This is a genomic window from Paraburkholderia sp. BR13444 (assembly GCF_040948755.1).
Taxonomy (GTDB): domain Bacteria; phylum Pseudomonadota; class Gammaproteobacteria; order Burkholderiales; family Burkholderiaceae; genus Paraburkholderia; species Paraburkholderia youngii.
The window spans coordinates 1-56292 of sequence record NZ_JBFPKM010000017.1 but is presented as its reverse complement, the minus strand read 5'-3'; the positions used below and the strand labels follow the sequence as shown (position 1 = coordinate 56292).

Below are 56292 nucleotides of genomic sequence, written 5' to 3'. Positions count from 1 at the left end.
ACAGCGCGCCGTCGGACGCGGAACGCGCGCGCCGCCTCGCGCTGCTGAAGAAGATGCACAAGAGCTGGCCGTTCTTTGCAAACCTGATGTCGAACATGGACATGGTCATCGCGAAGACCGACCTCGCGGTCGCGTCGCGTTATGCGGCGCTCGTAACCGACAAGAAGCTGCGCAAGCACGTGTTCGAGCGCATCGTTGCCGAGTGGGAACGCACGTCGAAGGTGTTGTCGGAGATCACCGGCAAGAGCGAGCGGCTCGCCGAGAATCCGCTGCTCGCGCGTTCGATCAAGAACCGCTTCCCGTACCTCGACCCGCTCAATCACCTGCAGGTCGAACTGCTCAAACGCTATCGCGCGGGCGACACCAATGCGCGCGTGCGGCGCGGCATTCATTTGTGCATCAACGGGATCGCGGCGGGGTTGCGCAATACCGGTTGAGCTCGACGCTGAAGCAAGCAAAAGCCGGGTGTGGCCGACGCAGGCCACACCCGGCTTTTTTCATTGCGCGTCGACATGGCGAACGACGCGTTGCGCGAATCCAGCCGCTACAATAGAGCCCGCCATGTACCAGTACAAGTCCGGCAATTATTCTGGTATCTCTATTACTCCCCTCCACGCTCAGCCGATAGCATGACGACGCCGTCCTCCGCCGATCACCCGCCGCCGCTCGACGCCACGCCGGCCCGCGCACTCGGCGACTTCATCCGCGCCCATCGCGAGCGGCTGTCGCCGCAGGCGGTCGGTCTGCCGCCAGGGCCGCGCCGCCGCACGCCCGGTCTGCGGCGCGAGGAAGTCGCGCAGTTATGCGGCGTGAGCCCGACCTGGTACACGTGGATCGAGCAGGGCCGGCCGGTGTCCGCTTCCGCCGATGCGCTCGCGCGCATCGCGGTCGCGTTGCAGCTGTCGCGCGCCGAGCGCGCTTATCTGTTCGAGCTGGCCGCGCAGCGCGATCCGGCCGAGCCCGATCCGGCCGCCGCCGATGCACCCGCCACGCTGCTGCAAACCGTGCAGCTCATCGACACGCCGGCCTACGTGCTCGACCGGCAGTGGAATGCGCTCGGGTGGAACGAGCGCGCGGCCGATCTGTTCGTCGGCTGGCTCGACGGCGCGCACGACCGCAACCTGCTGCGCTACACGTTCACCGAGCCGGCCGCGCGCGCGTTGATCGTCGATTGGGAAACGCGCGCGCGGCGGCTCGCCGCCGAGTTCCGCGCCGACTCGATCCGCCATCTGAACGATGCGCCCACGCGTGGGCTGATCGATTCGCTTTCAGCCGCGAGCGACGAGTTCGCGCACTACTGGGCCTCGCAGGACGTCGGCGGGCGCGAGGGCGGCAGGCGCGAGTTCGACCATCCGCGCGACGGGCGCATCGTTTATGACCAGATCACGTTCAAGCCCGCGCATCGCGAAGATCTGAAGCTGGTGGTGCTGGTGCGCGAATAGGCTCGCGAATGGGCCCGCGAATGGGTCCGCGATGGGCGGCAGCGCCTTGGCCGCCCTCGCCCGGTGTTAAAATCTCCGTCTTTCTTCGCTGCGGCGGCGCTTCTGCACGACTCGCGCACTCGCGTCGCCAGCCTCTTCACCGCTCGTTTTTACCGCTCAACACCATGACGTCCCAACTGCACAAAAAAGGCGAAGCCTGGTCGGCTCGCTTCTCGGAGCCGATGTCGGAGCTCGTCAAACGCTATACGTCGTCGGTCTTCTTCGACAAGCGTCTGGCGTTCGTCGACATCGAAGGGTCGCTCGCGCACGCGTCGATGCTCGCCGCGCAGAAGATCATTTCCGCCGACGACCTCGCCGCGATCGAGCGCGGCATGGCGCAGATCAAGGGTGAAATCGAGCGCGGCGAGTTCGAATGGCAGCTCGATCTCGAAGACGTGCACCTGAACATCGAAGCGCGCCTGACCGCGCTGATCGGCGACGCCGGCAAGCGCCTGCATACCGGCCGCTCGCGCAACGACCAGGTCGCGACCGACATCCGCTTGTGGCTGCGCGGCGAGATCGACCGCATCGGCGGGCTGCTCACCGAACTTCGCATAGCGCTGCTCGACATCGCGGAGCAGAACGCCGCGACCATCATGCCGGGCTTCACGCACCTGCAGGTCGCGCAGCCGGTCACGTTCGGCCATCACCTGCTCGCCTACGTCGAGATGTTCTCGCGTGACGCCGAGCGCATGGTCGACTGCCGCAAGCGCGTGAACCGTCTGCCGCTCGGCGCGGCTGCGCTCGCCGGCACCAGCTATCCGATCGATCGTCACGCCGTGGCGAAGACGCTCGGCTTCGACGGCATCTGCGCGAATTCGCTGGATGCGGTTTCCGACCGCGACTTCGCGATCGAATTCACGGCCGCGTCCGCGCTCGTGATGACGCATGTGTCGCGCTTCTCCGAAGAACTGGTGCTGTGGATGAGCCCGCGCGTCGGCTTCATCGATCTGGCCGACCGTTTCTGCACCGGCTCGTCGATCATGCCGCAGAAGAAGAACCCAGACGTGCCCGAACTCGCGCGCGGCAAGACCGGCCGCGTGAACGGCCATCTGATGGCGCTGCTCACGCTGATGAAGGGCCAGCCGCTCGCGTACAACAAGGACAACCAGGAAGACAAGGAGCCGCTGTTCGACACCGTCGATACCGTCGCAGACACGCTGCGCATCTTCGCTGAAATGGTCGCCGGCATCACGGTCAAGCCGCAGGCGATGCGCGACGCCGCGCTGCAAGGCTTCTCGACCGCGACGGACCTCGCCGACTATCTGGTCAAGCGCGGCCTGCCGTTCCGCGACGCGCACGAAGCCGTCGCGCTCGCGGTGCGCGTATGCGCCGACCGCGGCTGCGACCTCGCGGACCTGACGCTCGACGAAATGCGCAGCGAACTGCCGAACGTCGCGCGTCTGATCGGCGACGACGTGTTCTCGTATCTGACGCTCGAGGGCTCGGTGGCGAGCCGCAATCATCCGGGCGGCACCGCGCCTGAGCAGGTGCTGGCCGCGGTGAAGGCAGCGCGTGCGGCGTTGAAGTAATCGATGATTGGGCGGCGCCGTGAGCCTAGGCTTGCGGCGTGGCTGGTTGAACCGAGAGCGAAAAGGCGGACCCGTTTGACGGGTTCGCCTTTTTTGTTGCCGCGTGCAATTGGCGAATCGCAGGTAAAAGAAAGCCCGCGAGAAGCGGGCTGAAAAGACTTCCACCGATGCCTTAGCATGAGGCCGCCAGAGTGTAGGCGGGTTTCGCCCGCCGACCAACGCGTGCATATTTCCGGCCTTTACATCGGAAAGCAAAGCGCGCCAGCGGCACATGCGCAACGACATTCAGCGGGCGAACGCCAATTGAATCCCGCCGGTTTTTGACTACCATTCAATCAGGCTCTCCTCGCGGTTCGTCGACGATGCTCTCACGCACTTCTCCCCCTCCTGTTCCCCGTGTGACCCCGCACTCCTTCACCGCAGCACCCAGGCATCGGCTGTTGCTCGCCGCGCTTGGTGTCGTTGCCGTGGCCGGTTGCACGATCACTCCGCTCGCGCCGCACGAAACCGTCAGCACACCGGTCGCCGCGATCAACAGCGCGACGCTCGATCAATATCGCGACGCGGTCGCACGACGAATCGTCGAGCGCAATCCGTCGTATGTGCTCCAGGGCAGGCCTCAGCCGATGCTGCGCTCGCTGGTGGTGGTGTCGTTCACGGTCGATCGTGATGGACGCATCGTCCAGTCGTCGGTGTATCGCACCAACGGCGACGACGAAGCCGAAAGCACCGCGCTCGCGTCGCTGCGCCGCTCGGCGCCGCTGCCGCTACCGCCCGGCAAGCTGCTGAACGCCCGCGGCCAGCTCGAGCTGTTCGAAGACTGGCTGTTCAACGACAACGGCAAGTTCCAGTTGCGCGAACTCGCCTCGCCGCAAGCGGAAGCGTACGAATGAGCGTGCTTGGCGCGTGCGCTGACACGCGCCATCTCGGGCATCACCGCATCGGGCAGGCCACAGGTGACCTGCTCGAGTCATTGCGCATAGCTCCCAACGCACCCCTCGTTGCCGCGCAAGCTTACGCCGCCATTGCTGCGCGACGAGCGCGCTCGCTATAATTTTCCGATTCCCCGCGCCGGAGCCTTCCGGCATGGCTCACGCCGCCCGCACACCCGTCGGCGCAGCGCATGAGCCGACTGCAGTGCCGCGGCGCCACCCGCGTGCGGCGCCCAAACCTATACCTCAACGAGGATGCCGCCCTCGCGCGCCGCCTTGCGAAGCAAGGCTCGGCGCGCCGCGGCCTCACGACAATTGGAGACCCCTGCATGTCCACTTCGCCGATTTCCGCGGCTCAGCCCGCAAGCGGGCAAAACAGTAGCGCGCGGATCATCTTCGCGAGCTTCATAGGCACCGCGATCGAGTTCTACGATTTCTATGTCTACGCGACCGCCGCGGCGCTCGTGATCGGACCGGTGTTCTTCCCGCATGGCTCGGCCACCGCGCAAGCGCTGTCCGCGTTCGTCACGTTCGGCATCGCGTTCGTCGCGCGACCGATCGGCTCGTTCCTGTTCGGCCACTTCGGCGATCGCATCGGCCGCAAGTCGACTCTGGTCGCGTCGCTGCTCGTGATGGGCCTGTCGACCACGCTGATCGGCTTCGTGCCGGGCTACGACGCGATCGGCAGCCTCGCGCCGATCCTGCTGTGCGTGCTGCGTTTCGGCCAGGGTATCGGCCTCGGCGGCGAATGGGGCGGCGCCGCGCTGCTCGCCACCGAAAACGCGCCGGCCGGCAAACGCGGCTGGTTCGGCATGTTTCCGCAGCTTGGACCGTCGATCGGCTTTCTCGCGTCCAACGGCCTGTTCTTCGCGCTCTCCATGTCGCTCTCCGACGAGCAGTTCCGTAGCTGGGGCTGGCGCGTGCCGTTCCTCGTCAGCTCGGTGCTGGTCGCGCTCGGCCTGTACGTGCGGCTGAAGATCGCCGAGACGCCCGCGTTCCAGGCAGCGATCGAGCGCAAGGAACGCGTGCGCGTGCCGATCGCGACGCTGTTCTCGCAGCACTGGGTGCCGACCGTGCTCGGCGCGCTCGCGATGGTGGTCTGCTACACGCTGTTCTACAACGCGACGACGTTCTCGCTGTCGTACGGCGTCGGCTCGCTGCATATTCCGCGGCAGACGTTCCTCGGCCTGCTGTGCATCGCGGTCGTGTTCATGGCGATCGCGACACCGCTGTCGGCCCGCGCGAGCGACCGCTTCGGGCGCAAGCCGGTGCTGATCGTCGGCATCATCGCGGCGATCCTGTCGGGCTTCACGATGGCGCCGCTGCTCGGCAGCGGTGAGCCGTTGCTGGTACTGCTGTTCCTCGTGATCCAGCTGTTCCTGATGGGCGTGACGTTCGCGCCGATGGGCGCGCTGCTGCCAGAGCTATTTCCGACCAATGTGCGCTATACCGGCGCCGGCGTCGCATACAACCTCGGCGGGATTCTCGGCGCGTCGGTCGCGCCGTATATCGCGCAGGTGCTGGCCGCGCATGGCGGCTTGCCGTGGGTCGGCGCGTACGTGTCGGTCGCGGCGGCCGTGAGTCTCGTCGGCGTGCTTTGCATGCGCGAGACGCGTGACGCGAGTCTGATGAAGTGACGCAATGCGAATCGACGCAACCAAGCTTGCGTCGATTCGCGTTTGCCGAAGTTCGACCGATGCCGCTCACGCGCAGTTTTTACGCGTCTGCGCCAGTATGCAACGGGCATTATTGCTTCGACATTTCCGCTCGGCGGCCCGGGTAATCCCCCGCCTTGCGCGTCTTTTTGACTTGCCTATACTCCCCGACATAACCCTATAAAAAACAGGGAGACTCGCATGAACGTCCATCTTCACAATGCCGATATCGTGATGATCATCGCGCTGGCCTTGCTCGGCTCGCTGCTGCTCGCGCTGCGCTTCCGTCCGGCGTCATGGAAATCCATCGTCGTCGAGGCGCTGGCCGCGAACGCCGCGGCTATTGCCGCGGTGGTCGCATTCGAAATGCTGGTCGCCTGAGGCCAGTGGCTCGAGGAGCTCGAGCGCGGCTTAGTAATAGTAGCCGTGATGGTAGTAGCCACCGCCGCCGTAGTAGTAGCCCGGCGCCGGCGCAATGACGCAGCCGCCGAGCGCCGATGCCAGCAGTGCGCCGGCCACGAGAGTCAGGATCAAGCGTTTCATGTTGTTCTCCATCGAGTCGGATTGATTCGAGCGCAAACCCCGAATGACCCGATTGGACACGATGCGCGCCGCGGCGAACGTTGCCATTTGTAAGGGAAGATCACCGGGCTGTTACAGCATCGGCGCGTTGGACGAGCGTGTTCGAACGACCTGCCCCGCTATCACCGGATCACGCCGCCCTGGCGAAAAACACCGCCTATACTCCGTTGAGCGCACTGTCGCGATAGAAGCCTTGCTGGCCGCGCCAGCGTCGCCGCAATCGAGCGGTTCAACGCGCGCCGCGCGAGCCTCGATGCACCGCGACCTACCAGCTGGCCGCCTTGTCGTGCGCGCATCGGACGCTGCGGCGTTCAACGAAAAGCGACAGTTTTAACAGACGTGTAATCGATTCCTCTCCGCCCGCTGTTCCCCGACACGGGCGTTCTTCGAGGCGCGACGATGCAGTCCCCGCCCGCAGGGGTGGACTACGCGTCGCGCCTCTTTTTCTTTTGCGCAAACGATTGCGTGAGCTCAGGCGGCGGCCGATCCGTGCTGCATAGCGAGAACCGGCTCCGCCGCGTGTACATAGTCGATCGCTTCGAGCGCCGCGCTAATGGGCGGTACCGAGCGACCGTCACCGATCGAGGTCGAGCGATACGGCGTCTCGACGCCGCAATGCGCTGGCGACGTCGCGACGAAGATCATCACGGTGCGCTTCTGCAGCGCATGCGCGAGGTGCACGAAGCCCGTATCGGTACCGACCACGAGCGCGCACGCGCCGATCATCTGCGCGACTTCGGTCACGCTCATTTGCGGCAGCACGGTCGCGCCCGGCACCTGTGCGGAGATCTGCAAGGCTTCGGCAAGCTCACCGTCCGAACCCCAGGGCAGGACCACACGAAACCCGCGCTCGCTCAAGTCGCGCCCGACAGCCGCCCAATGGGTGAGCGGCCATTTCTTCTCGGCTTTCGAGGTGGCATGAAAGAGCGCCGCGACAGGCGCGTCCTGCGTCGCGAACGGCTGCGGCACGACTGCAGGTAGCCGTAGGTCGTAGATGGGCGGGCCTTCCACTTCGTAGCCGAGCGCCTCGCTAGCGCTGATGCGCATGCCGTGCCACGCGCTGCCTTGCGGGCGTGGACCGAAACGCCCGGTATAGGCGAACGAGGCGCCCCGCTCGCCCAGATCCTGAGACTGATAGCCGAAGCGCCGCGACGAGCGCGCGAGGAAGGCGATGATCGCGCTCTTGTAGACGCCGTGAATATCGATGATGTAGTCGTAGTGATACGCGCGCAGCTCGCCGATCGATGCCCAGATCGCCTTCAGATCGCTCCAGCGACGCGACTTCTTGAAGCGGCGCAGCGGCGCGCATAGCACGCGATCGACGCCCTGGCTCCACTGCACGACTGGTGCAAATGCTTCGTCCGCCGCCCAATCCACCTGAACACCAGGAAATGCGCGTTTGATATCGGCGACGACTGGCAGCGCCTGCACGATATCGCCTAGTGAAGTGACCTTGACGATTAGGATTCGCTTCATTGAGGGTCTCTTCGTTTTCCGAAGTGGAAACTATTCTAGCCGACGTTATTACCGCCCCCCTGCCAAATGGACATTGTGCCCGGTCCGGATTTCAATACGGCGAATTACAACAAAAGATATACACAACAAAAGATATACGCCTGACAATCCATCGTAGTTGATTTTTTCAAAAGTCTTTCACGCATTCTGGCCTGTCCCGCACGTTTTATACTGGGCCCTTTGCACGAATCCAATTCATGTCCCGGCCCTTCCCTTCCCGTTCGCACGCTGTCATGCGTCGCACGAAACGCCTGTGGCGGCAATACGGCATCTTCTGGCTCGGTGCCATCGCCGTCGGTCTCGTCGCGGTGCTCTATGCGCGTCTGATCGACTGGGGTTATGACGCGTTTCTCGATGTCCGGCAGCGATATCCGTGGGCACCGCTCGTGATCACACCCGTGGTCGCGGCGCTCGCGGTCTGGCTCACGCGCAAGTTCTTTCGCGGCTCCGAGGGCAGCGGCATCCCGCAGGTCATCGCGACGCTGCACACGAAGCAGCGCGGGTACGGCGCGAGGCTGCTCTCGCTGCGGATTCTGCTCGGCAAGATCGGAGTATCGTTTATCGCGATTCTCGGCGGCCTGACGATCGGCCGTGAAGGACCGACCGTGCAGGTCGGCGCCGCGCTGATGTTCAATCTGCGCCGCTTCTACCCGCGCTCGAATGTGCAAATCGAACGGCAACTCGCGCTTGCGGGCGCGGCAGCGGGTTTATCGGCGGCATTCAATACGCCGCTCGCGGGCGTCGTGTTCGCGATCGAGGAATTGACGCGCAGCTTCGAGGCCCGCACGAGCGGTGTGCTGATCACGGCGATCGTCATCGCGGGTGTGGTCGCACTGGGCCTGAACGGCAACTACACGTATTTCGGCACGATCAGGATCGGCGCGCATTTCCCCGATCTGCTCGCCGTCGCGGTAGTGCTCACCGCAATCGTCACGGGCATCGCGGGCGGCATTTTCGGCTGGCTGCTGCTCAACACCGCGCGCTGGATTCCGGCGCCGCTGCGTCAGTTGCACGGCGAGCGGCCGGTCGTGTTCGCCGCGCTGTGCGGCTTCGCAATCGCCGTGGTCGGCGTGATCGCGGGCGGCACGACGTTCGGCAGCGGCTATACCGAAGCGCGTGGCCTGCTGGAGGGACACGGGCAGTTGTCGGTGTTCTATCCGTTCCTGAAGATGATCGCGATGGTCGGCTCGTACCTGCCCGGCATTCCGGGTGGCATCTTCGCGCCGTCGCTGTCGATCGGCGCGGGCTTCGGCAATCTGCTGCACATGGTGTTCGATTCGATGCAGTTGCCGATGCTGATCGCGCTCGCGATGGTCGGCTATCTGGCCGCGGTCACGCAGTCGCCGATCACGTCGTTCGTGATCGTGATGGAGATGATCGACGGTCACGCGCTCGTGATTTCGCTGATGGCCACCGCGTTGATCGCGAGCCGCGTGTCGCGCCTGTTCGCACCGCCGCTTTATGAGTCGCTCGCCGAGCGCTACATGGCGCCGCTGCCGCAACCGGCGCCCGCGCCGGTGCCGGAAGTGCCCGAGGTCGAGGTGCCGGAAGCGGAAAGCGTCGACGGCGAGCCGCCCGCCGGTGATGCCGCAGACGACATCACGACGGATGCTTCCGGCTCGCCGCGTCCGTAGACGACCACGCGCGGCGCGTCGCAAGCACGATCGACGGCCGCATCAAGCCCAGTGTCCCGGTACCCAGCGATAGTTCGGACCATGCTCGATCCAGTGGCCGGGCATCCAGTGATAGCCGACGCGCTCGGCCTGCCAGTGTCCGGCAACCCACACGTAGCGGCCGTGATCCCAGCGCCAGTGACCGTGATCCCATACGTAACCGACACGCGGCGCGGGCACCGCTTCAAAGCGTTCGACGGGCGGCGCGGACGGCGCGACGATGACGACTTCCGCGGCCGAAGCCGAGGCCATTGCGGCGGCACCCGCGGCGATCAGAACGGTGTTGGCAAGCAGCAGGCGAAAGCTTCTGTTCATGATTTCCCTCTTAGGTTGAACACCGGATGCGGCGTTACCGGTTTAATGCGCGAGGGCGACACGAGGCTGACGATGCGCGTGTAACGGCACCCGCTGAAGTGCAACGGTTTATTTCGACCGGGAAATGACGAGCGCCGTGCAGGCGCGAAGAGACGGCTTCAGACAGAAGCCAGAGGAACAGCCGAACGCCGCACGCCATCGCGTCGAACCAACGCGATGCAATGCGACGTCCTGCACATGATGCGAGATGGACCGCGGTCCATCGGAAGCTCAGGCCTGCGGTATTTCGATCTTGACTTCGAGCACCTCGAGATCGTCCTGACGCTCGAGACTCACGCGAATGTCGTCATCGGAAATCTTCACGTACTTCGAGATCACGGCCACCAGTTCGCGTTGCAACGCAGGCAGATAATCGGCGGGCGCATGGCCGCCGGCGCGCTCATGCGCGATGATCAACTGCAGGCGTTCCTTCGCTACCGACGCGGACTTCTTTTTCTCGCCCAGCAAAAACGAAAGAATCGACATTACGTGCGCTCCCCTTACTTGGTGCCGAAGAGGCGCTGCAGCAGCCCGGGCTTCTGGTAATCGACAAAGCGAAGCGATTTCTGCTCGCCGAGGAAACGCGACACGACGTCCTTATAGGCTTCGGCCACATCGGTGCCGTCCAGATGCACGGCCGGCAGACCCTGGTTCGACGCGTGCAGCACCGCTTCCGACTCCGGAATCACGCCGATCAGATCGATGCGCAGAATTTCCTGGATGTCGGTCAGCGACAGCATTTCGCCTTCGCTGACGCGCTTCGGGTTGTAGCGGGTAATCAGCAGATGCTCCTTGATCGGCTCCTTGCCTTCGATCGCACGCTTGGTCTTCGACGACAGGATGCCGAGAATGCGATCGGAGTCGCGCACCGACGACACTTCCGGGTTCGTAACGATCAGCGCTTCATCGGCGAAGTGCATCGCAAGCAGCGCGCCCGACTCGATACCGGCCGGCGAATCGCAGACGATGTATTCGAAGTCCATCGCGATCAGATCGTTGATGACCTTCTCGACGCCCTCCATCGTCAGCGCGTCCTTATCGCGCGTCTGCGAAGCCGGCAGGATGAACAGGTTCTCGCACTTCTTGTCTTTGATCAGCGCCTGGTTCAGATTCGCTTCGCCCTGGATCACGTTGATCAGGTCGTACACGACGCGGCGCTCGCAGCCCATGATGAGGTCGAGGTTGCGCAGGCCGACGTCGAAGTCGATCACGGCGGTCTTGCTGCCGCGCAGCGCGAGGGCCGACGCAAAGCTCGCGCTCGTGGTCGTCTTGCCCACGCCACCCTTGCCCGAAGTCACCACAATGATTTTTGCCATTACCCTTACCTTGTGTTCGTCAAATGCGTCAATTGATGCGCGGCGCGCGTCGCCCTGAAACGCCGCATGCCGAAATCGCTTGGGCAGCGCGCGTTTCTCGGCGCTTTTACGTGAGCCGCAGCGGTTCGATCATCAGTTTTTCGTCTTCGAGCCAGATCTGCACCGGCTTGCCGAGCACGTCGGCCGGCAGCGGGTTCTCGGTCGTTCGATAGATGCCCGCGATCGAGATCAGTTCCGGTTCGAGACACGTACAGAAGATGCGCGCGTCGTGATTGCCCTGCACGCCGGCCAATGCCCGGCCGCGCAGCGGCGCGTAAATATGGATGTTGCCTTCCGCGATCACCTCGGCGCCATAGCTGACGAGACCGAGCACCACCAGATCGCCTTTCGCGTAGATGCGCTGGCCGGAGCGCAGCGGCTTGTCGACCACCATCGTTTGCGGCGACGTGGCGAGGCGCACCGGTTCGGCGGCGGAGGTGGGTTCGACGGCGGCGGAAGCGGTGCTGGCGGTTGCGGATGCGGTGCTGGTGGCCGCGCTCGTGCCGGCGCTTGCCTCGGTGCCTGCCGCCGCGCTTGCCGCGCTCGCCGTGCTGTCCTCATCGGCCTGTCTGGCCGGCGCGCCGCGTCGGTCGCGCGCTTCGAGCAGCGGCAATCCCGACTCCGTCGCCCACTGTTGCTCCGCATTCGCGACCACACCGACCGGACGCATGCGCACGCTGTCGAGCAGTTGCGCGATATCGGCGAGCGGCACGCGTTCGCTGTCGGCGAGACGCCGTACGTCGATCGCGACGACGTCGTTAGCGAAGAATTCGGGGGTCGCCTCGAAGCGTCGCGTCAGCTCGGCACGCATCGCATCGAGGTCGGTCGTTTTGACCACGAACATCAGCGTGTCGACAGAGCCGCTGCGCAGTTCGAAAAAGGGCGATTTCTTGGGCGACATAGCGTTCGGCAAAAAATTTTGCGTATTTTACAGGCGTACGTGCGCGCGGCCACTATTTTTCCCGGGAGAATCGGTGCTCGCGCGCGTGGGCGCGACGCGTGTCGTCGACGCTATCGACGCGCGACGGCGCGCAAGAAAAATGCTGGCGGGAAAAAGACCGTGATGAACGGACGGCGAAGACGAGCGGCGCGCGCAACGTGCCGCTCGGGTGATCACTGTTGAAGCACCTGCGAGGTAGTCGGCACGTGCCGCACCAGCAGACTTTCGACCTGCTCGGGCGCGCGCTCGACGCGCCGGTGCTCGCCGGTCGGGCCAAAGCCGAGCGCCTCGTAGAAGCGCATCGCGTTGCGGTTCGTGTCGGCGACCCACGCGTAGATTTCCGTGGCGCCCGCATTCGCGAGCCAGCTGCTCGCGGTGTCGACGAGCAGTTCGCCGCCGCGCAGATGACGCACGGCCGGCGCCACCCACAATTCGCAGACGAACGCGCGGCGCGCCGCGGTGTCGTCGAAATGCGCCTCGACGAGGCCGGCCGGATGGCCCTCGGTGTAGAGCAGGAAGGTGCCGACGGACTGCGAAACCGCGTGATTCGCCGCGGTCGCGTCGAAACTGGCGGCATCGGCCGACAACGCATCCTCGAGCGTTGCGCCGAACGCATATGGCGCCTCCCGCAGCGAGGCGGTGCGGAGTTCGCGAAAAACGGCGCCCTGATCAGCAGTGATGCGGCGAACGGTCAATGACGGACTCATGCAGACGAAAACCCCTGGAAACCCTAACGCGTAGCTTTAACCGAACCGGCCGGCGAGTCAAATTTATTATTGACCAGAATATGCGATCCCGCTCACGGTGCGTCGTAGTCGCCGGTGCCGTCCGGCCACGGCGTCAGCAGTTCATAGCCGTCGTCGGTCACGGCGACCATGTGTTCCCATTGCGCCGACAGCGAGCGGTCCTTCGTGATCACGGTCCAGCCGTCGCGCTGCACCGACGTGCCGGCGCGGCCCGCGTTGATCATCGGCTCGATCGTGAAGACCATGCCCGGCTTCAGGCGAACGCCCTGCCCCGGCTGGCCGTAGTGCAGCACCTGCGGGTCCTCGTGATAGATCTTGCCGATGCCGTGCCCGCAGTAGTCGCGCACGATCGAGAAGCCCTCGCGCTGCGCAACCTTCTGGATCGCGTGGCCGACGTCGCCGAGCGTCGCGCCCGGTTTCACCTCGCGGATGCCGGCCACCATCGCCTCGTAGGTCGTGTCGATCAGCGCACGCGCGACCGTGCTCGGCTGGCCGACGCAGTACATGCGGCTGGTGTCGCCGAAATAACCGTCCTTGATGATCGCGACATCGATGTTGATGATGTCGCCGTCCTTCAGGATCTCGCCGCGATTCGGAATGCCGTGGCACACGACATGGTTGACCGACGTGCAGACGGTTTTCGGAAAGCCCAGATAGCCGACGTTGGCCGGAATCGCCTTCTGCGTATGGACGATGTAGTCGTTGCACAGCGCGTCGAGGTCGTCGGTCGAGACGCCTGCCTTGACGTGCTCGCCGATCATTGCCAGCACATCGGCCGCGAGGCGGCCTGAAATGCGCAGCTTCGCGATATCGTCGGGAGTCTTGTAGGTAATGGCCATGAATTCAGTCGATGTGAGTCGCGGGTCCAAACGCGAGATGACCCGCCGCGCCCGAAAGCCCGGCGGCCCGCAACCGCCGCTCGATGGGCGATTTCGGGCAATTGTACAGAGGATCGCGGAGGGACCCCGGGCAAACCGGCTGAAAAGATGCTCGGAAGGCGGCGGCGCTAAGGGGGGGCGATGCCGGGGCACGCGCCCGAATCGGGGTGACCCGTTCGTGCGTGGTCGGCTTGCCCGGCTTCCGCGTTCACATGGACTTGCGGCGAGAAGGCTCGAACGTTCATCGAGCCATGCAACGCCCATCGTTCAGTTTCCCGAACTAAATTGCGGGTCCGCTCGGCTTCGCGGTCGTCGCCGGGCGCGTTGACGGAGGTAATGGAGGGGGTTCGAGTCGCATGAGACACCCGCCCCCTCGCCTCGATACGCTGAGACAAGGGTTTGGGCGCGATTCTGACTGACTGCAGGGCTGCTTGCGTCGAGATCCGCGGCTTAGTTGTCGGGATTAGCTGCGGTGAAACTTTGGAACGCACTGTACGCCGGGTTCAACGGCGTGCCGCCTTTCATGATGCCGAACGTCTGGTCGCCGCTGTCGAGCACGTAATACATGACGCCCTGGATATTGTGCGTCTTGCGATTCTGATAGAACTCGCCGAGCCTCGTCGTGATGTAGTTCCCACGATAGGTCTCGTCCCGTTCCGGTCCGGTGTTCCACTCGGTGATGAGGAACGGCACGCCGTAACGGGCCTTGCAATAGGTCGGCAGATCGAAGCCAGGTTGGGCGCCGTCCGCACCGAGCGAGAACACGTCGCCATACACCTCGTAGTTGTGCCACGTGGTGATATCCCAGCGCACGGTCGGGTGGCCGCCGCTACCATCGGGCTGCATACCTTCCCACAGCGCGTCCGCTGCGCCCACATCGTTCACGCAGAAGTTGATGCCGCATTTCGCGTTGGACTGAACCGACTTCACGCCGTCGATCATGCCGCGCATCACGCCGCGCATCGCCGGCCAGTTCGCGTTGTTGAAGTCCGACGCCTTCGTGCCCGCACTCGTGAAGTCCAATACGGTGGCGTTCGTGCGCGTCAACTCGTTGCCGCATTCGTATATGGTCACGCCATACGGCTTCAGTGCGTTCGCGATGCCTTGGGCGACCGAGTAACCCTGGTTGTAAGCGGCACTCTCGTTGGCGAACACGTTGCCATTGGAGTCGTAGACGCCCTGATTGATCAGCACGACCAACGTCATGCCCGCCGACTGGAAAGCCTGCGCAAGCCCGATCAGTGCGTTCAGCTGGTTCGAAGTGTTGGTGCAGCCCACGCGATAGCTGGTGCAGCCCATGCCCTTCAGGATCGACACGACCTGTTGAGGCGTGTAGGTGTAGTCGAAGTGGCCGTTCATGCCGTAGAACATGCCCGCGGCCGGTGCGATCGCGGTGCGCGGATCGCTACATGGCAGCCAATGACCGGCGGTCTCGTTGTTTACGTAGAACTGGCCACCCGTGCCGCAATGCCAGACCTTGCCGCCGTACCACAACAGCAGCGAGACGTTGTACGTGTTGCCTACGGGCGCCCCATTGCAGAGAATGACACCGTTGTTCACCGTCCAGATGTTGTTGGATTTGTCGATGATGTACGACGAACCGGGGATCGTGGTGCCATCAGCCGAGGTGCCACCGAGGCGCGGGTCGATGCAACCTTTCCAGCCCGAGCCCGTCCATTGGTAGAACTGACCACCCGTGCCCTCGTGATAGATCACGCCGGCGTAAAACAGGACCATCTGCACGTTGTAGGTGTTGCTTGCCGGCGAACCGTTGCAGTAGACCGAGCCACCTACACCTCCGGACAGCGTCCAGACGTTGCCGGAGTTGTCCGTGATGGACGAGGCGGGCGGAATGGAGACACTGTTCGGATCGCTCGTCTTTGCGACGGCCGTTTTCGAAGCCGCGGTACCGGAAGCGCCGGATGCAGCGGCAGCGGCGGCAGTCTTGTCGTCCGAGGTGCCGGATCCACCGCCACCACATGCGGCCAAAAGATAACTTGCGCTCAGGGCCGTGAGACCCCCAATGAATTGACGTCGTTTTATCATCGCAGAGTAATTCCAAATGTCGGGAAAATTCCCGATAAAAAGACCAAAGGTGAATTCGCTGTGATTCGGACGGACAATGCATAAGGATTCGATGCAAATGAATTTGCATTCCTTAAAAACATTTGTCCTGAGGTGCCGTGGAACGCACGTCTGTGATGTCCGATTGAACCGATGCTCGCGAAGAGGCTCCTCGCGGTGGTCCAGATTGACAATGTTGGTGCGCGTCGGTCCGCAAACGTTTGCCTTGCGAACCTTTTACCGATTACTGCCGCAACTCTTGTCTTACAGGAAAATTATTCCCGTAAAAGCTGCTGACGGCGTAAATCGTACCCTGAACGAATGACCGAGCCCAACCAAAAATCGTATTTATTTGTAAAAAAGGCAGATCTTGCGGAGATGTGTTGGGTCCGCGAAGATTCGCACTTTAAGAAGTCGATCGGGGGGCGGGTCGCCCGCGAATTTTCTTACTTCGACCCCTTATAGCGCGCGACGGCCATGTCCCGAATATGACCGCGCATATGAATGCGGAGACAGCGCAGCAGGTATCGCTTAAGGTATTTGTATGGAAAATCGGAATGAAAAAGACCCACGAGCAACGAATAGCTCATGTACAAAAAATTGAAACAATGAATTTCGCCAATAGAAATGATGCTTGAACAACATCGGATTGCCTTGGCAAAACAATTCGAAAACCCAAAACAAAAAACCCCTTGATCGGTGAGATCAAGGGGTTTCAGAATTTGGCGGAAAGGGTGGGATTCGAACCCACGGTACGGGGAAACCGTACGCCTGATTTCGAGTCAGGTACATTCGACCACTCTGCCACCTTTCCGGGTATTCCAACTGCTGCTGCCTCGTCGGATCCAAGCGGGCCGTTGCTTGGGAGAAAAAGATTATAAAACAGCTCGAATCAGTTTTCCAAGCCCCTCGACGAAAAAACTTCTAAATTTTTTTCGAGAGGCTTGGGTGCCGGCAGCGGCACCGTCAGACACGCGACGATACCGCGCCTGCACGCATGCCAGCGACGCTCAGGCCGCCGGCACTTCCAGCCGCTCCACGCCGCCGAGGTACGGCCGCAATGCCGTGGGCACCGTCACCGAGCCATCGGCGTTCTGGAAGTTCTCGAGCACCGCGACGAGCGTGCGGCCCACCGCGAGACCCGAGCCGTTCAGCGTATGCACAAGCTCCGGCTTGCCCTGCGCGTTGCGGAAACGCGCCTGCATGCGTCGCGCCTGGAACGACTCGGTATTCGAGCAGCTCGAAATCTCACGATAGGTGTTCTGCGCGGGCAGCCATACTTCGAGGTCATAGGTCTTCGCTGCGGAGAAACCCATGTCGCCGGTGCACAGCGTGATCACGCGATACGGCAGTTCGAGCTTCTGCAGAATCGCCTCGGCATGGCCGACCATCTGCTCGAGCGCGTCGTACGATGCGTCAGGAGCGACGACCTGCACCATCTCGACCTTGTCGAACTGATGCTGGCGGATCATGCCGCGCGTGTCGCGGCCGTACGAGCCCGCCTCCGAGCGGAAGCACGGCGAGTGCGCAGTCAACTTGATCGGCAGTGCGTCCGCTTCGACGATGCTCTCACGCACCGTGTTGGTCAGCGAAATTTCCGAGGTCGAGATCAGATACTGGGTGACCGTGCTTTCACCGCCGCCCTTCTCGACGCGGAACATATCGTCCGCGAACTTCGGCAGCTGGCCGGTGCCGTACAGGATGTCCGGATTCACGATGTACGGCGTGTATATCTCGGTATAGCCGTGTTGCTGCGTGTGCGTGTCGATCATGAACTGTGCGAGCGCGCGATGCAGCCGCGCAATCTGGCCGCGCAGCATCGTGAAGCGCGCGCCCGACAGCTTCGCGCCGGTCTCGAAGTCGAGGCCAAGCGGCGTGCCGACGTCCACGTGATCCTTGACTTCGAAGTCGAACTGTCGGGGCGTGCCCCAGCGGCGCACTTCGACGTTATGGGCTTCGTCGTTGCCGACCGGCACGCTTTCGTGCGCGAGATTCGGCACGCCGAGCAGCAGATCAGACAGACGCTTCTGGATGTCTTCGAGCTTGACCGCCGACGCCTTCATCTCGTCGCCGATGCCGCTCACTTCGGCCATTACCGCCGACGTATCTTCGCCACGCCCTTTCATCGCGCCGATCTGCTTCGACAGGCTGTTGCGGCGCGCCTGCAGTTCTTCGGTACGGGTCTGGGTATCGCGGCGTTCCGCTTCGAGCGCGGTGAAGGCCGCGACGTCGAGGGTATAGCCGCGGTCGGCGAGGCGTTTGGCGACGCCGTCGAGGTCTTTGCGCAGCAACTGGATGTCGAGCATGGGATGGGACGGATGTTCGTTGTATGAAACCGCGATTTTAGCGCACCGGCCAAGGCGAAACGCCTCAAGCCTTCTTTGGCTTGTTCTCGGCGCGCCACCGCGCATCGAGCTCGCCAAGCCGCGCGAGCTTTTCGCCGATCTTGCCTTCGAGTCCACGCGGCGTTGGCTCGTACCAATGCGGCTCGCGCATGCCGTCCGGAAGATAGGTCTCGCCGGCCGCGTACGCATCGGGTTCGTCGTGCGCATAGCGATAGTCGTGGCCGTAGCCGAGTTCCTTCATCAGCTTCGTCGGCGCGTTGCGCAGATGCACCGGTACCGCGCGCGACTGGTCCTTGCCGACGAAACGCCGCGCCTCGTTGTACGCGTTGTATCCGGCATTCGATTTCGGCGCGACCGCCAGATAGATGATCGCCTGCGCGAGCGCGAGTTCGCCTTCGGGCGAGCCGAGACGCTCGTAGGTTTCGGCGGCGTCGAGCGTGATGCGCGCGGCGCGTGGGTCCGCGAGGCCGATGTCTTCCCACGCCATACGCACGATGCGACGCGCCAGATAGCGCGGGTCGGCGCCGCCGTCGAGCATGCGGCAGAACCAGTACAGCGCGCCGTCTGGGTTGCTGCCGCGCACCGATTTATGCAGCGCGCTGATCTGGTCGTAGAATGCGTCGCCGCCCTTGTCGAAGCGGCGCAGATTTTCCGCGAGCGCGCTGCCCAATAACGCGCCGTCGATTTCGGTGGTCTTCTGCTGCGCGGCCGCGCGCGCGACGATCTCGAGGTTGTTCAACAGCTTGCGGCCGTCGCCGTCGGCGGAGCCGATCAGCGCGGCGCGCGCTTCGTCGGTGAACGCGAGGCCGCCGAGTTCTTTTTGCGCGCGCTCGAGCAACTCGCGCTGTTCGTCGTCTGTCAGGCTCTTCAGCACGTAGACGGCGGCGCGCGACAATAGCGCGCTGTTGACCTCGAACGATGGATTCTCGGTCGGAGTTGACCCATAGATATACATAGTTCAAACAGCCTCTTGCAACTCTGGGGCTCGCAGCCAACGAAATGTGCGCAAAAAGTATGCATCGGCAACATCATACATAGTTCGGTGCGTAGTCTGCGCGAGTTACTCGGCTTCGTCGTCTAACGCCCTCAGGCGATTGAGCTTTTCGCCAATTTTTATCTCCAGACCGCGGGCAACGGGTTGGTACCAGTCTGGGCGCTGGGGAAGCTGGTCAGGAAAATAAGTCTCACCAGCCGCATACGCGTCGGGCTCGTCGTGAGCATATCTATAGCCCTTGTGATACCCCAACTCTTCCATCAGTTTCGTTGGGGCGTTACGTAGGTGCATGGGGACCGGGCGCGAACCGTCGGCCTTCACGAACGCCCGTGCCTGATTCCACGCCACGTACGCCGCGTTGGACTTCGCAGCAATGGCGATATATGTCGCGGCCTGTGCAAGGGCTAGGTCCCCTTCGGGGGAGCCAAGCCTTTCATAGGCTTCCGCCGCATTGATAGCAATTTGTAAGGCCTTGGGGTCGGCATTTCCAACCTCCTCACTAGCCATTCTGATTAACCGGCGCGCAATGTACCGGGCGTCCGCTCCCCCGTCTAACATCCGCGCCAGCCAATAGAGGGCGGCATCCGGGTTTGACCCTCTTATCGATTTATGCAGCGCAGAGATTTGGTCGTAAAACTCGTCACCGCCCTTGTCGAATCGACGCAGTGAGGGGCTCGTCGCCGAGCCAACGAACTTCAAATCGACAACCGATTTCTCTGCCCCCGATGCCGCAGTTGAGACCTGTTCTAGCAGGTTCAGGAATCGGCGGGCATCGCCGTCCGCAAAACCGCCAAGAGCCTTTATGGCCTCTTCGTCAATCACCACACCGCCTAGATACGGAAGTGCTCTTTGGTAAAGTTGTTGAAAATCGGCTTCGTCCAACGGCTGTAAAACGTACACCTGCGCCCTAGACAATAGTGCGCTGTTGACTTCAAAGGAGGGGTTCTCGGTCGTGCTGCCCACCAGAAGCAACAAACCGCTCTCGATGTGCGGCAGCAGTGCGTCTTGCTGCGCCTTGTTAAACCGATGAATTTCATCGACAAACAGAACCGTCGACCTGCCGCGCGTATCAAGAGAATGTTGCGCCGCATCAATTGCCGCTCTGATTTCCTTGACGCCCGCAAGCACCGCCGAGATGCTCACAAACTCACTGTCGTTGACGCTTGCAGCTAATCGCCCCAATGTCGTCTTGCCAACACCGGGCGGGCCCCACAATATGAAGGAATGCAGCTTTTTCGCGTTGAACGCGAGTCGGAGCGGCTTGCCTTCACCAAGAAGGTGACGTTGACCGACCACGTCATCGATAGTTTGGGGACGGAGCTTTTCCGCCAGTGGTTGCGAGGGTTGCCTCGAAAACAAATCGCTCATTCATCAGCTACCAGGAACGGTCAGCTGACGCCCCGTACGGCTTCAGCTGTCTAAAATTTTTCGGATTGCACTCGTGAATCCGGCCTCGAACAATCGTCGGCCGGCCGCGTTCAATATCTCGCCGCGGCGGCCCTCCGACCACCCTTCGCCAGCCAAAAACTCCTGCGAAATGGCCCGTGAAAGCGCTTCGCGCTCTGAAGGAGTAAGGGTGTCCGTGGGTCCGCTCCCGTTCTTGTTTATCGGAGCGGCGGCCCTCTCGACGCCCCCTATCGGCGTGATGTCCAGATAAGTAACAGACTTTAGCATGTTGAGTTCGGCACGAAGCTTGTCTCGCTCAATCAGAGCCCCCTGAACTAGCCCGCGGGCGGCCAGGTCAGGAATACGCCGAAGCAATGCGGAATGAACACCATCTTCCCGCTTTATTTTTTTGTCACTTCCCACATCTGAAAGCTCCCTCCAACCATCAATCAGGATTCGATAGTCCTCAGAAGCTGCGTTGTACAGAGCCCTCGCCTTGATACCTCCAGCAACTTCCCACAGTCGGCCTATTGTCGACAAAGAAAAATCCCCGTTCCCACTTAATTGGGCCGCACAGAGTGCATTGAGTGTCCGTAGGTTCTTTTCTTTCTGACGCCGCTTACAGCTTTTTAGCAACGTCTCCAGGAGCTCGGTCGGCTCTTTCTTATCTCGCATGAGTGCCTCAGTCGCCCTTGGTCACTTGCAACTTAGGAGACAAAAGCCCCTTGCGCACGGAGTGACCTGCAATTCGCTTCACGTCCAGTCCGCTTGCATTGCTAATCGATTCTCCCATATCTATCAGGCTTATCACCTGGCGAGCTCCAAGAGCAGGGTTCGCCGGGTTGAATTGCGCTGACAGCTCGGCCATGAAAGCGTTACCCGCGAGGAGTTGCTCTTCCTCATTCAGCCGCAAAAACATCGGAGCATGGCCCTCTCGCGCAAGAGCCAAATCAAGTAGTTGGCTACGTCGCAGGACTGCTTTCCCGGGTTGCAAATCTGGGAAGTGCGCTACCGACTCACATACAACTGAAAGTTGCATAAGTTCAGCCTCACATTCCTCGAACACTACCTTGAAATCAGAAGGTGAACCGCGTGCAATGAGTGCCCCGGCGGAGTCTTTCTCCGTGGCCAGTTCAAAACATCGCTGGATGAACCAATTGCAGCTCTCCGCATCTTCTGCTAAATCACTAAACCGCTGCATAGCACTCTCGAAACGCCGCTCTGCATCCTTAAGCTCAGTCCAGCGAGCGAATTCTCGCCCAGACAATTCAGCGTCAGCCCGTTCGCCGCGCAGCAGTCCTACCAGCCTATCCTCCTTGATACATTCGTTTTGCGATTCGTTGAAGTTATAGAGGATGACGTTCATGTGCGCGACGAGCGCAGGAAGATAGTGCGCCTTTGAAACAAACCATCGGCAGCGAATGCAGTTCCTCGCCCCTCCTGGGACTGGACCGAACTTAGGATTCTGCTCACTGCCCAAGTTCCTCCCACCGTTGTAACAGCCTCCAATATTCTTGTTACCAACCAACGGTGTCGTGTTACCCCCAACCAGGCAAAGTCCATGATGCATGGGCATCCACCCAGCCGCGTTGCGCGCACTCGGATGCTCTGCCAGAGCTAGACCGATGGAATCGGGACTACGAAAAATCGCCTCCCTCTCTATGATTCTGAAATCTGTTGTTTTCAGAAATTCGACAATGCTCGCAGCCTTTGTGGCATCTAGCCTCGTAACCGCCTCCTTGATTTCGCCAACCGTTCTAGTGATGTCAGGATTCACGTAGTACAAAAGCATCGGGAGCCTGCTATGGCCTGAAGCTTTCTGCAAGATTGGGAACGGAACCTTTCCGTCGATGGCTAGCGCGGTTATCAGCGATACCCGCAACGAGTGCAACGGAAATGCCGTGGTTGTAATGCTGTCCGGGTCGACCAAAATGATTGGTGAGCCATCGGCGAGACGCTCACCCCTATCAACCAATCGCTTTTCGAACACACTTAATAGCTGATACCATGGAACCTCCAACGTCGCTCTAGCTAGCGGAAGATGACTAAACTCCTCTCCATTTTCTGGACATCGAAAGAGGAAACTGGCGTCCAGGTAGCCAGCAAGCTGCTCAGCAGATTTTGCGTTGATGTGAGTACTATCAAGTTCCGTCCAAGGAGTAAGCCGACTAATAGAGTTGTACTTCTCTTGCCAATCTCTAAGTTTGGTTAGCCAGTATATGGGGTTTGAGTGCAACGGGGCATTCAGCGGCCATGGAAAGTCGTATCCCTTTTCTTCTTTCGACTTCTCTTCATCGGCTGTCTTATTGGTCGTGATATATACGACACAAGCTTCTTTCAGATTCGGCCCATCAACCGCCGTCGAGCGCCGAACGACTGCTTGTCGACGAGGCTTGCGAGGCGTTCCTTGAGCAAGCGCTCCTCGATTTAGCGTGAAGGCTACGCCATCCTCTGAGAGCTCGAATCGCCATGTGTCGGCCTCGCCCGAATCAAGAAGGCGAACTTGAGTCGTGCGCAGAGGAAGCTGAAGCTTGATGAGCAAAGCCACCCAACGCACGGGTGACCACATCTCGATTACTTGACCTCGTGCCGTCACGCGCTTCCTCCAAACGCAATCTGGGTCATCCAAATCGATGTCGGATTCAGTGACTTCGAACCACTCCGGGCCCGGCCTCCCGGGCATGCCGACATCACTACCCAATGCAGTCGTCGCAAACTTCCAATCACGGAAGTTCGCTCCCTCTGCAATCATCTTCCTCAACTCATCGATATAGCCATAGGGAAGCGGTGCGCGGACGGAATTTAGAGGCGTGGCAGAGCGGGCGTGTTTTAGCTTAAACGGATTATGGAACATGGGATTCGGTACCGGACGGTCATAGTCGTCCGGAATGCTATATTCCACGTCAACTATCCATTGAACGAAACCCACAATGTGGTTGTTTACTACCGACTTGTATTTGGCGCCGACCTCCCTCCCGAAGGCACTGTCCAACGGCGGTAAGGCTGTAGTTCGCAAGAGAAGCGAGTCCGGCGAAATGCTTAGGCCTCGTTTTTCAACTACGCCAGACAGATAGTCCTGGAAAAAAATTTTTAAGGATTTGAGCCGCCCGTTAATGTTGTCGGATACTTCTGCTATCCATCTCTCTGCCCACGCTCGCCATTGCTCAAGCTGCGGCAAGGTCGCCGAGACCCAACGCAACTGTTGGTCCCAGCTCTTCGCTCTTCCGGTTGGCTGACGGCGCAGCGAGACGCCAGCTTTCTTCACCCAATGTCGAACAAAGTCCGTAGTAACCTCAAGCCGCGCGGCGGCCTCAGCAACCCCCACCTCCTTAGCCAACGCTACTGCCTGCGCGCGCAGCGCTTCAGGATATGTACGTCGGGACTTGCCTTCCCTATCCGACTTCGACGCCGTCGCTGTGACGTCTTCTTCGGCGCGAGTGGCATTCGTCTTCCTCATGTGGTACATCACGGTTTCGTAGGCAATTCCAAGCTCGTGAGCAACGGCTACTGGCGGCTCGCCGTGCTCGATACGCCTCAACGCAAGCTGCAATTTGGCTCGTCGGCTTTCCTTCTCTTCCGCCGACAAGACGTTCACGAAAATCGGGTCACCTGGCGGAAACTTACCTGTCTTTCTGAGACGCCCCAACAGGTTTTCGATGGAAGTTCTGGAAAGATTTACAGATTTCGCGATGTCAACAATGCGCTCGCCCGCACGGAACCGGTCGACGGCGTCGTCGAATTTGCGTTTCAGTTCCTCTCTCTCGGTTTGGGTACGTTGGTTTCCATGAACTTTCCGTGTACTCGTGTATCCGTCCCGACGTCTAAACACAGTCAGCGCTGACCGGAGAGAACTTTCAGAGATACCAAGGTCCGCGGCAACATCGCGCGCACGCTCTCCCGCCTCAACTCTCGCGATGGCCTCGCGCTTCAACTCTTCCGACATCGGTCGCACATCTCGTCTACCTTCGGGTTCACTTTGACCCACGGCGGACCTTGCTCTACTCATTTTTCCCGACTCCTTCAGATTTGTGTGCGGACCGCACGTCGAATTTCCTCGCTGAGCTCCAGCCCGGCTTCGAGATTTTCAACACCCTTTACCAACGCCTCACATATTTCGTCTTGCGTCGGTTGTGTGTAGATATCCTGACTATCAGGCGATGAATGGTGCATCATTCTTCGAACCATTTCTCTGTCAAGCCCGGCCGCCTTCGCGCGTCGACCATAGTTGTGTCGATGACCATGGTCAGTGGTACCCTCTTCTTTCGACACTACCAGTCCAATCCGCTGCACGGCAGCTGCATGCGATTCCCTGTATTTCGAAAGACTGTACATGTCGCCTTTCGGCTCCCGACAAACGTTCACAAATGCAAAGGGGCTTGAACGCTCCAACGGCACAATCTGATTTAGGTATTGATACCAGAGAGAAAGGAATAGCTCACCAAACGCAGGCACAAACCAATAGGCTCGAAGGACTTTGGCATTGGCGATTGTTTCGTGCGCTCCCCCTTTCCAGCCGGCCTCTTTGGACCCCAGCATTTGATTTCGTGGGACAAGCCCCCACCTTTCGCGGAGATAGGCTTCGCGATTGCCGCGACGCCTCTTGCCAGACTCATCCCGCCAGTCAGACGGCGCTGCTCCTTCCGATGGGTGATGAATGAACACGAGTGCTTGATTGGGGTTCAACGGGTCCGGGCTAACGTCCGATATGAAAAGGTGGAATGGCTCAGACTCCCGGAAACCGGCCCCATGCAGTAGAAGGGTAATTAGCATGTCCCTGTAGTTCAGTCGATTTCCGACGCGAAACCCCTCAAACAACAGCCGCATGATGCAACCATCCGGGAAAGCTGGAGGTTGACCTGATTCCGCCTTCGACGGCCGAGCTCCGCGGACCATCGGTCTTGATACGGCGCCTCGCCACTCGGCTGGAGTCTTCCAAGTGTGACCGAGGAAGGCCCTTTCTCGCCTATGTAAGTAGGCTGCCTCCTCAACTTTTCTGTCGAATGACGAGCCTGGAAATCTCGGATTCAATTTCGATATATCTGGATTTTCCAAGTACTCGAAGTACTCGGTGAGCCTCTGAACCACCTTGCGACGTTCTTGTTGATTCAGGGCTCGCCATCCGAGTCCGCGGATATCCTCGCCAGTGGCGGGGTCAAGCGAACCTGTAGCGAGAGTTTTTGAGAAGTAGACAAAGATGCGATAGTCGTTGGGAGCGTCTAGGTTGACCGAAATATACTCAAGAAATAGCAGCACAGCCCGTGCGACTTTCCTCATCCAACTGTGACTTCGCTCAGCATCGCGCCAAAGGAAATATTCCAGAAGTGAAGAGAGAATGCCATACGGAGTTAGCAAAACCGGAAGTTCAATCGCCACGCCCGTGGAATCGAACCGTATTCGCCCTTTGACAACGCTTAGTGGAATCATCTTTCGACGCCTTTCGGCTCGTTAGTGAGCAACCTTTGACAACCGACTTGCGGGGAGGCCCGTGCCAGCGTCGTACAGCTAATACAAGCAGGCGCCGGTTCGACTAAATATCCGGCCTGTCTCGCGAATTGGCTATTGAATTCATCTCATAAACAATGCGAATTTAATAGTCACACTCTATCTCTAAATTTTAGATAATAGTTTTTATGTATTTTTTAAAACAACGCAAACACTATTTAGATATTTTAGATTTTAGCCATTGTCTATGTTTAGTACTCCTAGAATTTAATTTCAAAAAATGGCGCATTGCTTCTTCTAAAGCGATTAGCCAACCATGTGGCATTGGAATATCTAAACAGGTGACCTGGCCACTGTGCCTCATAGTTGGAACTGCAATAAACGCCAGTAGCGTCCAATGGAAGTGCATCAGTGGGGCCGTCCGAGCGGACGACGCCGGCCGTACCGCAGTTGAATGCAATATCGCTCCAGAGCACGCCTCTTTTGATTTTCGGTCGAGCTTGACCGTCAAGCGCCATGTGACCATGCTCCTTACCGCTCATCAGCAGCAGCGCCATTTTCTTGGCTTAAGCGCCAGCCCTTGGAGCGAGTGAAAAAGCCACCGTAGAAGAAAGGTGCCCACTCGTTCTTTCAATTCGCATTTGTCATAGCTCGCTAGCCGATACCCGGTAAGGCAACGAGCGTCAATCAGAACCATGCCGCCTCGCCCTTCTCCCATGCCAGGCGACACCTGTGAACTGCCACACCAAGTATGTGATGGTAGATATCGTCACCTTGTGCCGCCAGGCCAGAAGGCAGGAGGAAGCGCTGAATGGTGTCCTCTCGTGGTGGCATGCCGGAAGCTGTTCCCCCGTTGTCCGATAGCTTCAGGCATCGAATCAAATATGCCAAATCCTCGTCGGCATACTGGATTACGAAGCTCGCCTCCTTGCTCGCCGTCGATTTCTCATTCGCGAGCACTTCCGTGGCTTGCTGACGCAACGCCGCGACCGCAGTCTTGACTTCCGTCACGGATACCGCATCGGCGAGGCGGCGCACCAAGCTTCCCGACGGGACGCTGACGTTCGTTACCAGGCGAAACTCTGTCTCGGCGTACTGCTTCAAGTCGGCGAGATGGCTCAGCCAGACGCGCAATGTATGCCATAGTTTCCGGCTGCTATTCTGATACGGATGCCCTGACGCCTGGACCGTGTTCGCGTCCTGCTCAAGCTTGGCGACAACAGTCCCGTCTGCATTCGTGACCAGTTCTGCAACGTCGTCGAGTGTCTCGATGCCGACTTGCCTGTCAGGCGCTCCGCTCGAAAACAGTTCATTCAGCGCGCGGTCAAACTGGAACGTGAAAGCGACGATTGTTGGCGCAGCACCAGTATTGATTGGCTTTTCGACTTGTGGTTTTTGGTCTTCCTCGTCCATATTGCTCCCCCGATGGGACTGCGTAGTCTCCCTGAAATATGCAACCCGGGAAATACTGTATAAATTAACAGGCTCACAGCCATGCGAATTGCATGGACCACTTCGGTCGATGGCTTTGCTAGGTCACACCCGCTCCAGCGGAACTCCAGGCAGTGAGCCTCCCGCCTAAAGAGGCGGCATCATCCTGCCGTCATACAGTGGTCAGGCGCCATTCGGACCGACAGGCAAAAAGAACGAATTTTGAGACCACATCAATGTCTGCAATCAACGGCTACATTCCTCAGGTAACACCCCTATTGTTCGAAACTGAAGAAGGTCAACGTAAAGCGAGCGCTCTCGTCGAATTCGGCGGTTGGAACGCAAACGAGAAGACGCTGTCGCCCATTCATGTCTCGGAGCTCTCGCACATGCCGCACGCGCCCATCCTGAAATGGGTGATGGATAGCATGGCGGCAGCTGCAGAAGCCGGACGACTCCATGGTTCCAACTATCTCGAGCAGCTCTTTGCGAGCAGGGAGGACATCCGAGTCTTCCGTACGCAGCTCCGCGAGGAAGGCCCGGACCTGTGGGTGAACGACCGTCACCACAACGCGATGTGCAAGCTTGGAAGCACTCAGGCAGACAGCAGCACGTATCAACGCATCACGGCGTTTTTTGACCCGCCAGAAACGGAGTAACCGTAGTTTTCTCCTCGACGCACCGCGGGAGCGTAGCTAGGCGCCACAACCTGTCACGCGTCCGAAGGTGCGCTGGATGTCTCCCAACACATTGAAGGGAGTGACGCGTATGGAGATTACCGTCGAGACTCATGTCGCGCACGGCGAGGCGTCTTCTGCCCGATTGCGCGTACGCCTGCTTCCCGGCCAAGGCGTGGATATGTCTCTTCGCGTTGAGTTAGCCATGCGATGCGTCACCAATATGCAGCGGGTACGCTCTTCCGCTTGGTCGTCAAGCGAATTTACCGGCAAGGTACACCGCTTCTGTACGCCAAGCCCGCAGAGCCATTACAACGAGTGAGCACGGAGGATGCAACATAGTTCATATTAACCATGTACGGCAGCACCGCGACGACGAAATAAGACCCGTTCAAAGCAGCAATTGTTGCTTGCCTTGTGACGCGAGACTAGAGCCCAGCAATTGCTAAAGCGATGGCCGCGACCGTCGCACCGTCACAATTCCGCCGCCAAGTCGAAGCTTCCGCTCTAGCAGCTAGAACGGCACCTCCGAGTTGCGCGCCTCGTTGGCAGCGTTGAGATGGCTCAACATCAGACGCAGCTTTTCCAGCAGCTCGTCGAATGTGACAACGTCCACGTCCTTGCAGGCGTTCCGAAATATCTCGAAGCTACGGCGCTTCATTTCGTCCGTCGGCGAAGTGCCAGCGATGACGACGCATCGGATGCTGTCGGGACGCGAGTCCCGAAGCTTCGGACTTGACTGATGTGATAACCAGTGGCTGCGCAATGCGCTCTGTTGGTAGAGCACCTGCGTGATAGCGCCACTCAATTCTGCATTGGGCCCAAAAACCTCCGTGTTTCGGTACGCGCTGTTGAGCATCAGTTCAGTGCCTGGTTTCTTGATTTCAACGATAGCAAGTGCGGCACCGTGCTCAGCCAAGAGAAAGTCGCCTACTTGCGCCCCCTTGCCATCAAGACCTGAGCCCTGCGCATGAAATTGCGTATGGAGCAGGCGAACCGGGCGGGTGAAGACCATGGACAAGATAAAAATGTTGCCCTCAAAGAACCGCTGCCACCGAGCCTCCGACAGGTTCTGCTGAAGCATGGCCTCATATCGCTCAACCATCTTCGCGAGTGTCACGCGCTCTATCTCGGAATGGAGCTCGAAGAGTTCGCGCGGCATGTCTGATGCGATTGCCTGCAGGTTCTCGCGTACCGCCCGCACAGACGTCGCACGCTCCATACGTGCGGACGTTGCTGTTCGTCGCGTCCTGTCGAGACGAACCTGCACAAGCTGCGCGTTCGAGTCTACCGGAACGATTCGAGGGAAACGCTCGGGGTCAATCTCCGACAGCAATGAGCTACGGACGAGACCACTATTTGCCGACCGAACTCGCTCACGACCTAGTCGGCGATTTCGTTCGAATGCGCGTCGGAACTGTCCGACCCAAGCTACAGGCATGAGCAAGATTCGACCGTCAAGTTGCGGCTCTTCGCCTGAAAATAGCTTGATAGTGTCGACATTCCGCAACGCCGCCAGACTATAACGCAGGGGGTCTAAATCCTTGTCGAAACCGAATCCGTATTCTGGGTCGTCGAAAGGCTCCCCAAACGTTGCCGCCGCCAAGTCACGCACCGCTTCATCAGCACTCTGCGGCATCGGCGAGCTTGAATTACGTTCCAAGACAAGCCTAACGAACTGTCCGTGCTTCGGTTGGAGGTAACGCTTAGCGTACGGATTGGTGTAGACGGGATACGCGGTTATCTGGTGCGGCTCAATGACGGCGAGCAAATGCCATTCTGAGGGAGGCCGAGAAACCCAAGCCTCGGGATTCGCAGGAGACTGGTCGAAGGTCTGCAAGTACAACCGCGCCGCAGCCAAATCGTCTTCTAGCCGGAAGTCGGGGGACGGCAACCCGCTAACCTCCTGTGGTGTATCCGACATGCCTCACTCTTTGGTAGGTTCGAAGTCGCTCGATGATATCGCGGTTTACGAGCTGAGCGCTGGGTGCAGCGTGACAGAAGACTGCTCAATGCTACCGGCACGCACTGGTTACTGTCATCGACTCCGTGCGTCGACGTCCCGCTGCCCTTCGCTTAGTTGCCGGCAATGCTCGCAAAGAACCCACGCGTCCCTATGGGCGGGTTGCCCACATCCTCGACCATATCCATCAGGTCGCTGCATTTTTCAGCGTAGTATCTTAACGTCGGTGAGATGAGCCACGGTTGCAAGGCAGCATAGGCTTCGAGGAATTCGCACGTCTTTTGGACCAGGTATGTCAGTTCCCGCACATGCGCCTCAACAACCGAACCTGGACGCTTTGCGATGTCGACGAAATTCCGGTAAGCCGGCGATGGCGGCCCGCTAGGGGTCCGCTTGAGGCGCTGAGCCTCCGACTTCATCTCCCTAACGGTCAGCACTATAGGGCCCTGAGTCGTAATCACGATATCAAGCACACGCTCAATACGCGAATCGAGTTCCTTGACGACATGCAGCAGGTCGTCAAGGGTTCGTTCCTCACGCAGAGCTTTGACCTGGTCTTCGGCCGACGTGGTCTGCCGCTGGAGCAGTTGCAGCGAATCTCTGAACTCGGCGCCCTGCTTCTGTATTGACCACAGCAGACCGAAGAACGCTAGCAACGCAAAGACTGGATTGAGCACCCCGCCAAAGTAATCTCCAAACCCGGCCCATTCATCCTGCTTCGTCGAGAGATGCGTCCCAAACTGCCAGACGTACAGTGCTATGGTTGCCAAAATCGAGGCAAGCACAATTGCTATTGCGGCGCCAAAAATTTTTTTATTTGTAAACATGAGTCCCCGTACTCATGAAATAGGGGCTCGAGGTCGACGCGACGTCTGACACGTTACGCTCGAACCGACAACGCGTTGTCGGTTCGAACCCCAGACGGCTCGACTTAGGTCTTGCTTATGCTGTCACGCCGACTGCGTCGGCGCTCACCGCCGGCGCGCCAACCGACGTTGCTGTTGTATCGACCACCGGTGCTTCCACGCGAGCAGCCGGCTTCTGAACCGCACGCTTCGAGGAAACGCTCTTGGTCGCGGCCTTTTTCACAGTAGCCTTCTTGGCATCCGTGCTCGCCGCGGTCGATGCCCGCTCCTGTGGAGCAGTACTCTTGGCTGCCGCCTTCTTAGCAGCAGCGTTCTTCGCCAGCGTCTTTTCGGTTTCCGGCGCCTTCTTCGCCGCCGGCTTCGTCGCGGCCTTCTTGGCAGGTGCGGCCTTCTGGGTCTTCGCTTTTACCGTCGATGCGGGGGCCGCAGCCTCTACAAACAAAAACTTGGACCGGTCTTTCGCAGCTGCCAGCCACGCCGGCGCAGGACCGCGGCCGCTCCAAGTTGCGCCCGTCTTCGGGTCCTTGTATTTCGGAGCTTGCGGGCCACGGATGTAATTCCCTGCCTTCGCCGCTTTTTGGCCGACCGAAACTGCCTTCGGCGCAGCGCCATCGGCGAGGAACTTGCTGCGGTCCTTGGCACCAGCCAGCCATGCCGGAGCCCGACCGCGACCGCTCCAAGTCGCGCCAGTCTTGGGGTCAGCGTAAAGAGCCGGCTGCGGGCCGCGCACGTAGCCTCCGGCCTTCGCGGGCTTCTTGATGGCAGGCGCCGACACCACAGCAGTGCCTTCAGTCAAGAACTTCGAGCGGTCTTTCGCGTTCGCAATCCACGCCGGCGCACGGCCGTGACCAGTCCACGTGGCGCCAGACTTCGGGTCGCGGTACTTTGCCGCCGATGCTGACGACCTTGCCGCAGGCTTGGCTTCCGGTTTCGGACCACGTTTCTTGGCGCCACCAATGCGAGAACCGATGTCAGCAGTCGTGAGACCATGCTTTTCCATCAAGTCGCGGATTTTCGCGATGACGGCAGATGTCTCCTTTTTTGCAATCGCTTCGGCTTGTGTTCGTAGCTTTGAGATTTTTGCCTGCAGGTTTTCTAGTGTGGCCATTTTCTCCCCCCTTTTTTGGTAGCAGTGGTCGCACTATGCCATATCCCAACAGAGCACGGCTATTGCGTACGAGGCACTGCAATCAGTCTATAGTTGCTTCTGAAGCGCGGATAGGTGCCGGTAATATTGCCTTTAATCAGCCACCCCAAGTGTCCAGCACGATGCTGGTGGTCTATGTCACTGCAGCCATGGAGGCGCAACACCTTCGCGCAGCATGCGCCACGATTGCTCGACCACCCCGATATCCTTCAACAGGTCGAAGGTGCAATCCGACGTGCCACCGCACCGCGCTACCAATGCTTTGACAACAGACTCGGACGGCTCGAATGACATCCCGTAAAGCTCATCGACGAACCGGTGCGCGTTGAACATCGCCCACGCTCGCCGGATTGCTGCCTCCGCTGCGCGCTCGAGAGCGACATCCTCCATTGCAGCGCACGACATACGCGAAAACATCCTCGTCCGATGCGCCGACCCGTGCGATTCGCCGACGCAACTCTTCGATGGACAGGTCTGTGACAACAGACGCGGCATTGTCCACTGCCGTCCCGCTTGACCGGCTTGGCCCGCAACCCGACTTTACCGGGTGGGGTTGATAGTCCGGGGGTATTACGACGCGTGTAACAGGCATAGCAGTCGGTTATTCGCTCCGCGCCGCAACCATCTATCACCGATAGCGGTCGATAAAAGCCCGGTACTCTGGAAGAGCCTTCATATGCGCATGTAAAGGCTCATCCGCATGGCAACCGACGCAAAGGACCTCAAGGTTTTCATCGCTGTTGTCATGTTTCTGACCGTTTTGATGATGCACATGCAGGTATTTGGATTCGACTCCGGCCAAAACGATGCTGCACCTCTGGCACCTATAACCGCGCCGGCTGCGCGTTCTGGCCGACACTTCGGGCCAGTCGTCGGTGTAGGTGTTAATCGGTGCGGTATCCGAGGAATGCCCTGGTTGCAATGACATCAAATCGCGCGGATACTTAACGAAGAACTCTGTCAGCTTGAACTGCTCGACGATAGAGAGCCGACTTGGTCGGGCCGCCTGCATATCGAAGCCCTTCCAGCGGATGTGAGCCAAGCAGTTCTGACAAACTTGCAGCCGTACCTGCTGTGGCCGGACACCGCCGTCCATGACATTAACGTGGAACAGTCCACTGTCGGAGTTCGCAACGACATACCTCTCCGACCGCTGATTTCTGTACATCGCCTCAAGCGTTCGGCAGTGAGCGAAGTGGTACTTAGGCATGGTGTCGCGATTACCCATTGCGTGGACGTCGCGGATGTAGACCAGGACACGGTAGCCCTTATAAGCGAGCGTGCCGTCATCCAGCACTTGAATCTGGTCGGCGGTAACATCAATACCGTCGCCTTTCAGCCTATCAATTACCGGCAGGTCTATCTCGGTGACAACGTGCGTGGCGCCAAATCGCTCGACCAACGGGGCACCCATTTTATGCCGTAACCCGTTAAACGCAGACCAAGTCAAGAAGTCGGGTAGCTTGAAAGTCATTTCTGCAGCTTCTGAGCAATGAGGTCCATCTTGTCGCTAGCATTGGTGACAATGCGGAATTCCACCCGCTGGTTGGCGAGCTGTGCGGTCGCCGAATGCTCATCCGGTGATATCGGATGCGACGACGACAGTCCATTGGCCGTCACGTGCTGAATTAGCCAGGTCTCCTGAGACTGCACTTTTTGCATCGACAGCAGGTATTCGAGCGTGCTACGGGTGCGCGCCTGCGATAATTCCATATTCTTGAAATACGCGGTGCGCGCATCCGTGGTACCGGTCCAAGTAGCACTTGTGTGCCCTTCAATCCGGATTTCTTTGACGGCATCCTTAAACTGCGGGGATGTCAGCAACGCCACGTAACGTGGGAAGAACTGACCCAGCACCTCCCTAAACCGGGGGCGCAACTCCGAAGAGCCCGTTGCAAACAATACTGTTGGGTCATTGAACCTGATGGTCATGTCACCAAGGATTTCGGCGTTCCACTGCTTGAGGTCCTTCTCGAACTCCTTCTGCAGCGCTAGCTGCATATCCTTCTTCGTGGTCTCATACTCCTTGACGACCAGCGTTGTCGTCTTTTCAACACGCAGCATGAACGCTGCGGTCAAAAGCATAAAAACCAACATCAGGCCGGTCATCAAATCGGCCATCGGTATCCAATGAGACTGGTTGGTTTGCTCCACCCTTCACCTCACGCGGCGCCAGCAATACGAATAACCTCGCGCAGCCGGTCCGTAAGCGGCGTATAGTCCGCCACGAACTTTTCGGAAAGCGATGCCAGTTGGCGCCCAAGGGACTCGAGGCTCTTATTGAGCTCCTCCTGCAAGCCCTTGTCGAGTGCGACGACGCTCTGACGCACGGCCTCCATGGAACGCGTCAGACTGTCGTTTACTTCCGTCTGTGATTTGCGCAGCGTATCGGTGAGAAGCTGCTTCATTTCCGACGACGAGGCCTGCATTTGGGTGCCCAGGTTCTTCACAACGTCCGACACATCGGACTGCACCTTAGCGACGCCTTGCTTCATCGCCTCTGTCATCTCGTCAACCTTGCGCGAAAACTGGGGCGTGACGTCCTTCATCTGTAGCAGCACCTCAGCCATCGACCGTTGCGACTGGTCAATCTGCTGATGTTGCTGTGCAAGGCCGCGAAGCGTGGTTTCGAGAGCAGCCGCAGTGGCGGCGAACCCGCCGGCTCTTTCAATGAAGACCCCCAGGCCTGCCGACGCGTTCCGCAAGTCCTCAGCCGACGCCTTTTGGAGCGTTTGAAGTTTGTCGAGCTCATCCTTGTACTGCTGCTGCCAGACCACCAGCTTCTCGACCGCAGCGTTGAGGTGGCGGAAGTTCTCGCCGAACTGCTCGCTAATCTTGGTATTGAAGTCACGGATGACCTCTTTCAACGCCTCGATGAGTGCTTTCGAGCCGTCTTCGGACATCCGCTGAGCAAAGGTGTCGAAAGACGAACGGAGCGAGCGCAGTTCGTCACCTTGCTCCTGGCGCATCAGCTTCAGCTGGGTGAGCAGGCTCCCTTCCTCCGTGCCAGACAAGCTGCGCTGGAGAGCTTGCGTCGCGGCGACGACATCATCGAGTGTGGCCGACTTCGGCACGCCGTCAGTTTGGGGAATCGGGTCCTTGTGAGTGTAGTGCCGATACCGAAGGATAAGCGAGCCAGCCACGCCGCTGACCGACGCCCAAAACGCCGTCTTGACCCCCTCCAGAAGATGCGGCACGCTGTCCGAGACGTTGGTCGCGTCAAAATGCAGCAACGCCAATGCGATACTGAAGAAACATCCGAGGATGCCGACTGTCGTCAAAACTTCCGGACCGTGAGAAACGGAGAAACGATTAAACTTGTGGAAACCGAAATACCAGGTCAAGACGATGTTCACCGCGATGAAGAACAACGTCGGGCCATCAGTCAAAATTGACGTGGTCGTTTCAGCGGCGTAGACGTACGGGGCCAGCAGAAGGCCCAGGCAAAACGAAACTCTCAACTTCATTGTTTGATTGGTCTCACAGTGGTTTGGGATATATGCGTTTCGCATATATCCTCGGTTGAGACTCGTCCCACAAGCGGCCAGCGCTTACCAGCCATCCGGGACGCGGTCTCTTTCTCTTGTTGGATGGGACGAGATTTTCGCAGAACTGAAAGCAACTGACTGTCGCGTCACCATTTTGATGCCGCCTTTCGTTGGTTTTCCCCGACAGCGCTCCGAAGCCAGTCATGTGTGTCCAAACGGCTTTCGTTCGCCCCCTCGCCGGTCGCCCCGTCCAATAGGACGACTGACCCCGAGGACACACTGGATGGCGCGGACGTCTGAGCGCGCCAGACGCGGAATTCGCTCACTGGCCAGAGGAACCCGTGTTTGCAATCTCTGACAGCGCGACCTTCTGGTCCGCGTACCAACGCACGAGACACTCCCGCTCGTGGCATGTCTGCTCACGGTAATTCCATTGGGCGCGAGTGCGCTCCCGGAACGCCGCTTCGTCGGTAGCTGCTGCTTTCGCCTTCGCATATAGGGCCGCCAATTCCACGTCGTCGGCAGCCAGTTCCGCATCGCCGCAAATCAAGTGCTCCGCATCGGAATGGGCCTTTGAGCAGTCGAAGCTTGTTGCGAGCGAAGGCACGTTTGCTTGCGAAGGCTGCGCCGCGGCCTCCGAAGCGGCCTGATGCTGCTGCTTCCAGTCCGCGAGCGGCGTCTGGGCGACGGGCATGTTCCGCCACTGGTACGTCCTGAAAGTGGGGCTATTGCTCGATGATGGTGTCTCCATGACGATAAGGTCACCCTTGCCGGTGCTTTCGTTGATGGCAAAAGCCGCCTTGTCCGAGTCGCACCCCTGCGCCATGCAGCCCTCGCCAACCAGGAAGCCATCTTTCGATTGGACAATGACTACGTGAGAGACAGCCAGTCGCTCGCTGATTTTCTTCCATTCCACGCGCGACACGTTCCGAAATGCAGCCTTGAAGCGGCTGTCGTTGACAACGTCTGATGGCGATTTGCCTGCAAGCCACGAAAATTCGCTTTCCGCCTGTCTTGGCTGGGACCCTTGCATCTCCGTCGACGGACTCGCGCTGACAGAAGTTTCGGGCGCGTCACCGTCGGTGGTGTTGGCACCAAGGCCTGTCGGATGCGTGAAGTGCATGACGACCGCGAAAAGCGTTGCGACAAGGACGACGCCTCCGACTCCAACGGCTTTTGGAATGAGGGAGTCCTTACCCGTCAGAAGCGTTGGGCGGGGCGTGATTTCTGCTGTCAGCAACGAGTTGAATCGCTGGGTCGTTGCGTCAATTACGGCGAGCGCTGCAGTCCGCTTCCGCTTGTATCTGGAGACGTTCGACGCGCCATAGAGGAGAGCGAACGCGGTCAGCCCCAGACCTGCCCAGAGATTGGCTGCGTAAGCGATGAACGAGCCGAGCAAAGCGACGACGAACGGACTGGCGAGGCCAGGCGTCGATGGCCAGCTTCGCACTGCGCTCAGCAAAGCGGAGGCTGCTTCGTTCAACTCTGCGCGTTCACCATGGTGGTCAGCACACTGTTTTTCGATTTCATAGACCGCACGCATTGCCTTTTCCTTTTCGGCAAGCGATATCGAGCCGATATCGGCGGCGAGGCGGACTGCGTTGGTCGTGGCGTCGAATTCCGGGGCTAGCGATTCCAGGAATCCCTGGTGCTCCTCGAGGGTCACCGCTTCGCTCAGGTCGTCCCCGTGCACGTAGACGCCGTGAGAGAAGAAGTAATCGACGAGTGCCGTCGACGTACGTGAGCGGACCTTCTGCACGAAGTCCTGCGTTGCCCGCTCTCGTTTTGAAAGGCGTTCCGTGACGTCGGCATCGAGGCTGCTGCTCCCTGACACGACGGAACTGACCGGGCGTGACGTCCGCGCACCTCTCAAATTGTGCGTGAAGCGGATTCCCGTGCCTGGAATGCTGGCGGTCACGCGGCCCCGAGTGTTGTAGGTGAGCCCCCTGCCACCAATAGACGTGCTCACGCCGCTCTTACTGAGGTTGATGCGAATCCCCGGCGCAACCTTGATGCTCTTTCTGAAGCTCCAGCCCATTATTGTTTTACCCCTCGTTTGGCCATCTTCTGTTCGCTATGCGTCAGATGGTACATGAGAGGCACGAAGAAAAGGCGGCCTACCGCCGCTTCCGCGAGGCGCCGGTCCGTCAGATGAGCAAACTCGTGAAATGCTAGCTAACTGGCTAACGTTTGCGACTCTTGCCCATACGCGACGACCGCAAACGATTGCGTAGATATCTGTCCACCCGTCACCTCCAGGTCGCACAAGACGGCAGAATCACATTCGTTTGTGCTCGTGGCTTTCTCAGCAAGGGTGCTCTATTTCGTGTGTTTGACCGCATACAGCACGCCGAGCAAGGCATTATCGCCACCAAATTTCACGGTAATGAGGCCCGCGACCGTCGAGATAGCGGCAACGCTGAGGTCGAACTCGCCTGCAACCATCGTCACTGAGAGACCGAGGGCGACGATGCCGAGGAAGGCAAACGCCTGGAATATTGCGTAAAGGTTCGCTTGCGAAAAGTAGTGGTTGACACTGAGGCCGAAAATTACAGGCATCCCCACGAGCAGTACGAGGCGGATGGCCAAATTGAGAAGCCGCTGAGACTGTTCCATTTCAATTCTCCTGTCATTTCCGTCCAGGACCGAGTCGGGCGAGCAATGCACCGAACACGACCGCCGCCAGGACCACGATGCCCTTGGCCACCAGTTGATACTCGTAACTCACTCCGCTGACCAGGAGGATGTTGCTGATGACGCCAAGAAAGATAGCGCCAGTGACCGCGTCCGAGATTTGTCCCCGCCCGCCTCGAATCGAAATTCCACCGACCAGCACGGCGGCGATTGCATTGAAGTCCAGGTCAACGCCGTAGGTCAGGTTGCCTTGCGCCGATGACGAGGCAATCAGCGAGCCAGCGAGTGCAGCTGCAGCGCCGGCGAATCCGTAACAAACCAGCGTGGCAGCCATCAATCTGAGACCAGCAATGCGCGCAACTTCGGCTCGCATCCCAATCAGACGAATCTCCCGACCGATTCTCGACTTCTGCAGGATGAAGCTCGCGATTGTCCCGAAGATGGCTAGCACCAGAATCTGATTCGGCAGCCAACCAAATAGCTTGCCCTGCCCGAGCCAGGTAGCGTCACCATTGCCGATGACGGTCAGTCCGCCGGTGTAGATGACGCCAGCACCGATGATGATTGATGACGTGGCAATCGTGGTGATGATGGGGTTAGCTTTACCCCAGGCGATGATTCCGCCTTGAACAGCCCCCATCAGCAGGCCACTCACCACTACAAGCAGTAGAGTCGCGCTGAGTCCGAGATGAATGAGCGCGGCAAACATCACCGTCGACACTGTAGGCTCGAGAAGCCTCAACAATCGAGGCAGCAACGGGGGTTGACGTACGTCGCCGGATTGTCGACTTTCACTCTACGGACAGGCGATTTCAGGGCTGTTTATCTCCCGGTGCTCCTACGCAATAGTGATTGACATCATCTCCTGGCGACTGCCGCGTTGGGTTTGTCGTCGCGTTTTTCACGAGGGTTCAAATGTCTAAGTCCAAGGTCGAACTTGTTGCTGCCTACTTCACACTGTCCGGCGACGTCTATCCGTTCGGTCCCACAGAAATCAGTCCCTTCAGCTTCAAAGACCGCGTTGAAGCTGCGGCCAAAGCAGGCTGGGACGGCATCGGTCTGATTCACTCAGATATCTACGCGACTGCTGACAAGATTGGCTTTCCGGAGATGCGAAGAATCCTCGAAGCTAACGACATCAAGTATGTCGAGTTCGAGTTTCTGGTCGACTGGTATCAGACCGGCGAGCGCCGCCGGACGTCCGACAGCATGCGGTACCACTACCTCAAGGCTGCCGAAGAGCTTCGCGCACGGATTGTGAAGGTCGGCCCGGGCATTGGCGACGAGACCGCAAACGTCCCGCTTATGGTCGACGAGTTTGCCAAGCTTGCCGAAGACGCGGCAAAGCGCGGCACGCAAGTCATGCTGGAAATCATGCCGTTCAGCAACGTCCGGACGATTGAAACCGGCAAGGCTATCGTCGAAGGTGCGAACAAGGCTAATGCGGGTCTCCTGCTCGACATCTGGCACCTGAGTCGGGGCAACATCGACTTCAAGGAAATCGCGACGATTAAGCCCGAATTCATCAAGGGAATCGAGCTCGACGACGCGGACCGCTATGCAATCGAGCCGCTATGGATGGACACCTGTCACAAACGACGCCTGCCGGGCGAAGGTGTTCTTGACGTTAAAGGCTTCATCAAGGCCGTCCAGGCTACGGGCTTCAATGGTCCTTGGGGCGTCGAAATTCTGTCTGAAGTCGAGCGCAAACTGCCGTTGGACGAGATGGCAGCACGTGCGTATAACGCGACGATTCGACATTTCGAGAACTGAGCGGCGATAACCAAAAATGAGTGATAAAACGGCTGCGACAACATACTTGCGGCCGTTCCCCTTCGTGAGTACGACACATCGCCTTCTCGACGCGATGTCCTTCAACGGAGACAAGCGCTCGTCTGACATGCTTGCGTCGCAAACAGTAAAAGACACGCAAAATGCTATCTCTCTACCTCCGTTTCAAACTGGTTCCCTCGACCAAAGCGCTTTTTGTGCCACATCTCGCGGAACTGATGAAGACGATGGCCAACGAGCCAACATTCGTTAGCGCTGTGCTCAGCGAAGACGCAGATGCCGCGGACGAACTGGTCTTGTTCGAGGTATGGAACGGCTCCTTAGACCAATGGCTCGTCGAACAGCCTAAGAAGCCGTATCGAGCCATCTATGAAGATGCAACGAAAGGTATTGTTGCCGACAAGGAAGTGAGATTTTTATCCACAGTTGTGCTCCAAAATTAGCGCAGCGCTGATTTGGCGTGGCCACTTCGGCACGACACCGAGATAGACTCACGGGCCGCACATTAGTCACGTTGATGCGTGTCGGTTGGAACTCCGCCTACCATATTGCAAGTCGGTATCTGCGTCCGATAATTCAGGGAGCGATTCCAGTTTAGGAAAAGCCGCTTCTACAGTAAACAGACTCTTTCTTCTTGATTCTAAACAAAGTCTCCTCTCTTGATGACAGACTTTTTTAAAACCTCTAGGTAATTGGCTTTAGACGTCACCGCGCCTCCCAAGGTTTGCGGACGAAGACACTTGAGCGCGGTCGATGAGCCGGTCTACGCAGCGTACATTACCGCTCCCTCAGTCGAGCTGTACCGTGACGGTCTGCGTAATGTCTTCCAGGCCGGGGCGGACCACAGAGATTAGCCGCATCACTGACCAGCATCTCAGACGCGCCGAGCAAATTTGTATCGCCTCGACTACGGGGACTCGCGTCATCATCGCCTCCCGTTATTGCTATCAGCTCGGAACCTATGTGCCACCCTCCCATCACTTTTCGCTACTTTCTCCCGCCCCGGTATGCGAATTGCGATAACAGACGTGCGGATTAACGCCGCGCGGTGTTGACCGGTTCGCATTTGGGGAGACTGCCATGCGAGGTAAGACGAAAGGGATTCTGATTTCGGCGATTTTGGTTGGGCTATCGGGTAGCGTTTTCGCCCAAGGTGCGGGCGGCGGTGCCGCTGGAGGACAAGGAGGCACAGGAATGAGCAAGCCAAATGCTGGAGGGGCGACCGATACGGTCTCAGGCGCGTCGGGGGCAAACACCATGGCACCTGCAAAAACGAGTTCTCACAAAAAGATGCACAAGAAGGCGGCAACAGCCGCGCCGTCGTCCGCGACCAACCCTGCCTCCGGTGGAAGCTGAGCGATAGGAATTGAGTCGCGGCCACCCGCAGGTCGGGGGCATCAGGCGCGACAGACCGCGCCTGATGAGACTTGGTTTTGCGCCCGTTCAGCTGAACGTCGAGATTTCAATACCGATTCTCCGAGTCGGCTTTGGCATGGCGAGTGAGTCATTGCCTCTTCAACGATGGTTCGGCACCGAGCCATTCACCTGTAGGTGGCTACTTCGGATTAGCTCCGGTACTCGTCGACTTCGTCGCCGTCCTCCGACTCAATCCGCGTGGTTCTTCCTGTCGCGGGCGGGTCGCTCGCCGGGAATGTGTCTTCAACCGCCTTGTCGACATCCTCGACGGACTTATCACTTGCGGGGTTCCGCTGCTTCGTATTGGTAGCCATCTGAGTCTCCGGTGGAGTGGGATGTTTTGATACGAGCAAGGGTTAATCCGCGAGCCGAGGTGCGCGAAATCCTGTTGTGATGGTGTTGTGAACGCCTATCTGTGCAGTTCCCGCTTCGGACCGTGGCCTTCATGGCCAGCAGCGCGAGTCAACGGCACGCCACCGAAACGGTAGGGCTTGCTCACCGCTGCGCGGGAGATGCCGAACCGACAGCCGGCGGGCGATGAAAAGGTTGACCGCCGACAGCAGCGCTTCAAGAGACACGGGTTTGCGCAAGAATGCAGACCAATGACGCGGCGCCATTTCCGGCTCCTCCATCGCTGACAGAAGGATGATAGGAATATCGGAAAGTGCCGGTCGACACCTCAGACGGCAGCACAATTCAATGCCGTCCATTTCGACCATATTCCAGTCTGTGATAACGAGCTGAGGGTGCTGCAGTGCGGCTTTTTGCAACGCGTCCTGACCATTGACCGCAAGGACGACGTGATGACCGTCGGCCTCCAAAGCTAGCTGAAGGGCCCATCGGGCCTCGGGGTCGTCGTCGACTAATAGTATGGTGGACATGGTCAGGCGGTGCTTTCAGTGCCACCGGCCTTCCGCAACGATTATGCCTGTTCGCAATTCGTTTTCCTAAGCAATCGTGGCCGACCTTCGCGTGGACATCGCGCACGGCGCGACAATCGTAAACGTTCCTGCCGCCTGTTCTATCACGTCTACCCCAAGAGGCGCGGCGAGCCGCAGACCTAAGCGGTTTCCGGTTCAATGTGGAAGGTCCTGCGCCGTAGGAGGGAATATGCACGGCTGTGCGGGGGGAGTACCTGAGGGTAACCCGGAGGGCCGCCGCGAAGAAGCCACCGCGTGAGGCGTGGGCGAAATTTCCTCATACGAGAGCCCTCTCCGAGTCCACGGCGCCCTTGCCGGGCATACTCGTTGCGGCATGACGGTCTCCATCGGCGACTCAGGAGAACATCATGAGCACACTAGACCCCCAAGGTACGAACCCCGGCAGCGGCGCGAAAATTGTAGGCGGAGGGACAGGCGACGGGCCCGGCCCTGAAGTCATGGCGGCGTCCACACTCGAGGGTACAAGAGTGGTGTCGTCCGACAATGAAGACATCGGAAAGATTTCGCACGTCATGCTCGATGTACGGAGCGGGCGGATTGCGTATGCCGTGCTCTCAGTGGGAGGATTTCTTGGAATGGGCTCGAACCTGCATGCGCTTCCGTGGAATGCATTGACACTCGATACCAGTGAGGAATGTTTCCGTGTCAGCATCCCCGCACAGCGAATCAAGGACGACCCTGGCTTTGACAAGGACCACTGGCCGTCCATGGCCGACGCCGCGTGGGGCACAACGGTCCACCAATACTACAACCGCGACCCCTATTGGTCTGCGTCGCGCGACATCGACGAGCCGAGGCAGTCGGACATTTAGCCAATGAAGCAGCCCTGCCCGCAAGTAAATACGGGCAGGGCATTGACGCACCCCCAGAGGAACGCGCAGTTCCCTGCGAAGCCTTGAGCCGCTGACTTGGCGGATGCGCTCGGCTCGGCACACAGCCGAACCCTTAACGCTGTCAGTTTGATGGCCCCAGATAGCCGGGGAGGCCCGCGGCCTTTTCGCTCCGGGCCAGTTTGATAGCCTTCTTCACCAGGGCGGCAAATTCCTCGTCGCTATCTGGGCGGGGAAAATTGGAGCGAAAGAAATCGGCCCATCTGAATTCTTCCAGGGGAACATCCGTTTTCCGATAGCCTTTCGCGTCACGGACCGAGGCCGCCAGGCTTCGAAACTCATCATCTGCGAGTTCCCATACGTGCTGTGGCATTTCGGCAAATGCCATTCGTTGGCCCTGTGGGTCATACGGATAGGTCCAGCGGTTGTTTTCCATGGTTAGCCAGAAATCTGGTTGCGAAAGCGAGGATAAGTCCTTAACCAGAACAACAGGAACCGACGCAATATCAATCCGCCGTAGGGCTGTCGCCACGTGATGGTGGTCAATCGCAAACGCGGCGCCTCCGGGCCCGAGCACGACGGGAATCGGTTTTTCTGCGATGGCCATTTCCAGTTCATGGCGCGCGAGCGACGCGTACTGCTCCGCTTTGCTTCGGACTTCACGCATGCCATGCGTCATTTGCGTCGGGCGCAGTTGGTAGATTTTCACCGTCTTCATGTTAGCTCCCAGTTTTCAGCCTATCGCTGCGGCCTTCTTCCATTGATTTTCACGGCTGCCTTATTACCAAGCCAACAAGCTCCTGGCAACCCGTTTTCGTCTGTAGCGCAAGCCACGGACGCAAGTATCATTGAGCTTTAACTTCCCAGGTCTTGCGACCCGTTGCCGACTTGCCGGCGGACTCGACAGTGCACCCGAATGCCGAGATTTTGTCGCGCGTTCCTATGCCTACCAAGCCGCCGCCGCAGTCACGCTATTCTTTAGGGGCTGCAAGTTCCTGTCCGGCCCCGAGGTCCGCCCCCGTCGTCGGGTCGGACTTTGTGTCCGAAGCCGTCCGTCGAGCCATCGCGGTCAGCACCTTGATTTCAGCGCCCGAGATGTTCACCGTAGCGAGCCCATCCCCGCCGTCGACCGCAGGCTCGGGAGCGTCCACGTATTCCCAACCCGGGCCTTTGTTCCAGGGGCCCCTTGGCGAATCATCGCCTTGCGACATGTTGTAGTAGACATTCGTATATTCCGGCCTTCCAGGCAGCTTGCCTTGCGGGAAGTTAGGCTGAATCGAGTGCAGCGCTTTCTCGAAGGACTTCTGGTGAGCAATCTCGCGCGTCATCAGGAATCCGAGCGCTTCAGAGATACCGGGGTCGTCCGTCACGTTCATCAGGCGTTCATAGACAATCTTTGCGCGGGCTTCCGCAGCGATGTTGGAGCGCAAGTCAGCCGTTGGCTCGCCGATGGTGTCGATATACGCCGCGCTCCAGGGCACACCGGCAGAATTGGTGAGAGCGGGGCCGCCCCCATAGAGGAGCGCAGTCGTGTGAGAGTCGTTTCCGCCACCGGTGAGTGAACGATAGAGCTCCGCCTCAGCCTCAACAGCTTCGGCCAGTTGCCCCTTCGCCCCTTTGTTCAGCATCGCGACGATGGAGCCGATGATTTCCAGATGACTTAATTCTTCCGTAGCGATGTCAAACAGCAAATCCTTGCGCCCAGGGTCGTCTTCGCCGACTGCCTGCGTGAAATATCTGCAGGCAGCAGCAAGTTCTCCCTGGGAGCCACCAAACTGTTCCAGTAACAGATTGGCGAGGCCCGGATTTGGCGCTGCAACGCGGACTGTGTACTGAAGCCGTTTATTGTGAACGAACATGTCACTTCTCCATAGAAATCCCGGCACGGCGGACTCCCAGTGGCGGGTCGAACCGTCACAAATGGAAGCCGTACTCGAGCTGTTTCGGTAGTCCGGACAGCGGCACGTTGCATTCGTCCATGCCGCACCCTTCAGGGCGCCCGGGTCTCAGAGCGAGGGGTGCTCTGGCGGATGTGCAACCTCGCGCTGCACGTCGGGAAAGGCACTACGGTTGCGGCTGCGCATGGAGCATTCCTGAGCTTGTGGATGGCTCCATCGGCCTCCGGTCTTTGACCTGCATCCCGGTAGCGTTCGCACATGATGCGATTTCGCCGCTCTCGTCTCAGGGAACAAGCATCGCTATCTCCCTTCCCGGAAGCGAGCTGTACTGCGCCCCGCGCCGCGACTGTTGCGCCGCTAGTCCATGAGGTTTGCCTCCGTTGCCATAGGTGCCCCGGTGTCCTAGGCGCCAAAACTCCGAGCGCGAGCCTTCTGATAGACGAACGGGAATTTCGTGGGTCGGCACAGGCATGGTGGTTGCGGAGCACCCCATTGCACCGCACTCGCCGACAGTGTCGGTACGAAAATCAACCGATGGAGTAGCTATGACTACGAAGACGCTGAAGGATTTGTTCATTCATTCGTTATCCGACATTTACAGTGCCGAAAAGCAGATGACGAAATCACTTCCCAAAATGGCGCGGGCCGCGACCAATCCAGGCCTTAAGTCAGCCTTCGAGACGCACCTGGGAGAAACACAAGGCCAGATTGAACGAATTGACCAGGTCGTCGAGGCCACCGGAATCAGGCTCAAGCGGGTCAAGTGCGTTGCGATGGAGGGGCTCGTCGAGGAAGGTCAGGAGCAAATCGACGAAATTGAAAAGGGACCCGTCCTGGACACCGCACTTATCGCCGCAGCTCAGAAGGTGGAGCACTACGAAATCGCAGCGTACGGCTCGCTGATAGCGCTGGCCAAGCAGCTTGGTGAAACTGCTGCTGTCGAACTTCTTGGCGAAACGTTGAAGGAAGAAAAGGCAACGGACGACAAACTCTCTCTGCTTGCTGAAGAGAAGGTGGCGGCAGAAGCTCTTGGGAAGTAGGCCTCCGACGTTTGCCAGCGGCGCGGGCGCCGCTGGCCCTGCACGTCGGAGACCGGGTTGCTCGAGGTGACATGGATGCCTTCTGCCGACGGCCGCGTGCCTCGCGGAGCGATAGCCGAGACCCAGCTTTCACGACGCGTGCGACTGGAGCACAGGCGCGTCGTTACCGGTCCGCCAGTGTGTCGCAACACTGTAGGTCGACTTGACCGCAGCCCATTACGATGCTTCGCCGCGCTGTTTTTTGGGAAGGCACATCGCTTGCGAAGCCTTAAGCCGCCTAGCCAACACAATGGAGGTTCAGATGGACGATTCTCATCAACTCACCAACCCGGGCTCCGCCGGTCTATCTCAACCGGGCAATAGCTCGACAGCGAAGTCGGACGGCAACAGACAGGACCGAGCAAACGGTGCCCAGGTTCTGTCCGACCTTAAGGACACGATTGCCGGTGCACAGGAGGTAGTCAAGACGAAATACCGTGTCATCTCGGAATCGACCGACGATTACGTCCATGAGGCGCCGTGGAAAGCGGTCGCGATGGCACTCATCGGCGGACTTATCATCGGAATGCTCGCTCGCCGCTAAAACGGATTTAGCTGAAGGAGAACAAACATGGACCCTGTCTCGCATGGAATCATTTTCTGGCTAATTATTGGCGGCATTGCTGGCGCTTTGGCCGGTCGTATTGTCGACGGCGGCGGCTTCGGCATCCTTGTCGACATCATCGTGGGGATTGTCGGCGCGTTTCTCGGCGGCTGGCTTGGCGGCGTTCTCGGCTTGCACATGGGTAGCGGAATCGTTGGTTCGCTGATAACGGCCCTTGTCGGCGCCATCATCCTGCTCGCTGTCCTGCGCCTGCTCAGCCGCGGTCGCGCGCGTTCACTCTAACGCTGGCACCTGTTGGCTCTTGGCCGCAGCGTTCTGACTACTTCATTTTTTGCTGGGGATTGAGATGGATGTGCCAGTTACCGAAGAGCAGATTCGTACGCTCGCATTCTTTCTTTGGGAGAAGGACGGATGTCCTGACGGGCGTTCTGAAGAATACTGGGAGAAGGCGCGGCAGCAGCTCGTCGCGGACAACCCGACGGTAAAGCAGAACGCAGACACGGGACCGACCTGAGTAACAATCCTGTCGATGGTTCAGCGCGAGTGTTCAGCGGCTCAGTACCGCTGAAGAGAGGCGCCGACAAGAGTGTTAGCTGTACTCCTCTTCCCAAATCTAGGCTTTCATGACCACCGACGCTGTCAGGCGCTGCTGAAGCGTCCTGCTCGATGAATGTGTCCGACAAAAAGAAAAGCCCGCCAAATTTGGCGGGCTAAATCCATATCGGTCGAGACATGAAGTAGACCGCCTCAGTATAAACCCTAGCAAAGGGTTTGCAAGACTTATATGCCCTAGCACCGCCGGCCGCCGCTTGCTCGTTTTCAGGCCAACGCCGTCGGCCCTCTCCGGCTAGCGCGCTGCGCGATATGAACCGACGCGCCGTTGTGATTGCCGGCCGACTAGGCGGGAAGTCATCCGGCTCGCCTCCCGTAGATACTCCCGTCTGGAAGACGGCCCGCTTGGCCCGTCGGCAAGGTCCAACCGGCCTCGCTGACGAATTGATAAGGTCGCGCCTCGTGGCGCGCCGCTTGCGCCTGATACCGGTGGGCGAGTCCTGCCCTGGTTCGTCGCACCCAGTTTGCAGAGGCAAGCATGCACCGGGTTACAGAAGCAGCACGAGAAATTCCGCGGGATGACGACAATCCGCCAAGCTGGGCGCGTTGGGAAACCGTGCGGCCGACACAAGGAGCAGTCGGCTACGTTCAGGTACTGGCGAAGTCCGAAAGTTTCAGGGCGCTAGGCACCGAAGAAAAGCGCGTGTTTCTGCGAGACGAAGCAGTAAAAGTGGTGCATGGTCCATCGGACTATTTCCACGTAATTGACCATCATCATTGGGCTCGCGCATGGTTCGATATGGGCCTTCCTGAAGCGCCCATCGATGTCGTCGAAGACCTCAGCGGACTAGCTGACGAGGATTTCCTGCGCACAATGTCAGAACGAGGGCGCTTTCACACGTTCAACGAGCATGGTCATCGGATTCCCTTATCCGAGCTTCCAAAAACCATAGGTGAGTTACCGGACGACGTATATCAGAGTCTGGCTGCCTTTGTACGAACGGCAGGCGTTTTCGAGAATCCGGGCGAGTTTAATGCGAAGTTCGCCTGGGCGGATTTTTTCAGACAGCACGTCGCCCTACGTAAGTACACCATCGACGGTTTCGCTCTCATGCTTGCTGAAGCGTTCGCTTGTTCCCAGCGGCCGGAAGCGACGAAATTGCCAGGTTTCATCTACAACAGGGGTAATCGCGACCATGACAAAACGATTCAGAATTGAAGTTGTGAGCAAGGACACAAGGCTCATTGACCATGCCACCGACGTGACTTATACGGTCATGTCGACCATCGGTCCCAACGGGGTGAACATTGACGTGTTTGAGACCCTCGACGAAGGCCTCGCGAACGGGTGGGCATCCATCCTCGACGGTCACGACAAGCCCTATGTCGCGCAGGTGCTTGACGAAAATGGGGCTCTAGCCGAGCGATGTGTGCGACAACCGAGTTGGAGGCAGCATTAACAGTCGAATTGTGCGCGCACCTTCTACCAAGCCAAAGTCGCGCCCCTCGAATTGTCCGGGCATCCGCTCACAGTAATTTCGCCGCGGCTTTGGCCCGCCGCTTCTGTTCTTTCTTAAGCACTCGCAGTGCGTGTGCCATGGCCGTCTGGTCAGGCGTCGGCGCCGCATCGTTCTGCAAAAGTTGGCGGCTCGCTACAACGTCGTTTAACGCGCCAAGTCGCTTCTGCAGTATTTTCAGTTTTTTGACGCCTTTGCGTTCCTTTTTGGTGAGAAGCGGCTCGAAGAATTCGAGTAAATAGCGAACCTTCTTCCCTGCTTTGCGCACTTCATGAAACGCCGCATAATCTGAACGGGGCGACGCAGCAGCGTGTTTCATTCGCTTATTCAACTGCTTTTCCGCTGCCGCAACCCGTTTCCAAGCAAACTTATGCATGGAGGTGCGGGTTCCCGCCGTACCAAGTTCCCGGTTCGCCTCTCTCAATGCGTCCTGGAGAACTTGCTTTACGTGAGCATGCGACAGCGTTGTTCTGCTCGTTTCTGAGGCTTTTTCCCTGTTTGGGCGAAGCGCCCGTGCGAGCTGAGGTTGTTTCAGCTCGTCCAACAAGTCGATGAGAATGTCCCAATTACGGGTGTCACCCGCCGCGTTCGCCAGAAATTTATAGACTGCTCGCTGTTGGTTATCGAAGTCTTCGTTCAAAAGCGGTCGATATGCCCACAGCAGCGTGCGCAACCTCCGCAACGCTACCCGCAACTTGTGCAGCACCTCCGCATCTTTGTTGGTGTCAAGCGTGGAGGCCTCTGAAATCGCTTCATGGATGAGCGGTTCAGCATAGGTGCCAAATTCGTTTTCTGCTGTGGCTTCCCTAGGGTTTCCACTTTCCTGCCGTTCGTCGTTTCGCATGGCGGCTCACCCCGTGTCGATAGAAGCCAGGTCGAGCAAGGAGCGTTCCGAGCAACTGTAGCGCGGATAACCCGGAGTCGTTGGAAGTCAACTCACGGCATCCTTGGATTCCTGGATTCAGTCGAAGTCGGCCGCTTCAAGCACAACCCGTGCGCTAACGCCCGCCAATGCCTTCGCCGCAACCGCCTTCATGATTTTGTGTCGGTTCAACGCAAATGCCAACAGCACCTGTTCGCGCTCCTGCGTACGGGCTCCCAGTTTCTCGCAAGCAGCTTCATATGAGAGGGCAAACGACCAATAACCGTCTCCTACCCGGTACGCAGAGAAAAGAACCCCGTCGACCCGCGAAAATGTCGGCGCCGTGAAAGAGAAGGTGTTCGTTGTCATGGCTTTGCAAAGATGAGTGAAAGCATCTGTGGCTCAGATAAAGGGCGAGACCGCCGCCCACAAAGTCAGGCTCATCGTCGGCCCTGAGCGTACAAAGCGTAACGCTCGCGAACCGTCGTTGAACGAGAGACACTCGATTTCAACACCTCCTGCGCCTTCATCTGCGCATTCTTTCCATTCGGCTCGAGTAATCGTAGGGCTCAGTCCTCCCTCCCGAAGTACCTGTAGCGGCAAAGCCGTCGCGTCGGGATTTTCTTCCGATGACTGCCAGCGGTTCATTAACATTATTGCAAGTTCGGCGTCGTGCGTCATAGGGGGCGCTCGCAGGAAAAGGCGGGACGCATTCATGGCAGCAAGTTTTGTGCGTCGCAACATGAGGCCGTGATGACGCGCACGTACAGGAAGAATTAGGCAAACCTGGCTGACGTGCTGGGGTTGGTGACCTCGGTGACCTCGGCCGTCTTCCCTCGCGCGTGTCGCTGTGCGGCATTCGGGCCGCCACGAGCGAAGCCCGAGTTCGTAGCCATCTCTCGGCCACGAGTGCTAGATAGCTCTCTGTGGACGAAGTGGGCCCCGCAATCCTTCTGGTTTGCGGTGCTTCGACTTCAGCTGCGACTCATCGCCGAGTGAGCCGCTAGCGGCGAGAAAGCTTAAGCATGTCGACGAGACGCGGCCGAGGGTTGCGGCTGCGCGCCGCGGCCAACCGCTCCGAATCGCAGTTCGCCAAGTGCGCCGCTCCATGCAATCACCCAGCGACTCGCTGCGACCCGCTCTTGCTGGTCATTCGCTTGACCGAGCCTGCACATTGCTCGCTGCATGCGGGACATGATGTACGCTCGTCGATGCTGAACCCAGTCTGCTCGCATGTCCATTGCAATCGCCTTTCAGAGTTAGCGCGGCTCCTGGCCGGGCCGCTACTCAATTCCAAATTATCCGATGGCGCGACGAATCTCAAGCTCGCGCGACAAGCTGACGCTGATAGCGGGCCCCGCATGCAATATCAACCTAGGTTAGGTCCGCACGCGTGGGATTTGACCGTCACGAGTGTCTCGGCTATCGTCAAGCCCCTATCCGAGCGAGGTGACAAACGTGTTTGCAGCAGAGTACGAGGCAACCCATCCCGTGAGCGTTGACCTCGATGGTCATCGCCATCAAGGGACGTATCGAGTGATGTCCGGAACCGTGATTGTTTATTTCGATGGCGACATAAAGTTCGCATCGCTTGGAAAGGACCGCCCCGAAGTCGTCGCGCGATGGCTGTTGACAGACCTGTGCCGAAAACACAGAAAGGACCGCAGCAACACCTGAAGATTAAAGCCCGCAGTCGCGGGCTCAATCCGATACCTGGCGGGCGCAAAGAGAACCGTGCTGAGTGCATACCTCGTCATGATTTGCCGCGACATGAATCATGCAGTCCGACGAGAATAAATATTCCATTCAAAGCAAACCCGGCAGGTTATTTGTAAGTTCTCCATGGCCCATTTTGGCCGGATGCTCTCCCCCGCACTATCGAGCGCCGCTCGCTGCCGAAAGCCAAAACATCAGTTCGGCATCAGGCTGCTTCCCGCTGGCAGTCGGAAAATACTTGTCCTGCCATTTGTCGGTCGGGTCAAGCCCCTGCCAGCTGTCCTTTGTTCCATACTGAGACAGCAGGTAACGCCAGCGATAGTGGTCGTACACGTCAAGGACATGGACCGTGTACGCCTGCGCAAGACTCATGTTGCCCCTGATGATGAGGAGGTTCTCATCGTTGGTGAACGACGCCTTGTAGCCAAGGTTATGGCTGCCGACAATCACCGTGCAGTTTTCCGGGTCGAACGGGTCAATCACGACAATTTTATCGTGGATGACGGCATGCCCGGCGCTGAGCAACTCCTTCTCCCACATGCCGAAGGTGTCGTCAACGCCAGACGCCGGAATAACCTGCGCCGGGTCGTCAGGCTTCTGCCCGTTGTCGTGAAGGTCGATAACGAAATTCCCAGCCCGTTCGGCATTCGTTAGCGCTCCACGAATGAACAGACTCCGATTGCCCTTCTGTGCCGTGGACAGTGCCATGGCCGCCGCATCGACAATGCTCGGCTTGCCCGGGTCAAAGCACAGGAACAGGACGGCATGCTGAGCAGCAGCGATGAGGTTGTCAATGTCCTCCATGTCAACAGGCGCCTTCTCGATTGTCTTGGGCTTACTCTTTTGCCGTGTGTTGGGGGAAAACCAGACCTTCGCGTCGGTGGCGCCGGGCACCTTGACCGACACGGATGTTTGATTGGCAGTTCGGAAGTCCTGTCCTTGCAGAGCGTGAGCATCGCCATTCGCCGCGTCGGTGTCTGCCTTGAGGCGGTCCCAGTAGTCTGAGTACGCTTGAGCGACAGTGGGCGAGTGGACAATCAGGCTGTTGTTGGTTTGTGCGCAAAGACCAGTGGGGGTCCAGTTGGTCGAGCCCGTCAGGACTGCCGCAGGATTGTTCTCGGCGTCGAGGTACAGCACGAACTTGTTGTGACCGATGTGATTGCCGTCGGGCAACATGCGGTCGAGGATGTCTACGCCGGAGTGGTGCAGAGCGTCTCGAGCCGGCTTGTTCTCCTTGTCCGGGTTGCCGCTCGCGCTGTCAAAGGTGTTCGACAAAATCAGGTGGAGCCGTTTGTTGCCGACGAGATACGACTCAAGACCATTGTCACTCAACTCGTAGAGTGCCGCGTAGCAGTTGCCGTGTTCTTTGTTGGCTTTGAGAAGTAGTGCCGGCAGCGCTGTTGTGAGGTCGCTTGCCAACGACTGACGAAGCGGGCTCTTAGGGTCGGCGATTTGCTTGAGCAGCACACCCGCATCAGGGGCACCCGTGCGCTTGCTAATCGGCACCTCGTGCGTCAGCGCCTGAGTCGCGAGAATGCCTCTATTGAAAAGGGCCTGCAGGTCGGCTTCGGAACCGTCGGGGCCATGGTTCGCGGACAACGATACGGGATTCGAGTACAGCGGACGAACATTCGGATAGGGAATCAGGCTGCGCTGGCCACTGTTGTCGACCGAAAACTTGAGCGGGATGACCTGGTAAATGTACGGACCGTGGGACGTTAGCTGCTTTACCGTCAGGTCTTTCCAGAAAAGTTTTTGGATGGGGGCATCCGCGGTGGTTTGTCCGCTCTTGCCGGTGTTTGTGCCGCCGGCAAATCGAGCCATCGCGGGGAGGGACTGACCTTGCCTCTCGGTGCTTGCAACGTTTGCAGCGTTCGCGGGAATTCGCCGGACATCGCAGCCCACGCAGTCGTCAAGTTTGTGCGCGAATGTCCAGGCTATCAGAACGACATCGTTGTTTGAAAACGCGATGCATTTTGTCTCCATGTCTCCCTCCATTTGGGTGTTCGACACCGTGGATGCCGCCGATTGCTGGGCGACCAAGGAAGGTTAAATGGCGTAACGCGACAATTTTGCGACGGGAAGTGAGCTAACCGACATTGCCCGCAACAACGTCCTAAGTCGCGATGAATCGAAGAAATCTATCGAGACGGTTGAATCCGTTATCGACTGCCACGTATCGCGAAGCTGGCGACGCCGCGCGACGTGTGTCTCGGGCGCGAGGGCAAGTCGGGGTGACATCGCAAGTGCAGCCTGGTGGCCGCCCATAAACGATATATACTGTTTATATTGTTTATCCATCTGGAGACGGTCATGGGTGCACCCAGCACGAAGAAGCCAGCAAAGAAAGCCCTTCGCGTTCCGAAAGATGCCGACGGCCAAGCGAAGCCCGATGAGAAGCAGGCGAATGAAGAAGACGCTTCCACGGCCGCAAGTGTCAAACCGGCTTCGGCGAAGTCCTCCAAACAGAAGGGTGCGAAACCCGTCGAAGCTGAAGCCCCGAGTCGGGCTGTGGATGTGAAAGCAAAGCGCGCGAAGAAAGACAAGGTGGTGCGTGACAGCTTCACAATGCCGAAGTCGGACTACGAAAAGATTGCGGCACTGAAACAGAAGTGCCTCGACGCGGGCGTCTCGGTGAAAAAAAGTGAGCTTCTTCGCGCGGGTCTGCTTTTGCTGGACTCAGCACCGACGAAGCGCCTGGTTGCCGCGATTTCGGCCGTCGAAACCGTCAAGACTGGCCGGCCGGCAAAGTCCTAGTTGTACCGCACTGCAGGTGGCCTGTATGGGAATTCGCGCGAACTCTTTGTAGACCGCGTAGCCTTCGGGTGCCCTCGACGGTCGACAATCAGGCGTCGAACCTGCGTGTTGCAGTAACGACCGGTCCAGCCGTTATGCGCGAAAGTTATCGAGGTGACCATTAAGCCTAGTTCGCGGCTTGCGCTGCGAACAGTCAAAGCTGACGGCAGAAACCCAACTTTTTTCACGTGTTGGCGTCGACCCATTCCCGAGCCCACGAGATGGCGGCCGTCATCGCTTCTTCTTCCGTGTGAAAAAACTCGAGTACACCGCTGGCCCCAACCAGTCGTCCAGCACGAAGCACCAGTTTTACTGGCGGCAAAAAGCCCGCCCTCGTGGGTTGAGTACCTAGAGCGCGTATCCCTTGTAAGTCTCTGCCTCCATCGCGTTCGTCAGGGAAATCGCAGCGGCAGAGCTGAGAGCAATGGTATTGCCGTTCCTTTCTGAAGTGCTCTGTACCGATAGAGATGCGCGATTGACATGCAACGCACGGGCGCGGCCCGTGCAAAGACCCGCACGACGTGGGAGCGGTGCAGGCTGAGCGCTTTATGCTCTGACGGCCTCTCAGATTCAAGCTGAGCTGGCGGCAACAGATTATGCTGTTGACGCCCCCCGTTTGAACTACAAGGCCGAAACAAAAGCGTGATGGTAAAGCGATGAACTGTAGGCATCGTGCTACCGCTCGCACGCTGCGTCACCTATATTTCAAACGGGCCCGGCCACCGACAACAACGGTGTCGCAAGCTCATTGCGGAGGTACGCATCATGGAAACATGGCTAGACAACTACTTCGACAATCCTCGACAGATTGGCATGAGACTGTCAGCAATGACAGCGACGTTCGGACATGAACTGGACGAGCCGCAGTTCCTCTTCTACCTCCAGGCAAACATGATTTATCACTCTCGGCAAGCACGCCGAGGGCCACCTTGGATACTACTGGCGCCGCGCTATGCGACTCAAAGCATTCAGTGGGAAAAGAAGATTGACCTTGTGAACGGTGGATTCGAATTGACGAACCTCATTCAGCGCGTTGAAATTGTCCAAAACTTTGGTGGCGGTTATCTCGTTAAGGTAGGCATCCAAGGCAGCCCTCGGGTGTTTGTGCCCAATTTTACGACGGACATGCGATTTTCTGGACTCGACGAGGGCGCGTGGCATTACGACGTGGTCATCAGCGAACCGTTCACGGAGCCTTGAATTGATTGCGTCGAGGCAGATACTGTAGCGACAAATCCTCGACCATCTTTGACCACGTCAGAGCCCTTTGGCACGTATCGCGACGACGCTGCCGACGAGCAGAATTTTCCGGCATCTCAGCGCTTATCGTCGGCTCGTCGGCTGAACAGCCTTCAATCGCGCGTCGCTATCGGTGGCTTTCAATCCAGGCGCGCGCCCATGCCAGTCCAGCTTCTTCCGCGTCCTGCGCGGCGTCAAACAGACCAATGACGCCCGAGGCTTCGACGAACTTCTTGTCGCGCGTAATTGTGCCGCTCGCAGCGTATCGCGAGGTGGGACGAACTTCCCCCTCTTCTATCGCATGTCCCCAAAGCGAGTATCCGCAAAAAACATCGGCTTGCATCACTTCCCCCTGCAGATAGCATCGACTTATTGCTGAAAGCGCGCGACGTCAATTCCGGCCGTCTTCAAAGCTGCGTCAATCGCCTCGAGCTCCTGGCCGAAGTCCAGCGCCCATTCCTCGCCCTCGCATCGCACAGTGATGCCGTTGTGCATCGAAATGAGATTGCGCGCTTTATACAGCGCATCCACAAGCCTCGATTCTCGGTGGGCCACCCGGACCCAATCATCCGCTCTCATGCTGCACCTCCATGGGAAACCCTGCGCCCCGCGACCCGCCGCAGGCCCAGGGGCTTGGCTGCCAAGGTCAAGAAACGACGGTTCACATTCAACGTCTTCACCTGTAAAATACTGTACATCCATACAGTATTTTTCGCAATGACCACTGACACGCCGTCTCTCGAAGCGATACACCCGTCCCTGTGGCGGGCGTCCCAGCTTGCGCATGGACGAGGCAGGATAGTTCAGACGGGGTACCCGGCCTTGTCCGCAGAACTACCGGGCGGCGGATGGCCCGTGGGTGCGCTGGTGGACCTGTTGGTACAGCGTAAGCGGTCAATTAACGACGCCCATCAGAGTTGTTGAACAGGGCAATAGACTTACCGCAGTTCGGCGGGCATGCACCAGGGAAGAAGCGCGGCGTAGTCGTCGACGGTCTGCGCGAGCGGTAG

The 56292-nt window shown here is 59.0% G+C and carries 55 protein-coding genes, 1 tRNA gene and 2 pseudogenes (1 of these 58 only partly in view); 21 read left to right on the top strand and 37 right to left on the bottom strand.

Features of this window, described 5'->3' with window-relative positions:
- The 6 genes from ppc to AB3X95_RS32420 form a co-directional block, all read left to right on the top strand.
- Positions 1–437 carry the 3' end of a phosphoenolpyruvate carboxylase gene (gene ppc / locus AB3X95_RS32445; protein WP_368623438.1) on the top strand. It extends 2722 nt beyond the left edge of the window, so only the last 437 of its 3159 coding nucleotides appear in the window; its start codon lies beyond the left edge, outside the window; the stop codon is at positions 435–437.
- Between the two features lie 192 nt (positions 438–629).
- A complete protein-coding gene (locus tag AB3X95_RS32440; RefSeq protein ID WP_176121187.1) occupies positions 630–1442 on the top strand; it encodes a helix-turn-helix transcriptional regulator in 813 nt (270 codons plus the stop codon).
- Positions 1443–1606: 164 nt separating this feature from the next.
- A complete protein-coding gene (gene argH / locus AB3X95_RS32435; RefSeq protein ID WP_368623437.1) occupies positions 1607–3013 on the top strand; it encodes an argininosuccinate lyase in 1407 nt (468 codons plus the stop codon).
- Positions 3014–3375: 362 nt separating this feature from the next.
- On the top strand, positions 3376–3906 hold the full coding sequence (locus AB3X95_RS32430; protein ID WP_176367032.1) for an energy transducer TonB: 531 nt from the start codon (positions 3376–3378) through the stop codon (positions 3904–3906).
- A 368-nt stretch (positions 3907–4274) separates the two neighbouring features.
- A complete protein-coding gene (locus tag AB3X95_RS32425; RefSeq protein ID WP_176121184.1) occupies positions 4275–5582 on the top strand; it encodes an MFS transporter in 1308 nt (435 codons plus the stop codon).
- A gap of 219 nt (positions 5583–5801) precedes the next feature.
- Positions 5802–5981 carry a hypothetical protein gene (locus tag AB3X95_RS32420; protein WP_013088754.1) on the top strand — a complete coding sequence of 60 codons (180 nt, stop codon included), beginning with the start codon at positions 5802–5804 and terminating at the stop codon, positions 5979–5981.
- A gap of 30 nt (positions 5982–6011) precedes the next feature.
- Here AB3X95_RS32420 and AB3X95_RS32415 read toward each other — a convergent pair whose 3' ends face one another.
- Positions 6012–6143: a hypothetical protein gene (locus tag AB3X95_RS32415; RefSeq protein WP_255215071.1), complete on the bottom strand. Its 132-nt coding sequence runs from the start codon at positions 6141–6143 to the stop codon at positions 6012–6014.
- A 510-nt stretch (positions 6144–6653) separates the two neighbouring features.
- Positions 6654–7658, bottom strand: a complete 1005-nt coding sequence (waaC, locus tag AB3X95_RS32410; RefSeq protein ID WP_176367030.1) for a lipopolysaccharide heptosyltransferase I — start codon at positions 7656–7658, stop codon at positions 6654–6656.
- A 236-nt stretch (positions 7659–7894) separates the two neighbouring features.
- Between waaC and AB3X95_RS32405 the strand changes: the two genes are divergently transcribed.
- Complete coding sequence (locus tag AB3X95_RS32405) at positions 7895–9331, top strand: chloride channel protein (protein ID WP_368623436.1); 1437 nt, start codon at positions 7895–7897, stop codon at positions 9329–9331.
- Positions 9332–9373: 42 nt separating this feature from the next.
- On the opposite strand, the gene AB3X95_RS32400 is transcribed toward AB3X95_RS32405, so the two are convergent.
- The 16 genes and pseudogenes from AB3X95_RS32400 to AB3X95_RS32325 all read right to left on the bottom strand — a co-directional run bounded on the left by AB3X95_RS32400 (position 9374) and on the right by AB3X95_RS32325 (position 27287).
- Complete coding sequence (locus AB3X95_RS32400) at positions 9374–9685, bottom strand: YXWGXW repeat-containing protein (RefSeq protein ID WP_176121181.1); 312 nt, start codon at positions 9683–9685, stop codon at positions 9374–9376.
- Positions 9686–9955: 270 nt separating this feature from the next.
- Complete coding sequence (minE, locus tag AB3X95_RS32395; RefSeq protein WP_008922443.1) at positions 9956–10210, bottom strand: cell division topological specificity factor MinE; 255 nt, start codon at positions 10208–10210, stop codon at positions 9956–9958.
- A 14-nt stretch (positions 10211–10224) separates the two neighbouring features.
- Positions 10225–11040 (bottom strand): septum site-determining protein MinD, encoded by an 816-nt coding sequence (minD, locus tag AB3X95_RS32390; RefSeq protein ID WP_013088749.1) that lies wholly within the window; start codon positions 11038–11040, stop codon positions 10225–10227.
- A 106-nt stretch (positions 11041–11146) separates the two neighbouring features.
- Positions 11147–11980: a septum site-determining protein MinC gene (gene minC, locus AB3X95_RS32385; RefSeq protein WP_176121180.1), complete on the bottom strand. Its 834-nt coding sequence runs from the start codon at positions 11978–11980 to the stop codon at positions 11147–11149.
- Positions 11981–12192: 212 nt separating this feature from the next.
- On the bottom strand, positions 12193–12726 hold the full coding sequence (locus AB3X95_RS32380) for a GNAT family N-acetyltransferase (RefSeq protein ID WP_026227959.1): 534 nt from the start codon (positions 12724–12726) through the stop codon (positions 12193–12195).
- Between the two features lie 92 nt (positions 12727–12818).
- On the bottom strand, positions 12819–13604 hold the full coding sequence (gene map / locus AB3X95_RS32375; protein WP_176121179.1) for a type I methionyl aminopeptidase: 786 nt from the start codon (positions 13602–13604) through the stop codon (positions 12819–12821).
- Between the two features lie 489 nt (positions 13605–14093).
- On the bottom strand, positions 14094–15689 hold the full coding sequence (locus AB3X95_RS32370) for a hypothetical protein (RefSeq protein ID WP_176367026.1): 1596 nt from the start codon (positions 15687–15689) through the stop codon (positions 14094–14096).
- Between the two features lie 741 nt (positions 15690–16430).
- Positions 16431–16521 (bottom strand) — tRNA-Ser (locus tag AB3X95_RS32365).
- Positions 16522–16717: 196 nt separating this feature from the next.
- On the bottom strand, positions 16718–18013 hold the full coding sequence (serS, locus tag AB3X95_RS32360; RefSeq protein ID WP_176121177.1) for a serine--tRNA ligase: 1296 nt from the start codon (positions 18011–18013) through the stop codon (positions 16718–16720).
- 64 nt (positions 18014–18077) lie between these two features.
- Positions 18078–18983 (bottom strand): annotated as a pseudogene (locus tag AB3X95_RS32355) (replication-associated recombination protein A); the annotation flags it as partial.
- Positions 18984–19112: 129 nt separating this feature from the next.
- Entirely contained in the window at positions 19113–20414 is a 1302-nt protein-coding gene (locus tag AB3X95_RS32350; protein ID WP_368623435.1) for a replication-associated recombination protein A, read from the bottom strand.
- Between the two features lie 42 nt (positions 20415–20456).
- Complete coding sequence (gene gmtX, locus AB3X95_RS32345) at positions 20457–21107, bottom strand: gamma-mobile-trio protein GmtX (RefSeq protein WP_368623434.1); 651 nt, start codon at positions 21105–21107, stop codon at positions 20457–20459.
- A 7-nt stretch (positions 21108–21114) separates the two neighbouring features.
- Positions 21115–24375 carry a VPA1269 family protein gene (locus tag AB3X95_RS32340; protein WP_368623433.1) on the bottom strand — a complete coding sequence of 1087 codons (3261 nt, stop codon included), beginning with the start codon at positions 24373–24375 and terminating at the stop codon, positions 21115–21117.
- Positions 24376–24452: 77 nt separating this feature from the next.
- On the bottom strand, positions 24453–25856 hold the full coding sequence (gene gmtY, locus AB3X95_RS32335; protein ID WP_368623432.1) for a gamma-mobile-trio recombinase GmtY: 1404 nt from the start codon (positions 25854–25856) through the stop codon (positions 24453–24455).
- A 278-nt stretch (positions 25857–26134) separates the two neighbouring features.
- On the bottom strand, positions 26135–26431 hold the full coding sequence (locus AB3X95_RS32330; RefSeq protein ID WP_368623431.1) for a hypothetical protein: 297 nt from the start codon (positions 26429–26431) through the stop codon (positions 26135–26137).
- 130 nt (positions 26432–26561) lie between these two features.
- Positions 26562–27287: a hypothetical protein gene (locus tag AB3X95_RS32325; RefSeq protein WP_368623430.1), complete on the bottom strand. Its 726-nt coding sequence runs from the start codon at positions 27285–27287 to the stop codon at positions 26562–26564.
- Between the two features lie 254 nt (positions 27288–27541).
- On the opposite strand from AB3X95_RS32325, the gene AB3X95_RS32320 reads away from it, so the two are divergent.
- Both AB3X95_RS32320 and AB3X95_RS32315 read left to right on the top strand, forming a co-directional pair.
- The gene (locus AB3X95_RS32320) at positions 27542–27964 is read left to right on the top strand and encodes a hypothetical protein (protein ID WP_368623429.1); all 423 of its coding nucleotides are present in this window, start codon (positions 27542–27544) and stop codon (positions 27962–27964) included.
- Positions 27965–28073: 109 nt separating this feature from the next.
- On the top strand, positions 28074–28304 hold the full coding sequence (locus AB3X95_RS32315; RefSeq protein ID WP_368623428.1) for a hypothetical protein: 231 nt from the start codon (positions 28074–28076) through the stop codon (positions 28302–28304).
- Between the two features lie 192 nt (positions 28305–28496).
- Here AB3X95_RS32315 and AB3X95_RS32310 read toward each other — a convergent pair whose 3' ends face one another.
- The 10 genes from AB3X95_RS32310 to AB3X95_RS32265 form a co-directional block, all read right to left on the bottom strand.
- The gene (locus AB3X95_RS32310) at positions 28497–29906 is read right to left on the bottom strand and encodes a Shedu immune nuclease family protein (RefSeq protein WP_368623427.1); all 1410 of its coding nucleotides are present in this window, start codon (positions 29904–29906) and stop codon (positions 28497–28499) included.
- Positions 29907–30058: 152 nt separating this feature from the next.
- The gene (locus tag AB3X95_RS32305) at positions 30059–30772 is read right to left on the bottom strand and encodes a hypothetical protein (protein ID WP_368623426.1); all 714 of its coding nucleotides are present in this window, start codon (positions 30770–30772) and stop codon (positions 30059–30061) included.
- 115 nt (positions 30773–30887) lie between these two features.
- Positions 30888–31919, bottom strand: coding sequence for an H-NS family nucleoid-associated regulatory protein (locus tag AB3X95_RS32300; protein ID WP_368623425.1), 1032 nt, complete (start codon positions 31917–31919; stop codon positions 30888–30890).
- 177 nt (positions 31920–32096) lie between these two features.
- Positions 32097–32348 (bottom strand): hypothetical protein, encoded by a 252-nt coding sequence (locus AB3X95_RS32295; protein ID WP_368623424.1) that lies wholly within the window; start codon positions 32346–32348, stop codon positions 32097–32099.
- 238 nt (positions 32349–32586) lie between these two features.
- On the bottom strand, positions 32587–33432 hold the full coding sequence (locus AB3X95_RS32290) for an HNH endonuclease (protein ID WP_368623423.1): 846 nt from the start codon (positions 33430–33432) through the stop codon (positions 32587–32589).
- Entirely contained in the window at positions 33429–34079 is a 651-nt protein-coding gene (locus AB3X95_RS32285) for a flagellar motor protein MotB (RefSeq protein ID WP_368623422.1), read from the bottom strand. Before AB3X95_RS32285 ends, AB3X95_RS32290 begins: the two co-directional genes overlap by 4 nt.
- A gap of 41 nt (positions 34080–34120) precedes the next feature.
- On the bottom strand, positions 34121–35425 hold the full coding sequence (locus tag AB3X95_RS32280) for a hypothetical protein (RefSeq protein ID WP_368623421.1): 1305 nt from the start codon (positions 35423–35425) through the stop codon (positions 34121–34123).
- Between the two features lie 343 nt (positions 35426–35768).
- Entirely contained in the window at positions 35769–37484 is a 1716-nt protein-coding gene (locus AB3X95_RS32275; protein ID WP_368623420.1) for a DUF4236 domain-containing protein, read from the bottom strand.
- A gap of 281 nt (positions 37485–37765) precedes the next feature.
- Entirely contained in the window at positions 37766–38062 is a 297-nt protein-coding gene (locus AB3X95_RS32270) for a hypothetical protein (RefSeq protein ID WP_368623419.1), read from the bottom strand.
- 13 nt (positions 38063–38075) lie between these two features.
- Entirely contained in the window at positions 38076–38801 is a 726-nt protein-coding gene (locus tag AB3X95_RS32265) for an ABC transporter permease (RefSeq protein WP_368623418.1), read from the bottom strand.
- A 194-nt stretch (positions 38802–38995) separates the two neighbouring features.
- Between AB3X95_RS32265 and AB3X95_RS32260 the strand changes: the two genes are divergently transcribed.
- Complete coding sequence (locus tag AB3X95_RS32260; protein WP_368623417.1) at positions 38996–39853, top strand: sugar phosphate isomerase/epimerase family protein; 858 nt, start codon at positions 38996–38998, stop codon at positions 39851–39853.
- Between the two features lie 161 nt (positions 39854–40014).
- Entirely contained in the window at positions 40015–40314 is a 300-nt protein-coding gene (locus AB3X95_RS32255) for an antibiotic biosynthesis monooxygenase (protein ID WP_368623416.1), read from the top strand.
- A 1122-nt stretch (positions 40315–41436) separates the two neighbouring features.
- Here the strand turns inward: AB3X95_RS32255 and AB3X95_RS32250 are convergent.
- Entirely contained in the window at positions 41437–41601 is a 165-nt protein-coding gene (locus AB3X95_RS32250; RefSeq protein WP_368623415.1) for a hypothetical protein, read from the bottom strand.
- A gap of 129 nt (positions 41602–41730) precedes the next feature.
- The gene (locus tag AB3X95_RS32245) at positions 41731–42168 is read right to left on the bottom strand and encodes a PleD family two-component system response regulator (protein ID WP_368623414.1); all 438 of its coding nucleotides are present in this window, start codon (positions 42166–42168) and stop codon (positions 41731–41733) included.
- Positions 42169–42575: 407 nt separating this feature from the next.
- Here AB3X95_RS32245 and AB3X95_RS32240 point away from each other — a divergent pair, with 407 nt between their 5' ends.
- Positions 42576–43040 carry a PRC-barrel domain-containing protein gene (locus tag AB3X95_RS32240; RefSeq protein WP_368623413.1) on the top strand — a complete coding sequence of 155 codons (465 nt, stop codon included), beginning with the start codon at positions 42576–42578 and terminating at the stop codon, positions 43038–43040.
- 142 nt (positions 43041–43182) lie between these two features.
- Here the strand turns inward: AB3X95_RS32240 and AB3X95_RS32235 are convergent, their stop codons facing one another.
- Positions 43183–43776, bottom strand: coding sequence for a ParB-like protein (locus AB3X95_RS32235; RefSeq protein WP_368623412.1), 594 nt, complete (start codon positions 43774–43776; stop codon positions 43183–43185).
- 253 nt (positions 43777–44029) lie between these two features.
- On the bottom strand, positions 44030–44917 hold the full coding sequence (locus tag AB3X95_RS32230; protein ID WP_368623411.1) for a manganese catalase family protein: 888 nt from the start codon (positions 44915–44917) through the stop codon (positions 44030–44032).
- Positions 44918–45501: 584 nt separating this feature from the next.
- Between AB3X95_RS32230 and AB3X95_RS32225 the strand changes: the two genes are divergently transcribed.
- The 5 genes from AB3X95_RS32225 to AB3X95_RS32205 all read left to right on the top strand — a co-directional run bounded on the left by AB3X95_RS32225 (position 45502) and on the right by AB3X95_RS32205 (position 48371).
- Entirely contained in the window at positions 45502–45996 is a 495-nt protein-coding gene (locus tag AB3X95_RS32225; protein ID WP_368623410.1) for a ferritin-like domain-containing protein, read from the top strand.
- Positions 45997–46297: 301 nt separating this feature from the next.
- Positions 46298–46579, top strand: a complete 282-nt coding sequence (locus AB3X95_RS32220) for a YqjD family protein (RefSeq protein ID WP_368623409.1) — start codon at positions 46298–46300, stop codon at positions 46577–46579.
- Between the two features lie 27 nt (positions 46580–46606).
- Complete coding sequence (locus tag AB3X95_RS32215) at positions 46607–46882, top strand: GlsB/YeaQ/YmgE family stress response membrane protein (RefSeq protein ID WP_368623408.1); 276 nt, start codon at positions 46607–46609, stop codon at positions 46880–46882.
- 64 nt (positions 46883–46946) lie between these two features.
- The gene (locus AB3X95_RS32210; RefSeq protein ID WP_368623407.1) at positions 46947–47114 is read left to right on the top strand and encodes a DUF2934 domain-containing protein; all 168 of its coding nucleotides are present in this window, start codon (positions 46947–46949) and stop codon (positions 47112–47114) included.
- Positions 47115–47690: 576 nt separating this feature from the next.
- The gene (locus AB3X95_RS32205) at positions 47691–48371 is read left to right on the top strand and encodes a ParB-like protein (RefSeq protein WP_368623406.1); all 681 of its coding nucleotides are present in this window, start codon (positions 47691–47693) and stop codon (positions 48369–48371) included.
- Positions 48372–48679: 308 nt separating this feature from the next.
- On the opposite strand, the gene AB3X95_RS32200 is transcribed toward AB3X95_RS32205, so the two are convergent.
- Positions 48680–49513 carry a CHAD domain-containing protein gene (locus tag AB3X95_RS32200; RefSeq protein ID WP_368623405.1) on the bottom strand — a complete coding sequence of 278 codons (834 nt, stop codon included), beginning with the start codon at positions 49511–49513 and terminating at the stop codon, positions 48680–48682.
- 117 nt (positions 49514–49630) lie between these two features.
- Positions 49631–49900, bottom strand: coding sequence for a hypothetical protein (locus AB3X95_RS32195; RefSeq protein WP_368623404.1), 270 nt, complete (start codon positions 49898–49900; stop codon positions 49631–49633).
- A 1089-nt stretch (positions 49901–50989) separates the two neighbouring features.
- On the opposite strand from AB3X95_RS32195, the gene AB3X95_RS32190 reads away from it, so the two are divergent.
- The gene (locus tag AB3X95_RS32190; protein WP_368623403.1) at positions 50990–51208 is read left to right on the top strand and encodes a hypothetical protein; all 219 of its coding nucleotides are present in this window, start codon (positions 50990–50992) and stop codon (positions 51206–51208) included.
- Between the two features lie 198 nt (positions 51209–51406).
- On the opposite strand, the gene AB3X95_RS32185 is transcribed toward AB3X95_RS32190, so the two are convergent.
- On the bottom strand, positions 51407–53233 hold the full coding sequence (locus AB3X95_RS32185; RefSeq protein WP_368623402.1) for a phospholipase D-like domain-containing protein: 1827 nt from the start codon (positions 53231–53233) through the stop codon (positions 51407–51409).
- Positions 53234–53560: 327 nt separating this feature from the next.
- On the opposite strand from AB3X95_RS32185, the gene AB3X95_RS32180 reads away from it, so the two are divergent.
- Together AB3X95_RS32180 and AB3X95_RS32175 are read left to right on the top strand one after the other, a co-directional pair.
- Positions 53561–54004, top strand: a complete 444-nt coding sequence (locus tag AB3X95_RS32180) for a hypothetical protein (protein ID WP_368623401.1) — start codon at positions 53561–53563, stop codon at positions 54002–54004.
- An 804-nt stretch (positions 54005–54808) separates the two neighbouring features.
- Positions 54809–55243, top strand: a complete 435-nt coding sequence (locus AB3X95_RS32175) for a hypothetical protein (protein ID WP_368623400.1) — start codon at positions 54809–54811, stop codon at positions 55241–55243.
- A 166-nt stretch (positions 55244–55409) separates the two neighbouring features.
- Here AB3X95_RS32175 and AB3X95_RS32170 read toward each other — a convergent pair whose 3' ends face one another.
- Both AB3X95_RS32170 and AB3X95_RS32165 read right to left on the bottom strand, forming a co-directional pair.
- Positions 55410–55625 carry a hypothetical protein gene (locus AB3X95_RS32170; RefSeq protein WP_368623399.1) on the bottom strand — a complete coding sequence of 72 codons (216 nt, stop codon included), beginning with the start codon at positions 55623–55625 and terminating at the stop codon, positions 55410–55412.
- Between the two features lie 26 nt (positions 55626–55651).
- Positions 55652–55861, bottom strand: a complete 210-nt coding sequence (locus AB3X95_RS32165; RefSeq protein WP_368623398.1) for a hypothetical protein — start codon at positions 55859–55861, stop codon at positions 55652–55654.
- Positions 55862–55999: 138 nt separating this feature from the next.
- On the opposite strand from AB3X95_RS32165, the pseudogene AB3X95_RS32160 reads away from it, so the two are divergent.
- Positions 56000–56170: pseudogene (locus AB3X95_RS32160) on the top strand (recombinase RecA); the annotation flags it as partial.
- Positions 56171–56292 lie beyond the last annotated feature (122 nt).

Excerpts from the sequence above, each read along its gene's own strand:
- AB3X95_RS32440 (WP_176121187.1), top strand. The coding sequence starts at position 630 with ATGACGACGCCGTCCTCCGCCGATCACCCGCCGCCGCTCGACGCCACG.
- argH (WP_368623437.1), top strand. The coding sequence starts at position 1,607 with ATGACGTCCCAACTGCACAAAAAAGGCGAAGCCTGGTCGGCTCGCTTC.
- AB3X95_RS32430 (WP_176367032.1), top strand. The coding sequence starts at position 3,376 with ATGCTCTCACGCACTTCTCCCCCTCCTGTTCCCCGTGTGACCCCGCAC.
- AB3X95_RS32425 (WP_176121184.1), top strand. The coding sequence starts at position 4,275 with ATGTCCACTTCGCCGATTTCCGCGGCTCAGCCCGCAAGCGGGCAAAAC.
- AB3X95_RS32420 (WP_013088754.1), top strand. The coding sequence starts at position 5,802 with ATGAACGTCCATCTTCACAATGCCGATATCGTGATGATCATCGCGCTG.
- AB3X95_RS32415 (WP_255215071.1), bottom strand. The coding sequence starts at position 6,143 with ATGAAACGCTTGATCCTGACTCTCGTGGCCGGCGCACTGCTGGCATCG.
- waaC (WP_176367030.1), bottom strand. The coding sequence starts at position 7,658 with ATGAAGCGAATCCTAATCGTCAAGGTCACTTCACTAGGCGATATCGTG.
- AB3X95_RS32405 (WP_368623436.1), top strand. The coding sequence starts at position 7,895 with ATGTCCCGGCCCTTCCCTTCCCGTTCGCACGCTGTCATGCGTCGCACG.
- AB3X95_RS32400 (WP_176121181.1), bottom strand. The coding sequence starts at position 9,685 with ATGAACAGAAGCTTTCGCCTGCTGCTTGCCAACACCGTTCTGATCGCC.
- minE (WP_008922443.1), bottom strand. The coding sequence starts at position 10,210 with ATGTCGATTCTTTCGTTTTTGCTGGGCGAGAAAAAGAAGTCCGCGTCG.
- minD (WP_013088749.1), bottom strand. The coding sequence starts at position 11,040 with ATGGCAAAAATCATTGTGGTGACTTCGGGCAAGGGTGGCGTGGGCAAG.
- minC (WP_176121180.1), bottom strand. The coding sequence starts at position 11,980 with ATGTCGCCCAAGAAATCGCCCTTTTTCGAACTGCGCAGCGGCTCTGTC.
- AB3X95_RS32380 (WP_026227959.1), bottom strand. The coding sequence starts at position 12,726 with ATGAGTCCGTCATTGACCGTTCGCCGCATCACTGCTGATCAGGGCGCC.
- map (WP_176121179.1), bottom strand. The coding sequence starts at position 13,604 with ATGGCCATTACCTACAAGACTCCCGACGATATCGCGAAGCTGCGCATT.
- AB3X95_RS32370 (WP_176367026.1), bottom strand. The coding sequence starts at position 15,689 with ATGATAAAACGACGTCAATTCATTGGGGGTCTCACGGCCCTGAGCGCA.
- serS (WP_176121177.1), bottom strand. The coding sequence starts at position 18,013 with ATGCTCGACATCCAGTTGCTGCGCAAAGACCTCGACGGCGTCGCCAAA.
- AB3X95_RS32350 (WP_368623435.1), bottom strand. The coding sequence starts at position 20,414 with ATGAGCGATTTGTTTTCGAGGCAACCCTCGCAACCACTGGCGGAAAAG.
- gmtX (WP_368623434.1), bottom strand. The coding sequence starts at position 21,107 with ATGCGAGATAAGAAAGAGCCGACCGAGCTCCTGGAGACGTTGCTAAAA.
- AB3X95_RS32340 (WP_368623433.1), bottom strand. The coding sequence starts at position 24,375 with ATGTCGGAAGAGTTGAAGCGCGAGGCCATCGCGAGAGTTGAGGCGGGA.
- gmtY (WP_368623432.1), bottom strand. The coding sequence starts at position 25,856 with ATGATTCCACTAAGCGTTGTCAAAGGGCGAATACGGTTCGATTCCACG.
- AB3X95_RS32330 (WP_368623431.1), bottom strand. The coding sequence starts at position 26,431 with ATGGCGCTGCTGCTGATGAGCGGTAAGGAGCATGGTCACATGGCGCTT.
- AB3X95_RS32325 (WP_368623430.1), bottom strand. The coding sequence starts at position 27,287 with ATGGACGAGGAAGACCAAAAACCACAAGTCGAAAAGCCAATCAATACT.
- AB3X95_RS32320 (WP_368623429.1), top strand. The coding sequence starts at position 27,542 with ATGTCTGCAATCAACGGCTACATTCCTCAGGTAACACCCCTATTGTTC.
- AB3X95_RS32315 (WP_368623428.1), top strand. The coding sequence starts at position 28,074 with ATGGAGATTACCGTCGAGACTCATGTCGCGCACGGCGAGGCGTCTTCT.
- AB3X95_RS32310 (WP_368623427.1), bottom strand. The coding sequence starts at position 29,906 with ATGTCGGATACACCACAGGAGGTTAGCGGGTTGCCGTCCCCCGACTTC.
- AB3X95_RS32305 (WP_368623426.1), bottom strand. The coding sequence starts at position 30,772 with ATGTTTACAAATAAAAAAATTTTTGGCGCCGCAATAGCAATTGTGCTT.
- AB3X95_RS32300 (WP_368623425.1), bottom strand. The coding sequence starts at position 31,919 with ATGGCCACACTAGAAAACCTGCAGGCAAAAATCTCAAAGCTACGAACA.
- AB3X95_RS32295 (WP_368623424.1), bottom strand. The coding sequence starts at position 32,348 with ATGGAGGATGTCGCTCTCGAGCGCGCAGCGGAGGCAGCAATCCGGCGA.
- AB3X95_RS32290 (WP_368623423.1), bottom strand. The coding sequence starts at position 33,432 with ATGACTTTCAAGCTACCCGACTTCTTGACTTGGTCTGCGTTTAACGGG.
- AB3X95_RS32285 (WP_368623422.1), bottom strand. The coding sequence starts at position 34,079 with ATGGCCGATTTGATGACCGGCCTGATGTTGGTTTTTATGCTTTTGACC.
- AB3X95_RS32280 (WP_368623421.1), bottom strand. The coding sequence starts at position 35,425 with ATGAAGTTGAGAGTTTCGTTTTGCCTGGGCCTTCTGCTGGCCCCGTAC.
- AB3X95_RS32275 (WP_368623420.1), bottom strand. The coding sequence starts at position 37,484 with ATGGGCTGGAGCTTCAGAAAGAGCATCAAGGTTGCGCCGGGGATTCGC.
- AB3X95_RS32270 (WP_368623419.1), bottom strand. The coding sequence starts at position 38,062 with ATGGAACAGTCTCAGCGGCTTCTCAATTTGGCCATCCGCCTCGTACTG.
- AB3X95_RS32260 (WP_368623417.1), top strand. The coding sequence starts at position 38,996 with ATGTCTAAGTCCAAGGTCGAACTTGTTGCTGCCTACTTCACACTGTCC.
- AB3X95_RS32255 (WP_368623416.1), top strand. The coding sequence starts at position 40,015 with ATGCTATCTCTCTACCTCCGTTTCAAACTGGTTCCCTCGACCAAAGCG.
- AB3X95_RS32250 (WP_368623415.1), bottom strand. The coding sequence starts at position 41,601 with ATGGCTACCAATACGAAGCAGCGGAACCCCGCAAGTGATAAGTCCGTC.
- AB3X95_RS32245 (WP_368623414.1), bottom strand. The coding sequence starts at position 42,168 with ATGTCCACCATACTATTAGTCGACGACGACCCCGAGGCCCGATGGGCC.
- AB3X95_RS32240 (WP_368623413.1), top strand. The coding sequence starts at position 42,576 with ATGAGCACACTAGACCCCCAAGGTACGAACCCCGGCAGCGGCGCGAAA.
- AB3X95_RS32235 (WP_368623412.1), bottom strand. The coding sequence starts at position 43,776 with ATGAAGACGGTGAAAATCTACCAACTGCGCCCGACGCAAATGACGCAT.
- AB3X95_RS32230 (WP_368623411.1), bottom strand. The coding sequence starts at position 44,917 with ATGTTCGTTCACAATAAACGGCTTCAGTACACAGTCCGCGTTGCAGCG.
- AB3X95_RS32225 (WP_368623410.1), top strand. The coding sequence starts at position 45,502 with ATGACTACGAAGACGCTGAAGGATTTGTTCATTCATTCGTTATCCGAC.
- AB3X95_RS32220 (WP_368623409.1), top strand. The coding sequence starts at position 46,298 with ATGGACGATTCTCATCAACTCACCAACCCGGGCTCCGCCGGTCTATCT.
- AB3X95_RS32215 (WP_368623408.1), top strand. The coding sequence starts at position 46,607 with ATGGACCCTGTCTCGCATGGAATCATTTTCTGGCTAATTATTGGCGGC.
- AB3X95_RS32210 (WP_368623407.1), top strand. The coding sequence starts at position 46,947 with ATGGATGTGCCAGTTACCGAAGAGCAGATTCGTACGCTCGCATTCTTT.
- AB3X95_RS32205 (WP_368623406.1), top strand. The coding sequence starts at position 47,691 with ATGCACCGGGTTACAGAAGCAGCACGAGAAATTCCGCGGGATGACGAC.
- AB3X95_RS32200 (WP_368623405.1), bottom strand. The coding sequence starts at position 49,513 with ATGCGAAACGACGAACGGCAGGAAAGTGGAAACCCTAGGGAAGCCACA.
- AB3X95_RS32195 (WP_368623404.1), bottom strand. The coding sequence starts at position 49,900 with ATGACAACGAACACCTTCTCTTTCACGGCGCCGACATTTTCGCGGGTC.
- AB3X95_RS32185 (WP_368623402.1), bottom strand. The coding sequence starts at position 53,233 with ATGGAGACAAAATGCATCGCGTTTTCAAACAACGATGTCGTTCTGATA.
- AB3X95_RS32180 (WP_368623401.1), top strand. The coding sequence starts at position 53,561 with ATGGGTGCACCCAGCACGAAGAAGCCAGCAAAGAAAGCCCTTCGCGTT.
- AB3X95_RS32175 (WP_368623400.1), top strand. The coding sequence starts at position 54,809 with ATGGAAACATGGCTAGACAACTACTTCGACAATCCTCGACAGATTGGC.
- AB3X95_RS32170 (WP_368623399.1), bottom strand. The coding sequence starts at position 55,625 with ATGCAAGCCGATGTTTTTTGCGGATACTCGCTTTGGGGACATGCGATA.
- AB3X95_RS32165 (WP_368623398.1), bottom strand. The coding sequence starts at position 55,861 with ATGAGAGCGGATGATTGGGTCCGGGTGGCCCACCGAGAATCGAGGCTT.